Raw genomic sequence first — 55712 nt, 5'->3', positions numbered from 1 at the left:
TGCCAACCTGCGGGGCGACATTATCGCCGTCATCGACTTAGAGGAGCGGTTCCAGCTGCGGAGCCCCGACCAGCCCATGCCGGCCGTGACCTACACCATGGCGCTCGAAGCCAAGGACTACACTATCGGCATCATGGTGCGGGAGGTGCCCCAGCCGCTATCGGTGGCCCAGTCGGTTATCGAGCAGACCCCCGAATTCATTCAGGAAGCCAACATCCACGATAAGTACATTGAGGGCATCGCCAAAATCGGCCCCCGCATTATCGTGGTCCTCGACATGCTCAAGCTGCTCACGCCTGCTGAAATTATGCAGCTTCAGCCTGCAGAAGCATCCTCGCCGGAGCTGGGCCGTACAACGGGCTGAGCCGACCGTCGGCCCGGCGCTTTCCCTCTTTATTCTGACTTTTTCCTTCTCCATGAAAAACCGCATCCTCATCGTCGACGACTCTTTTTACATGCGTACGATGCTTAAGAACATGCTTACCGATGCCGGCTACGAGGTAGTGGGCGAAGCCGCAAACGGCCAGCAGGCCCTCGAAATGGCCGCCGCTACCAAGCCCGACCTGATTACGCTCGACGTGATACTGCCCGACAATACGGGCCTCGACGTACTGCGCGGTATCCGCCAGGAGCAGCCCGATGTGAAGGTGGTGATGTGCTCGGCCGTGGGCCAGGAGGTAATCGTGAACGAAGCGCTGGAAAGCGGTGCTTCAGCTTACATCGTGAAGCCTTTCTCGGAAGAGAAGGTGCTCGAAATTGTAGGCAGCGCCCTACAGTAAGCCTCACCAACGTCCAGTCGATCCTGCCAGCCCTTTTGCCCGACGATACCCGTCGGACGAACTTCTTCGCGCTTCCCTTTATCTGTGTTGTTTCCTGCCTCCGTCTTTTCCGTGTTGCTTAGTGGCCTGCCAACGGCCCTGCAAAGCGTGCTCGGGCATCTGCCGCGCCTGGGCGTGGCCCTGGAAGTAGTGGGGGTTGCAGGGGCGCGGGATTTACCTGCCCTAACGCAGCGACTGCGGCCCAACGTGGTAGTGGTAAGCGAGTTGCAGCTATCTGGTCTCGGCCACCTGCAACGCCAGCATCCGGTGCCGGTGCTGCTCTACTGTGTGGCCCCGCCTCCACGCACCTTATTGCGAGAAGCGGCGCGTTTGGGCGTCTACGACTACCTGCTGCCGGCCCCCACGGCCGAACCCGAACTGCTCGAATGGAGCCGCCAGGCTGGGCGCAAGCTCCTGGCGGCCCGTTTACCCGCTGCTATGCTCACTCCGCCGCTGGGTACCTTGGCGGTGCCCCCGCGGCAACCAGCGGCCCCGTTGCCCCCGCGCGGCGTAGTCGTAATTGGCGGCTCTACGGGTGGCGGTCCGGCCGTGGAGGAAATTCTGCGGGGCCTGCCGGCCAACTTCCCGTGGGCGGTGCTGGTAGCCGTACACCTACCCGTGCACTTCACCAGCGTGCTGGTCGATCGGCTGGCCCGGGTCAGCCGGCTGCCGGTAGTGGCGGCGGCCAGCGGCAGCCCGCTCCGGGCTGGCCAGGTACTGGTAGCACCCGGCGGCCACCACTTGGTTGTTCGGGCGGTTCCTGGTCCTTGGCTAGGCTGGCAAACCAATTTCGTGGCCGAAAATGCCCCCGACGTGCCTTCGGTGGATGTGCTGATGCGCTCGGTGGCAGCTTTGGCGGGGTGCCAGGTAGTAGGGCTGATACTAACGGGCCTGGGCCACGACGGCACAGCCGGAGCCCGGGCTATTCGCCAGCAGGGTGGGGTAGTAGTGGCCCAAGACGCGGCCACGGCTACCGTGTTCAGTATGCCGAAATCGGTAATTGACGCCGGCCTGGCCAGCGCCGTACTGCCGCTTTCCGGGATGGCGGCCTATCTGGTGCGCCACACTATGCAACCGACGGCTCCGGTTGGCCGGCGGCGAGTTTCTTCCTCTTCCTCCTCAACTAGTTTGGCCCAATGAGCGGACGCGAGCAGGAATACCGGGAGATTTTCATGGCCGAGGCGCTCGAATACTACGACGCCATGAGCCGCCATATCAGCGAGTTGGAGCGCGAGCCGACCAACGAGCCCGCACTACGCGAGCTGTTCCGGCTCATGCACAACCTTAAGTCCAATGCCCGGGCCATGGGCTACACCAGTATTGGCGAAGTGGCCCATCAGATGGAAACCATCTTCGGCCTGATCCGGGACGAAAATCGGGCTTTCGGCGGCAGTCTGGTGCCCGTGCTGTTCGGGGGCATCGATAGTATTGGCGAGATGATTCGGGCTGTGGGCGAGAATGAACCCATGCCCGACGTGGAACGCCTGCTCGACAACCTCGACCGGTTGGCCAAAGGCGAGGAGCCCAACCTCGAAGAGGAGGAGGCGGATGATGAGGAGGACGTAAGCCGCAAGCTCGAACTCTCCGACTTGGTCTACATTCAGGTGCGCAAGCTCGACCACCTGATGAACCTGGTGGGGGAACTCATCATCGACCGGGACCGGATTCAAACCCTGAGCCGCGAAATCAATCACCCGGCTCTCACGACGGCCGCTGCCCATTTTTCCCGCATCGCCGACGAGCTGCAGTACAGCGTGATGGATGCCCGGCTGGTGGGCGTGGGTTCGTTGTTCAGCAAGTTTCCGCGGGTGGTGCGCGACGTGGCCGCGGCCGAAGGCAAAGATGTGGAGCTGACGCTGGTGGGCGAGGACATTCAGATCGACCGCAACATCCTCCAGATTATTACCGATGCCTTGCTGCACCTGGTGCGCAATGCCATTGGCCACGGCCTCGAAACGGCCGCCGAGCGGGAGGCCGCCGGCAAACCGGGCCAGGGCCACCTCACGCTCTCGGCCCAGGCCGAGCGCGACGACGTGCTGGTGCAGGTGCGCGACGACGGCCGGGGTATCAACGTGGAAAGTGTGCGCCGTAAGGCCGTGGAGCGTGGCTTGGTGAGTAAGGCCGCCGCGGCTCACCTGTCCGATGAGGCCGTGCGCTCCTTCCTCTTTGAGCCCGGCTTCTCCATGGCCAAGGAGGTCACCGAAATATCGGGCCGGGGCGTGGGCCTCGACGTGGTGAAACTGGCTATCGACTCGCTCGGTGGGCAGTTGCGGGTTGATTCGGTGATGGGCGAGGGCACCACGTTTACGCTGGTGCTGCCGACTTCCATCGCCGTGAAGGGCGCGCTGCTGTTTGAGCTGGAAAACCGCAACTACGCCATACCGCTCATGCACACCGACTCGGTGGTATCGTTGCTGCCCGACAGCTTTAACGTGGTGGGCGGGTTGCTCATCACCCGCCTGCAGGGCGAAAACGTGCCGGTGGTGGACCTGCGACGGTTGCTGCACAACGGCGACGGCCCGCTGCCGCCGGCCAGCAAAGCCGACCTGCAGGGCCGGCAGGATATCATCATCGTCAACTACAACAACCGGCGCCTGGGCCTCATCGTCGACCGTTTTCTGCGCCAGCAGGACATCGTGGTGAAGCCCATGAGTAAGCCGCTCGACACCATCGATTTGTTTGGCGGCGTAACGCTGCTCGGCAGCGGGCAGGTGTGCCTGGTACTCGATGTGCCCGCCCTGACCCGTTTGTTTTTAGCTAAACGACCGTAACTCTCGTATTGCAGACCCCGGCCCTTGGCTTTAGCTACCGGCCTTTTGAACCGACTTCTATGGAATTGCACATGACGGAACTGGAGCGCGACATTATCCGCGAAATCCTGAACATCGGCCTGGCCCGCGCCGCCGACTCGTTTGCGGTGGTAGCCCAGGAGAAGGTACTGCTCGAAGTGCCCAACCTCGACATTGTGTCGGGCCAGAGCGTGCTCGAAAAAGTAAGCGACCTGCAAAAGGGACACGTGGTTATCCAGTCCGATATCCGGGGCGACTTCAACGGCACGACGCTCATGTTCTTTTCCGGCCAGCACGTGCAGCGCCTCTCGCGCGTGTGCCTGCGCATGAAAACGTCTGACTCCACTGACATCGACGAGATGCAGGAGTCGCTGCTCCTCGAAATCAGCAATATTATCACCGGGGCGCTCGTCACGCAACTGGCCAACATTCTCAAGGCCCGCATCTACGGAGCTCCGCCCGTTCATCCTAGCGACGATATGGCCGACGCGCTTCGGAGCCTGCTCCTCGACCGCCCGATGGTGCAGCCGCTCATCTTCTCGGTTATCACCCAGTTCTCCGACAAGGAAAATTCGGTAGAGCTGCCACTGATGATTTTCTTCGACCGCGACACCTTCGAGAAAATCATCAACATTATTCGCACCTACGATTTCATGGGCGGCCAGCAGTTGAGTTCGTAGAACCCGCCGCCTCTTTCTTTGCTTCGAAAATAAGCTCCCGCTGCGGGGGCCGCATTCATTTTTTCTGACCGCTAACCGTTTTTCTTATGGCTGATTCCGCTTCGCTTGACCAAAAAATAGCCAGCTTCGACCCTAACGCTCTCGGCGACGCCGCCGGTGGCCTGTTCGGCCTGCCCTTCACGCCCGAGGAGGCCCAGGTAGTGGTGGTGCCCGTGCCCTGGGAAGTTACCGTTTCGTACCGCGCCGGTACGGCCCAAGGGCCCGAAGCCATGCGCGCAGCCTCGTTGCAGGTTGACCTCTACGATGCCGATTTGCCCCAGGCCTGGCGCCTCGGCCTAGCCATGGAAGAGCCCGATGCTGCCATTGCGGCCGAAAGCCACGAACTGCGGCCTTTAGCAGAAGGCTACATTGGCTGGCTGGAAGATGGCCAGCCCGAAAGCGGGCGCGGTGAGCATAGCAGCGTGCCCGCCCGCATCAACCAGCGGGGACGGGCGTTGCTGGAGTGGCTTAAGGCCAAAACCGGTGCCCTGCTCGATTCCGGCAAAGGCGTGGTCGTGCTCGGCGGCGACCATAGCACCCCGCTCGGGTACCTGCACGCGCTGGCCGAGCGCCACGAAGAGTTCGGGATTCTGCAGATTGATGCCCACTGCGACCTGCGCCCCGCCTACGAGGGCTTTGAGTTCTCGCACGCGTCCATCATGTACAACGCCCTGCAACTGCCCCAGGTGAAGAAGCTGGTGCAGGTGGGCATCCGCGACTATTGCCAGCAGGAGGCCGACTACATCGACCAGAGCAACGGCCGGGTGGCGCTGTTCGCCGACCGTTTTTTGCAGGCCGGGATGCTGGGCGGGAAGTCGTGGAAGAAGCAGTGCCAGAAAATTATTGCCCAGCTGCCGCCGAAAGTGTACCTGAGCTTTGATATCGATGGCCTCGACCCCAAGCTCTGCCCCGGTACCGGTACGCCCGTGCCCGGCGGTCTGGAGTTCGAGCAGGCGCTCTACCTGCTGCGGCAGGTGGTACGCTCGGGTCGCACCATTATCGGCTGCGACCTCAACGAAGTAGCTCCCGGCGACACCGACTGGAACGCCATCGTGGGGGCGCGTCTGCTCTACCACATGGCCAACTGGATGGCCGTATCCCAGGGCCGTTTGCAGGCCCGGGAAATGGAAAAGTAAGGCCTTGGGGTAAGCCTTGTTAGGAGCGCACCGGCAACGGAAAAGCAATCTGCAACAACGGAAAAGAATTAAGTGCGTACAGTATTCAACTCCCTGAATGCTGTACATCTCTCACTTAAAACTGTTTTTTGCCTTATGGGCTTCATTCTCAAATTCATTCTCTCCGCCATCATCACGTATGCGCTGGCAAATTTTCTGCCCGGTGCTCAGATTGATGGGTTCGGCGCTTCCATGATTCTGGTTATCGTGCTGGCCATCCTCAATGCGGTGGTTAAGCCAATTCTGCAAATCATTGGGCTGCCGATTACCATCATCACTTTGGGGCTGTTTCTGTTCGTCATCAACGCCCTGATTGTGATGCTGGCCAGCTACCTGATGTCGAGCTTTGAAATCGATGGCTTTATATCGGCACTCATCTTCAGTATCGCCCTCTCGCTGGCAACGGCAGTAGTCGATCTGGTAGTGGACTAACCGAACTACAGGTTTCCATCAACTAAACGCCCCGTTGGCTTCTGGCCAGCGGGGCGTTTTTGGCAACCAGCACCAGCAGCGCTACTGGCCGACGGCCGTGCTGGTGCGCCGCCAGTGCCAGAACCCCCAACCGGCTACCCCCAGCAGCAAGGGCCACACGTAAGCCAGGGCAATAAATAGCTGGCCGACGATGCGCCAGCCAAACCACAATCCTGCTCGGATGCGGGGTGCTACGGCTGCTTCCGGCGGGACCAGGTCGGTGGCGGGCCGGAACTGGAAGTAGGTGAGTTGAAGCGTGGCCAGGGCCGCTTGTTCCGTTAGCAATTGGTGCTCGGTGGCGGCTTGGCGGGTGGCTGCGGTATCCGGCCGGGCGCCTGGTTTAGCGGCCTGCCGGGCCAATTCGGCGGCTACGTCGCGGGAGGTGAGCTGCTTGTGGTGCACGGTGCCCAGGCGGGTGAGGGCGCTGGTAAGGGCCAGGAACTGGGCCGACGGTACCCGGATGGTGAGCACCTGCTGATGACGGCCGGTGTCGGTGGTTTCGAGGGCGTTGGTGAGGTAGGCCCCGCGCTGGATGAGCACGGTATCGAGGCGGGCGGAGGCGGTGGTGAAATCATCTACCTCCAGCTCCATCGTGCCCTGATAGATGACGGGATGGCCCGCCGTCCGCCACAGGCGGGCCAGCGGCACCTCGGGGGCAGGGCTAGCGGTTTCCGTTGGCCCGACCGCCGGGGCAGGAGCTAGCAGATTTGTGGGAGCGGGGACGGCCGCGGTTTCGGTGGGTTCCACCATTTCTGTTTCGGCTGACTGGGCGCACCCGGCCAGCATCAGCCCCAGCAGCGGGAGCAGACGCACGTAGTTTTTCATCGGAGAGAATACTTGGGAGGAAGATGAAAAAGCTGCGCAGCTTCTGCCGGTTCATACGCCGGGCCCACCAAACGTAACCCAATCCCGGTGCGGTATTCGGCTAGTTCGTCGGTCGGAGCTGCGTGGTTCAGCCGTTGCGGCGGTGGGCCCGTCGCCGCCACCAGACCCGTAGCGCCACTACGGCAGCGGCCAGCCCCAGCAGCAGTGGCCACATTGCCACGAGGCCCAGCACCAAATTGGTGAGCAGCTGCCAGCCGCTGTAAAACGACTCCAGCAGGCGGCTACTAAATGATAGTACTGGTGCGTCGGGGCGGGGCTGACTCAGGAGCTGATAGTACGTGAGCCGGATGGTGGAATAGCCGACCTCGTCGTTGAGAGTGCGCAAGCGGCTTTCGGTGGCCTCAATCTCCTCCCGGATTTCGCCCATCTTCTCCTCGATTTCGACCATGTCGGTTACCTTGCGGGCTTGGCCGAGCAGGGCCAGGTAGCGCTGCTCCAGGGCCCGCTTAGAAGCCAGCCGGGCCGAAATATCGGCGTGCCGGGCCGTCACGTCCTCCGTCGACAGCCGTTTGGATTCGACGGTGCCCAAATGGCCCAGGCCGGCGAGCATGGCCGCGAATTGGGCCGGCGCAATCCGGATTTTCATCTCGTGTCGCCACTCCGTGTCTTCCCGCACTTCGGAAACCTCCTCAACGTACGCCCCAAAACTGCGCGTAAGACTGTCCATGTGCTGGTTGGCCCGCGGAAGGTCGGCCACCTTTACCCGCACATTAGCGTGGTAGATAAGCTTACGGCTGGCCGCCGGGGCAGCAGGTACGGGAATCTCGTTTGGGGAGGAAGCAATGGGCGGCGCGTAGGAGGCAGCAGGTGCCTCCATCAATTCCGAAATGGCCAACATCTTGTCCTGGGCAACGTCTTCGCGTTTTTCGCAGGATGCCAACCCGGCAACCATAATTAGCAGGAGCAGACTCGGGGTACGCATAACCAGAAAGGATAAAAGGTGACCCCATCGCCCCGCGTCGCCCGCACAATATCTCAACGCCGCGGCCCCAGCCCGTGGTATGCACTGGGGCACGAAACAGCACCGCCCGGCTTCTGCGGGCAGAAACCGGGCGTGGGTATGGCAAAGCGGAGGTGCTTACAAGCGCCGGATCTGGGCGCCCAGAGCAATCAGGCGCTGGTCGATGTGCTGGTAGCCGCGGTCAATCTGCTCCACATTCTCAATCACGCTGCGGCCCTCGGCCGAGAGGGCCGCGATGAGCAAGGCCACGCCGGCCCGAATGTCGGGCGAGGTCATGGTGATGCCGTGCAGGCGCTTCTGGTGGTTGAGGCCAATGACGGTGGCCCGGTGGGGGTCGCAGAGAATCACCTGCGCCCCCATATCAATGAGCTTGTCGACAAAGAACAACCGCGACTCGAACATTTTCTGGTGAATGAGCACCGTGCCCTTGGCCTGGGTGGCCACTACGAGCACAATGCTGAGCAAATCGGGCGTGAAGCCGGGCCAGGTGTGGTCGGAAATCGTGAGGATGCTGCCGTCGAGGTAGGTGTCGATTTCGTAGTGCTGCTGGGCCGGGATATAGATGTCGTCGCCCCGGAATTCGAGCTTGATGCCCAGCTTGCGGAAGGTGTCGGGAATGAGGCCCAGCTCGGCAATCTGGCAGTCTTTGATGGTGATTTCGGAGCCCGTCATGGCCGCCAGGCCAATGAAGGAGCCGATTTCAATCATGTCGGGCAGCATCCGGTGCTCGGTGCCGCCGAGTTGCTCCACGCCCTCGATGGTAAGCAGGTTCGAGCCGATGCCGTTGATGGTAGCGCCCATGCGCACCAGCATCTTGCAGAGCTGTTGCAAATACGGCTCGCAGGCAGCGTTGTAGATGGTGGTCGTGCCCTGGGCCAGTACGGCGGCCATCACAATGTTGGCCGTGCCCGTTACCGAGGCCTCATCGAGCATCATGTAGGCGCCGGTCAGGCCATTTTCAGCCTTGATGCGGTAGAAGTCCTTGCCTTCGAGCGTGAGCTTGCCGCCCAGTTTTTCGAGGCCCAGAAAGTGCGTGTCCATCGGCCGGCGGCCGATTTTGTCGCCGCCCGGCTTAGGCAGCTGGCAGCGCCCAAAGCGGGCCAGCATAGGGCCCAGAATCATCACTGACCCCCGCAATGCCCCGGCCTGGGCCACGAACTCGGGCGTGTCGAGGTAGTCGAGGCTCACGTTATCGGCCTGGAAGCGGTAGCTACCAGGAGCCAGCTTGCCCACCTTCACGCCCATGTCGCGCAGCAGCTCCATGAGCTTGTTGACGTCGCGGATGTCGGGGATATTGGTAATCGTGACGGGCTCAGGCGTGAGCAGCACGGCGCACAAAATCTGAAGCGCTTCGTTTTTTGCCCCCTGGGGCACTATCTCACCGTGCAGCGGCTTGCCGCCAATTACTTCAAAAGAGGCCATTCGTTTTAAGCTGTTAGCTTTTAGCTGATAGCTGTCAGCTTTTATGTTCGGTATTGAACTGATAGGAACTAGGCACTGAAAAAGCTATTGGCTAACAGCTGTCAGCTAATAGCTAAAACCCAATTACTGCGGAGGCTGCTGGGGCTCCTGGCGGTTTTTACGGCCCCCACGGCGCTGCTTGTCGCGACGGTTGCCACTGCCGCCACTACCGCCGCCATTACCGCCCCGACGGTTGCCGCCGCCGCTGCTGTTTTCGCGTTCCTGGCGGGGTTGGGGCACAATAAAGGGTGCGGGCCGGCCGGTGGCCGTGGTGAACTCGAACAGGTTTTCGGTATTTACCCGGTCGGGGTCGAGGTCGAGCTGGCCATTGGAAAGCTCCCGCAGGTGCTTGATAATGGTGATGTCCTTGGCGTTTTCCTTGTTGTGGGAGCGGTACAGGAACTTCATCGTCCGGCCGATAACAATGGCCGCCTGCTCACGCTCGGTCGCGTCTTCCAACGTCAGGGCCTGGGCGACCAACTGCTCCACTACCTGCCCGTAGGCCCGAAACTTGGGGCCTTTGGTAGGGTAAGCCAAGCGCTGGGGCGGGGCCAGGTTCACCTGGGCTACCAACGGAAAAGGTGCATCGACGTCGAGCTCACCGTCGGCCATTTCAAACACGTGGTTCCACACTTTGGCCTGGCTGTCGGGCTGGTCGCGTAGCGTGGGCTGGAGGCGGAAGATGAGCTGGACGATCTGCTGGGCCCGCCGAGTGCGCTCGGCGCGGTCCTCGATGGCAGCCAGCTGCTGGACGAGCTCAAACGTACTCTGGCCGTATTCGCGCTGGAGCAGCTCGTGTTTATGAAGAGAAGGGAGGGTCATGAAAATGGTATTCGAAAGGTCAAATATACGCCAAACATTACCCTGTTGGCCGTGTGCTTTGCACAGAAACTGGTCGGGCAAGGTTTGGCAGAGGCAGCGTGACGCGCCTTCGCCGTGCTACGTTTCCCTAAAGTAACGCAAAGGAGCGCAGGAAGGCCAGAATCTGCTTAATGCACCCGCAGCTTGGCGAAGCTCAGCAACAGCGTCTTTTCGCCTACTTCCTCGAACTGAATCACGGCTTTGGTGGAGCCCGATACCGTTTCGAGCTTACTGACGGTGCCGAAGCCGAACTTGGGATGCTCCACGCGCTGGCCGGTTTGCAGCTTGCTCGTGTCGGAGGGCGCGAAGTCGGCGGGGGCCACGTAGTAGGTGGCGGCATTCTTACGGGGCGGGGGCGGAATCAGGTTCGAACGGCGCTCAAACACGTGCCCGAATGGCGACTCGCCGGGTCCGGCCCGGTCGGGACCGGGCCCCGAGGAGAACTTGAAGTCGACGTACTTCGGGTCGATTTCATCCAGAAAGCGGCTTTTCTCACAGCTGCGTAAGTTGCCCCATTGGTAGCGGGAGGTGGCGTAGCTGAGGGTCAGTTTCTTTTCGGCCCGCGTGATGGCCACGTAGAACAGGCGGCGCTCCTCCTCCAAATCGGTCCGGGAGGTAATCATCATCTGGCTCGGAAACAGGTTTTCCTCCATGCCCACGATGTACACGTTGCGGAATTCCAGGCCTTTAGCCGAGTGAATGGTCATCATGGTCACCTGCTCACCTTCGGCCTGAGCATCCTTGAGGTCCGAGTCGGTTACCAGGGCAATATCCTGCAGGAAGGAGCCAAGCGTTTTGTCCTCGCGCTCAGGGTCTTCCACGAAGGCCTTGATGCCGTTGAGCAGTTCCTGGATGTTCTCGTAGCGCGAAAGGCCTTCGATGCTTTTATCGGCATAGAGTTCCTCGACCATGCCCGAGTTCTTGGCAATGAACTTGGCCGCTTCAAACGCATCTTCCTTGGCCGCCACGGTGGTGTAGGCCTTTATTTTCTCCGAAAAATCGACAATCGGGTTGGCCGTGCGGGTCGGCAGAAACTTATCGGCGTTGCTGACTACCTCCCAGATAGTGTGGTTGGCTTCCTCGGCCGCGTTGATGAGCTTGGCAAGCGTCGTGTCGCCGATGCCGCGCTTGGGGTAGTTTATAACCCGGCGCAGCGCCTGCTCGTCGTTGGGGTTCACCGTGAGGCGCAGGTAAGCCACCAGGTCTTTAATTTCCTTGCGCTGGTAGAAGCTTAGGCCGCCCACAATTTTGTAGCGGATTCCGAGCTTGCGCAACGACTCCTCCATGGCCCGGCTCTGGGCGTTGGTGCGGTAAAGAATGGCAAAGTTGTCGTAGGACAGATGCTGGTTCATCTTGTCCTCGTAGATGCTCTGGGCCACCAGCTTGCCTTCCTCGTTGTCAGAAGAAGCCTTGAACACCTCAATCAGCGGGCCTTCCTCGTTGTCGGAAAACACGTCTTTGCGCAGCTGGGCCTGGTTGTTTTTGATAACCGAGTTGGCCGCCTTCACGATGTTCTGGGTCGAGCGGTAGTTCTGCTCCAGCTTGAACACCTGCAGCTCGGGATAATCCTTCTCGAAGTTGAGGATGTTCTGAATATCGGCCCCGCGGAAGGCGTAAATGCTCTGCGCATCGTCGCCGACCACGCAGATGTTACGCTCCTTGGCGGCCAGCTTGCGGGCAATCAGGTACTGCGAGTAGTTAGTGTCCTGGTACTCGTCTACCATCACGTACTTGAACATGTTCTGGTACTTGTTCAACACATCGGGGTGGTCCTTAAACAGCACGTTGGTCTGGTAGAGCAGGTCGTCGAAGTCCATGGCCCCGGCCTTGAAGCAGCGGTTGGCGTACTGCTGATAAATCACGCCCAGCTTGGGCCGCATGGCCGCCTCATCGTCCTGCTTTATCACGGGGTCCTGGAGGTATTGCTGCACCGAAATCAGCTTGTTCTTGGCCCCCGAAATGCGGCTTAGCACCATATTGGGCTTGTACATCTTGTCATCCAATTCCAGCTCTTTCAGGATCTGGCCAATCAGGGTTTTGGAGTCCTGGGTGTCGTAGATGGTGAACGAGCGGGGGTAGCCGATTTTGTCGGCTTCGGAGCGCAGAATGCGGGCGAAAATGCTGTGAAACGTGCCCATCCACAGGTTCTTAGCCTCTGGGCCGACGACCTTCTCAATTCGGGCGCGCATTTCCTTGGCGGCCTTGTTGGTAAAGGTGAGGGCCAGGATATTGAACGGGTTCACCTGCTGTTCGAGCAGGTTGGCGATGCGGTAGGTAAGCACCCGGGTTTTGCCCGAGCCGGCGCCGGCAATAATCATGCAGGGGCCTTCAATCTGCATCACGGCAGCGGCCTGCGAGGGGTTCAGTAAAGCGTGATAATCGAGTCCCATATTCGGTAGTCAGCAGCGGAAAACTAAGCCGGTTGGCTTGTTAGCAAAGGTAAGGCTTTCGGGCGGGGGATGGAAGAAACAAAGCTAGTTTGCGGGGGCCACCGAACGACGAGTGGAAATGGGCGGTGCCGGTAGCTCTCGTTGGACGTAGGTGGCGAAGTGGATGCTGTTGGCTGCGGGGCGTAGCGTCAGGGCCGATTCATGCGTTGCTATCCAGATGTATAGCTTGAACAGTGGATCCGGTAAAGCGCCGTCGGAGCCTAGGAAATGCTTTTCTCCGCTGGAGGTATATAGGATGAACTGGACTAGGGCGGCGTCATCGTTCTGGGCGTAGGCGTCGGGCAAGGAGTCCAGGTTGAGCATATTAGCCTGTTTTATGGCTTTCACCCAAAGTTGCGCACCTACCTTGCCGCGGTAGTTTCCCTCATGCTTGGCATATCTTCCTCCGTAATAGGCGCAGGAAAGGGAACTGTCCATATCAAGTGCAAACGCAGGGCAAGTCCCGAAGCACCCGCTACCAGCTACGGCTAGGCGGTACAGTCCGTATCGATTATAAATGGGTACTGGGCGTGACTGACAGGTCGAGCACAGCACGGCAACAGTGGCAAATAGCGTTAGAAAGCTGGTTTTCATGGATCAAGAAGAATCAATAGTAATGGCTGGGGCCAAGTGATGAAGATAAAGTTCAGCCGATAATAAGCCCTGTATCTTCGCGCAATGGAAACCCAAGCGCCTTTTCCCCTCACCATCCTGTGCCTTTCCGACAGCTGGGGCGGGCTGGAACTGAACACGGCCCGGTTTGCCGGCTGGATGCGGGCGCGGGGCTGGCCGGTGCAGGTGATAACCCGGGCCGGTTCGCCGCTGGCCGCCCGCGCTACCGAGCTGGGGATAACCGTGTTAACGCTCGACAACCGCTGGAAAGCCCTCGATGTGCCGGCTGCCAGCCGCTTGGCCGCGGCGTTGCAAGGCTTCGGGACGCGGGCGCTGCTCATCAGCCGCAACGGCGACCTTGGCCTGGCCGTGCTCTGCCAGAAGCTGTTTCTGCCGAAGCTGCCACTCATTTACCAGCAACACATGCAGTTGGGGCTGGCCAAGCGCGGACTGGTGCACACGCTGCGCTACCGGGCGCTGGCGGCCTGGCTGGCCCCGCTGCCCGGCCTGGCCCAACAGGTGCTGGAGAAAACCCGCTTGGCCCCCGAAAAGCTGCACGTTGTACCGCTGGGCGTCGAGCTGGAGAGGTTTGCCGACGAGCGGCTGACCACCGCCGAAGCCCGCCACCGCCTGCAGCTGGCGCTACCCCCCGCCGCCGTGCTGCTGGGCCTTATTGGCCGTCTTGATGATGGCAAGGGCCAGGATTTTATGGTGGAAGCACTGGCAGCGTTGCGCCAGCAGTTTCCGCAGCTGCACCTGCTGCTGGTGGGCGAGCCGACCCGCAACGAAAGCACCGCCTACGCCGATGCGCTGCAAACCCGCATTCAGGAACTGGGCCTGACTGACGTTGTACACCTGCGTGGCTTCACGCCCCAGCCCGAAGTAGCCTACCGGGCCCTCGATATTTCCATTACGGCCTCCGTAAACGAAACCTACGGCATGGTAACCATCGAGGCAATGGCGGCGGGCCGCCCCGTGCTGGGCGCCGCCGCCGGGGGCACCCGTGAGCTGCTCGACGACAACCGCACCGGCCTGCTGTTTGCGTTGCGCGACCAAGCCTCCTTCGGGGCGACCGTGGGGCGGCTGCTGCAGGAGCCGGGCCTGATGGAACGCCTGGGCCGGCAGGGGCAGCAGGAGGCGCTGGCTACCTATTCGCACCACCGCCAATGCGAGCTGACGGAACAAATCCTCTGGTCGGTGGGGTAATTGCGGGTATCTTTGCGGCGGAGTTTCTAGCGGACCTCCACGAGAAACCAACCAGCATATGATCCAAATTCAGCACACCGTCATTTCCGACGACGTTCGGGACAACTTCTTCGTCTGTAACCTCGAAGCCTGCAAGGGCGCGTGCTGCGTGGAGGGCGACCTGGGCGCGCCCCTGGAGCCCGAAGAGCTGGACATCCTCAACCAAGAGTATGAGAACATCAAGCCCTTCCTCACCGATGCCGGCCGCGCCGCCATCGAGCAGCAGGGCCGCTACATCAAAGACTGGGAGGGCGATTTCAGCACCACCACCATCAACGACCGGGAGTGCGCCTACGCCCTCTACGACGAGCGGGGCATCCTCAAATGCGGCATCGAGCAGGCCTATCTGGCGGGGGCCACCAGCTTCAAAAAACCCATCAGCTGCCACCTGTACCCCATCCGCATCACGAAGTACGACGGTTTCGAGGCCCTCAACTACGACCGGTGGACCATTTGTTCGCCTGCCTGCTCGTTCGGGGCCAACCTGGGCGTGCGCATCTACCAGTTCTTAAAAGAACCCCTGATTCGTAAGTACGGCGAGGGCTGGTACGGGGAGTTGGTCCATGAAATTGAGCACGGTGAGGGAGCAGCTAAGTAGTGCGTCGTATCATTCTGCTACCCATAAAAGAGGAGGCCGGCCAAATGGCCGGCCTCCTCTTTTATGGGTAGCAGAACACGGGGTAGTGGCTAATTCTGCCAAGTGTCGGTTCGGGTGGTGGTGGTGCCGGAAGGGGTAAAGGCGCGGTTGGCGCCGCCTTCCCAGAGCACATTACCGGCCGCGTCTTTGCGCAGGTATTTGTACTGCACGGCCGTGTTGCTGGTCAGGTTCACGGTGCCGCTCCACTTGGGGTAGGCTGCGCCGCTGAGCTTGATGGCGCTGGCCGCGTTCCAGGAACCGAGCTGGGCCGTGCTGCCCACTACGTACACATCCTGGCCGCTGGTGGTGTTGCTGTATGTTACATTGAACGTTACGGCCGTAGTGCCCGAAGTGGGCGGGAGCATAGTGGTGGTGGCACCGGTTGGTACCCACACGGCATAGCCCCGGGCCGGCACCGAGAAGGTGGCGTAGCCGCTGGCGTTGGTGGTCACGGTGCCACTTACGTTGCCGGTCTGGTCGGTGAGGGTTGCGCTTTTGAAGGGCGTCGTGATGCCCTTGCTGCGGCTGGAACCACCGTCATTCAGCAACACCAGCAGGCCCTTGTGCGAGGCATCGCCGGCGCGGGAATAAGCGTACACATCGGCATCATTCACGCTGGTGTACTCGGTGGCCGCCCCGTAGGCGTTGGCCTGGCGAACCTGCATGAGTTTCTTAAGCTGGGCGCCCAGGCCGTATTCGTAGTAATCCTTGTAGAACACGCAGGGATAGCCCTTTTCGCGGGTCAGGATGTAGGCGTAGGCCAGCATTTTGAGGTTGGAAACCGGCGAAAACAGTGCCCCGCCCGTCTGGTCGGTGTCGTGGTTATCGACAAAGGAAACCGACAGCGCCCCGTTGGCTTCCGTGAAGCCGGCGAACTGCAGCCCGCGCATGTCCCAGCTACCGTTGCCGTTGCTCATGTCGGCGAAGGTGTAGTGCAGCGGTACATCAAACAGGCTGGTGCGGCCCCCGGTGGCGGCGGCGTAGTTGTTCATATCCTGGAGGTTCCGAAACCAGGCCTCACTGACGGCAAAGCGGCCGTTGGTTTTCACCGCATCGAGCCAGCGGTTCAGGTAGGTCGTCTGGATGTGCTTGGTGGCGTCGAGGCGGTAGCCGTCGAGGTTGAGCTTGGTGGTAATCCAGTTGCCCCAGCCGATGGTTTCGTTGGCGTTGTTGATATCGTTGTAGCGGATTTCCGAGCCCAGCAGGTTATCGTAGGCGTCGCCGTTGGCGTAGGGCTGGAAATCGTAGGCCGCCCACTGATACCACCCGTTGTTGGGCGCTTGCTGGGTGGCCGAGAAGTTGTACCAGTGCCACTGGTAGTTGCTGTAAGTATTGTTGCGGCCGGGGTACGTGAAGCTGGTGTACACGTTGTACTGGTTGTTGGCCAGTTCCTGGTTGTCGGCCGAGGTCAGGTGGTTCATCACCATGTCCTCGTACACCTGAATACCCTGCCCGTGCAGCGCCCCAATAGCAGATTGCAGCTGCCCGATAGTGCCGTAGCGGGTCGCCACGGTGCCTTTCTGGTTGAACTCGCCCAGGTCGTACCGGTCATACACGCCGTAGCCCACATCGTTCTTGCCGCTGCCCTTGTAAGCCGGTGGAATCCACATGGCGGTAATGCCGGCCGCTTTCAGCTCGGTGGCTTTGGCGCCCAGGTTCTGCCACCAAGTGCCGGCCGGGGTGCTCAGGGGCACATCCCAGTAAAAGCCCTGCATCATCACGCCGTTGGCCACCGTGGCGTTTTGCGGACTGGCGGCCGTTGCCTGGGGCGTAGGATAAGCCGGCGCGGCCGTTTCCTTGGAGCAGCCGGCCAATAGCGTGCCGGCCGTCAGCAGCCCGGCAAGGGCCACCGTCGATTTGCTTAGCATAGTTGTGGGTGTTTTGGTTGGAATAGTAGAACACCACAAGTATAAGCACGGTGAATAGGAATTGTGCAATAGTATTCGGGCTCTTGTAAATAAATAGTAAGTGCTTACTTACCCATATTTGTCTTGTTTTGGTTGATTAACGATGCCTCATTAACCGTGTTGAGTGAAGTTCAGCTGGTCTTTGAAATGGATAATGTTCTATTTGCCAAGTGTGGTGCTAGATTGATTTCCTGCCCAAACAAAAGGGCCGCCCTAATAGGGCGCCCTTGCGTAAGACCTTGGATCTGGCTTGCCTACAGGTCCGAGAAGTCGAAGGATGTTTCCAGGAACTTGGTCGTGAAGTCGCCGGCCTTAAACTGCTCGTTGTCCATGAGCTTGAGGTGAAACGGAATGGTCGTTTTCACGCCCTCCACCACAAACTCGCTCAACGCCCGCTTCATTTTCACGATGCACTCCTCGCGGCTTTGGGCTACGGTGATGAGCTTGGCAATCATGGAGTCGTAGTTGGGCGGGATGGTGTAGCCCGCGTACACGTGCGTATCTACGCGCACGCCGTGGCCGCCGGGAATGTGCAGGGTCGTGATTTTGCCGGGCGAGGGGCGGAAGTTGTTGGCTGGGTCCTCGGCGTTGATGCGGCACTCCATTGCGTGCATCTCGGGGGCATAGTTGCGGCCCGAAATCGGGATGCCCGCCGCCAGCTTGATCTGCTCCTTGATGAGGTCGTAGTTGATTACTTCCTCCGTCACGGGATGCTCCACCTGGATGCGGGTGTTCATCTCCATGAAGTAGAAATCCCGGTTTTTATCCACCAGGAATTCCACTGTGCCCACGCCCTCGTAACCGATGGCGGCGGCGCCGGCAATGGCAGCCGCACCCATCCGCTCGCGCAGATCGTCAGTCATGAAGGGCGAAGGCGCTTCCTCGACCAGCTTCTGGTGGCGACGCTGAATCGAGCAGTCGCGCTCCGAAAGGTGGCAGACGTGGCCCGCCTGGTCGCCGCAGATCTGGATTTCAATGTGGCGGGGCTCCACCACGAACTTCTCCAGGTACATGCCGTCGTTGCCGAAAGCCGCTTTCGACTCGGTACGAGCGTCGTTCCAGGCCTTCTCAAACTCGTCTTCCGAGTTGATGATGCGCATACCGCGCCCACCACCGCCAGCCGTGGCCTTGATGATGACCGGGTACTGGATTTCGGCAGCAATCCGCTTGCCCTGCTCCACCGATTCGAGCAAACCTACCGAGCCAGGCACCACCGGCACGCCGGCGGCAATCATGGTGGCTTTGGCCGAGGCCTTATCGCCCATCTGGTTGATCATGGCGGGTGAGGCGCCGATGAACTTGATGCCGTTTTCGTGGCATACCCGCGAGAATTCGGCGTTTTCGCTCAGGAAACCGTAGCCCGGATGAATGGCGTCGGCGTTCGTGATTTCGGCCGCCGCAATCAGCGTCGGGATACTCAGGTAGCTCTGGGCCGAGGCGGGCGGACCGATGCACACGGCTTCGTCGGCGAAGCGCACGTGCAGGCTTTCCTTATCAGCCGTCGAGTACACGGCCACCGTCTTGATGCCCATTTCCTTGCAGGTCCGAATCACGCGCAGCGCAATTTCGCCCCGGTTGGCAATCAGTATTTTTTTAAACACAGCTTTGGGGTAGAAGCGAGATGGTGAGAGGCGAGAGGTGAGCACACAGTCCAATAAATCCTAACGGAAAATAGAACGTAGTCTCACCTCTTACCACTCACCATCTCATGTCTCAAATTAAATCGCTTCAATCAGGAACAGCGGCTGGTCGTACTCCACGGGCGTGGCGTTGTCGACCAGCGCCTTCACGATGCGGCCCGACTGCTCGGCTTCGATTTCGTTGAAGAGCTTCATGGCCTCAATGATGCAAATCACCTGGCCCTTCTCCACCATGTCGCCTACCTGCACGAACGCCGGCGTTTCGGGGCTGCTGCTGCGGTAGAACGTACCAATCATCGGCGACTTCACTGGCACGGCCGTGCTGGCAGCCGGCGTTTCGGCGGCGGGGGCTGCGGCGGGACTGGCGGCGGCCGGGGCGGCTGGCGCGGCGGCGGGGGCCGCAACCTGTGGCGGGGCGGCCGACATAGTTACCTGGGGCTTGTAGTTGGCATCGCGCTGGACCGAGATCTTGAACTCGTCGGTTTCGATGTTGACTTTGTTCAGGCCCGATTTGGCAATGAAGTCGATGAGGTCTTGTAATTCTTTGGCTTTCATGGTGGTGGGAAAAGGCGTGGCAGGCTGCTTATTTGACGCGCTCGACGTAGCTGTAGTCAGCGGTTTTAATCCGAATCTTGGTGTCGGTATCAACGAACAGGGGCACCTGAATGCGCGCACCCGTTTCAACGGTGGCCGGCTTGAGCGTATTGGTCGCCGTGTCGCCCTTTAGGCCGGGCTCAGTATAAGTAACCACCAACTCCACAGTAGTCGGCAGCTCGGCCGTGAGGGGCTGCTCAGTCTCGGCATGGAACAGAATACCTACCTCCTGGCCTTCCTTCATCAAGTCGGCGAAGGGCACCATCTCCTCGTTCAGGACCACCTGCTCGAAGGTAGCATTGTCCATGAACGTGAAGCCGTAGTCGTCTTTGAACAGGTACTGGTGGGGGCGCTGCTCCACGCGGGCCGTTTCAATTTTCACGCCCGCATTGAAGGTGTTATCGAGGGTACGGCCGGTTTTAATGTTGCGCATTTTGGTACGCACAAACGCCGGGCCCTTGCCGGGCTTCACGTGCTGAAATTCGGTGATGACGTGCAGCTCGTTGTTGTAGTTGATTACGAGCCCGTTGCGGAAATCTGCGGTGGTGGCCATGTTTTCAAGTATGAAGTAAGAATTAGCAAATAAGAATTGAAAAATCAGGAATCAAAAATCATCCGTTAGCGGCACTTTGGGAGCGGCGTTGAGCGGCTAATTCCTAATTGTTAATTTTTACTTGCGGCAGCGGCGCCATCGTAGGCCCACTTGAGGTAGAGGGCGCCCCAGGTGAAGCCACCCCCGAAGGCGGCCACGATGAGGTTGTCGCCCTTACGCAACTGCTGCTCGTAGTCGGAGAGGCAGAGCGGGATGGTGCCGTTGGTGGTGTTGCCGTAGCGGTGGATATTGAGCATCACCTTTTCGGGGCCGATGCCCACGCGGTGAGCCGTGGCATCGATGATGCGCTTGTTGGCCTGGTGGGGCACAATCCAGTCGATGGTATCGGGGGTGAGGCCGTTGCGCTCACTCACCTGGGCGGCTACGTCGGCCATGCTTTTTACGGCAAACTTAAACACGGCGGCGCCTTCCTGATAAACGTAATGCTCGCGGGCCGCTACGGTTTCGGCCGAGGGCGGGCGGCGCGAACCGCCGGCTTTCTGGTGCAGGTACTGTTCGCCGCGGCCATCGGAGTGCAACTCCTGATCGAGCAGGCCGAGGCCCTCGTGGTTGGGTTCGAGCAACACGGCTCCGGCACCGTCGCCAAAAATGATGCAGGTCGAGCGGTCGGTGTAATCAATGATGCTCGACATCTTATCGGCCCCTACCACCACCACTTTTTTGTAGGTGCCGCTGGCCACAAACTGGGCGCCGGTAGCCAGCGCGTACATGAACCCCGAGCAGGCGGCCTGCATATCGAAGCTAAACGACTTGGTAGCTCCCACGGCCGCCGCTATGATGTTGGCCGTAGCCGGAAACACCAGATCGGGCGTGGTGGTAGCGCAGATAATCAGGTCGATGTCGGCGGCGGCCACGCCGGTTTTGGCCAGCAGGTTTTCCACTGCCTTAATGCCCATTACCGAGGTGCCCTGGTTTTCGCCCTTCAGAATGTGCCGCTCTTTGATACCGGTCCGGCTCAGAATCCACTCATCGGTTGTGTCCACCAGTTTTTCCAGCTCTTGGTTGGTCAGTACGTAGTCGGGCACGTAAGCACCCACCCCGGAAATGGCAGCGGTAATCTTCATGAGAGCAGAGAAGGGACGAAACAGGCGGTATGCAAAAAGTCCGACCCCAGAGAAGGACCGGACCTACCGCCGCATTCAGGACTTGAAGGTAGCTTTTATCTGGTCGGCAATGCCGGCGCTGGCCATCTGGTAACCTTGCAGCAACATATTGCAGATGGCAGTGGGCGTGCTCACGCCGTGGCCGATGATGGCGTTGTCGTTGATACCCAGAATGGGAGAGCCGCCAATTGACTCGTAGTTGAAGTGCGCAAAGAAAGGGTCGCCCATGCCTATGCCCTTGTCGGCCATGATGTCGTACACCGACTCGGCCATTTTCAGCAGCACGTTGCCCGTAAACCCGTCGCAGACCACCACATCGGCTTTGTCGTTGAACAGGTCGCGGCCCTCGATATTGCCGATAAAACGCAGGTGCGGGTTCACCTTTAGTAGCTGGTGCGCGGCCTGGCTGTTGGCCGTGCCTTTACCTTCTTCCTCGCCCAGGTTCATCAAGCCCACTTTGGGCTCGGCAATGCCGAGTACGTAGCGGGCGTAAAGGGAACCCAGTTCGCCGAACTGCTCCAGCATTTCGGGCTTGCATTCGGCGTTGGCCCCTACATCTAGCATAATGCCCATGCCTCCGTGGAGCTTGGGCACAAAGTTGGCGATGGCCGGGCGCAGTACGCCGGGCACGGGTTTTACGCTGAACATGGCCCCCACGAGCATGGCGCCCGTGTTGCCGGCCGAGCAGAAGGCTTCCACCTCGCCGGAAGCCAGCATCCGATACCCAACGGCAATGCTCGAATCCTGCTTCTGCTGGTAGGCTTTGGCCGGATGCTCGCCCATGTCGATGATCTGGGAGGCGGGTACCAGGATCAGGTCCTCGGCAGCAGCACCATGCTGCGCGAGCAAGGGGCGAACGGCGTCGGGCTGACCGATGAGTACTATCTGAGCCTTGCCTGCCAACTGTGCGGCGGCCAGCACGGCCCCATCGACGGCGGCCTGTGGGGCAAAATCGCCCCCCATTGCGTCCAGGGCTATCTTCATGAAAGGAAAGTCAAGAGGATCAGAATTTTTTTTTGGCTGTCAGCTAATAGCTGTTAGCCGTTAGCTTCCGTTTGGAGAAAAGCTAACAGCTAACAGCTATCAGCCATCAGCTAAAAAGGCCGGCTATTCGTCGTCGCTGTCGAGCGGAGCGGCGGCGGCTACCGGAGCGTAGTCCTTGATGGCTACTTTACCGTTCAGGTACAGGTCGCCGTCTACTACGTAGGCCTTGTGGCGAAGGTGCAATTCGCCGGTGTTGGCGCAGAGCGTAACGGGCTTAGGAGTGAGCTTGTAGTGGCTGCGACGCTTGTTGCGGGTGGCGGATGAGGTCCGCCGTTTAGGATGTGCCATGCTGAAAAAAAAGTAAAAAAGAAAAGTTGAAAAGTAAACGTCAGCGCGCCGCTAGGGCTGCTAATTAAGGTTGCGGAGCGCGTTCCAACGCGGGTCGGAATCGTCCTCATCATCGTCGGGCGCTTCGCCGCGGGTCGTGAAGATGAGTTTGGTTTTGGCGTCGGGCTCGTCGTCGGGCTCGTTCTGAAAGCGCGGGTGCAGCTTTTTCATGGGCAGCGCCAGTCCGATGTAGTCGAACAGGTGCTGGGCCAGTGGCAACGTCTGGGTATCGGGCGTGATTTGCAGCACGTTGTCGTCGAGCTCCTTTTCCTCGTCGCCGAAGCGCACAAGCAGTTGCTCGTGGGTGTCGATTTCTTGGTCGTAGTCGTCGAGGCTCCGGTCGCAAACCTGACGCACGGTGCCTTTCAGGTCGAAGTCGACCGTAATCAGGCGCTCCGTTTTGATCAGCGTCACGTCGGCGTGCATCTGGCCATCGGGAATGAGCTCCTGATCGAATTGCTCGAAGAAGGCCCGGTCGAGGTCGAACGCAAAGTGGTGCGTTTTATCGGCTAGCCGGGCTATGTTGATATTATAGGGAGAATCCTTCTTCACGGGAGGTAGTTGCAAGGGGGCAAAAGTATACACTTTTGCCCGGTATGTAAAAGCCGGGCAGGCGAAGGGGGTCAGGCGTTCTTGAGAATAAAATCCGACGGAATGCCCAGCCGCTCGTAGAGGCGCTTGGCCAGGTCCAGCGTCACGCGGCGCTTGCCGCTCAGAATCTGGGAGAGGCGGCTGGCGGGTACTTCCAACAGCTCGGCCAACTCCTTTTGCTTGAGGCGCATCTGCTGACGCTTGAGCTCAATCATTTCGGCCAGCGAAGTAGGTAAGTTCGGAATCGGCAACAGCCCGAGCTTGCCTTCATAAATATCAAGGGCCGTAATCAGCTCCCGAAATTCCGTTTCCAAGGCCGTGTTGCCCTCCACGCCGGCCGCCGCCAGCGCATCGAGGCGGCGCAGGGCAGTACGGTAATCGGCGGGGGTTTGGAGCATGTGATGAGCGGTTAGCTACTAGCTGATAGCGAAGGGCAAATAAAACGCCGGAACCAAGCCGGTTCCGGCGTCTCTGCTGCAAAGGTAAAACATGATTCTGAATTCGCAAAGAAACTTCCGATTTTGGAAAGAAAATTTCGAAAATGGAGTTAAATATGAGGGAGCCGTTTAGAAATTCAAAGGAACGTCATGCTTTGGCTGCGCGGCCGCCAGATCAAGCATGACGTTCTGAATTCCCTAGTTACTCCCTTCTACCGCCGCGTGGGGCGGGGGCGGGAATGAGAGGCTTGATTTCGGATTCGGACTGGCGGTAACGCACCAGTTCGCAGGCTAGGTACAAGGCTTCGCGGAAGGATGTTTCGTCGGCTTTGAACTGGCCGGCGATGCCGTACGCGGTGCCGTGGTCGGGGGAAGTGCGCACCACCGATAGGCCGGCCGTGTAGTTCACGCCCCGCTCGAAGGCCAGGGTTTTAAACGGAATCAGGCCCTGATCGTGGTAGAGGGAGAGCGTGGCGTCGAACTGCTTGAACTGGCCGGTGCCGAAGTAGCCATCGGCGGGGTAGGGGCCGTAAGTGAGGTGGCCCTGCTGTTGGAATTGCTGGAGTACGGGGGTCACGATGGTGGCTTCCTCGGTGCCGAGCAGGCCATTTTCGCCGGCGTGGGGGTTAAGGCCCAGCACGGCTACCCGGGGCTTCTCGATGCCGAAATCGTTCTTGAGCGAATTCAGCAAAATGCGCAGCTTGGCCGTGAGCAGCTCCTTGGTGAGGCGGCTGGCCACATCCTTGAGCGGAATGTGGCCCGTAACGGTGGCTACCCGCAAGTCGTCGGCCACGAGTAGCATCAGGCTTTCCTTGGCCTCGAAGAAGGTGGTCAGGAACTCGGTGTGGCCGGGGAAACGGAAGTCGTCGGCCTGGGTGTTTTCCTTGCTGATGGGGGCCGTGACTAGGGCGTCGAGCAGACCGGCCTTCAGGTCGCGGGCAGCGGCGAGCAGACTCTGGCGGGCCGCCGCGCCGCTGGCCGCGCTGGGCTGGCCGGGCGTGAGCTGCACGTCGTCGTCGCCCTCCCAGCAGCTTACGGCGTTGTGCTTGCCGGGGGCAATGTCGGCCGCCTCGCGCACCTGTCGGAATGTGAGCGGCTCGTGCTGGCCGTCGGTGGGAAAGTCGTCAAAAAGAACAGTGGCCGTGCCGTACACCACGGGCGTACAGAACTTGAGCAGGCGCGGATCGAGAAAGGTTTTATAGATGACTTCGGGCCCGATGCCGGCCAGGTCACCGACGGAAATACCAATTCGTGGGAGCATTCTTGTAGTAGGTCTTATGGGGTTAGGGCTTAGTGGGGCTGGGGAGGGCGGACAAAAAAGAATATCATGCTGAGTTGAGTCGAAGCAGCTCTACCGCAGTGGTAAACCTGTTAGTGGCAACGAAGCGGTAGAGATGTTTCGGCTGCGCTCAACATGACGTTCCTTTCCTGTCGTTCTGGCCTTACACCCGGCTCTTCAAAAACTCATACGTGAGGCGCACGGCGGTGCCGGTGCCGCCTTTGCCGCGGTAGGAGTCGGGGGCGGTGAGGAAGGCGGGGCCGGCAATATCGAAGTGTACCCAGGGGTAGCCTTCGGCGTAGCGCTCCAGGAACTTACCGGCCGAAATGGCGCCGGCTTCGGCCTTGCCCAAGTTGGTCATGTCGGCAATGGGGCTCTTGATGTGGTCGGCATACTCGTCCCAGAGGGGGAATTCTACCAGCCGCTCGTGGGTGGTGTGGCCAGCTTTCTTTAGGTCGGCCATTACGTCCTCATCGGCCGTGCCCATGTAGACGATGCCCTCGATGCCGATGGCGCGGGCCGCCGAGCCGGTGAGCGTAGCGTAGTCCATGACCAGTTCGGGGTCGTATTTTTTGGCGAAGGCCAGGGCATCGGCCAGAATCAGGCGGCCTTCAGCGTCGGTGTTGAGCACTTCTACCGTGAGGCCGCTGTACATCGTAATCACGTCGCCGGGGGCCAGGGCGGGGCCGCCGGGGCGGTTGTCGGTGGCCGGTACCAGCCCGATTACGTGCAGCGGCACCTTGTTCTTGGCCAGCGCCGTGAGCACGCCCACCACCACGGCCGAGCCGCCCATGTCGCACTTCATCAGGTCCATGCTGTTGGGTGTGGGCTTGAGGCTAAGCCCGCCGGTATCGAACACCACACCCTTGCCTACCAGCACGATGGGCTTGGCGTTGGTGGCCCCTTCAGGCTTGTACTCCATAATAGTGAACGTGGGCGGCTCGGGGCTGCCCTGGTTCACGGCCAGCAGGCCGCCCATGCGCAGGGCCTCGATGCGAACGAAGTCCAGAATTTCCACGTCGAAGCCGGCCGCGTCGCCAGCCTGCTCGAACTGCTGGGCCAGCTGAGTGGCGTTGAGGTGACTGTAGGGCATGTTCACCAGGTCGCGGGCCAGGTACACGCCCTGAAGCAGGCCGTCGAGCTCAGCTACTTTCTCGGCCGACAAATCGGGGCCAACCAGCGTGAGCTGCTGGAGCACCGGCGCTTTCTTCGATTTCTCGTCGGTTTTGTAACCCTCGAACTGGTAGGCGGTCAGGGCCAGGCCCTCAGCTAAAGCCAGCGAACCGCCGGCGGGCGTGAGGTTGCAGATGAACAGTTCCTCCACTTTATCGGCCTTGAGGCGGGCGTGGAGCTTATGGCCGGCCTTGCGCAGGGCCTCGCAGCCCAGGGCGGCCGTTTTCTTCTCCTCGGCCACCACGTAGTAGTGGTGGTGCGAGTACTGGTTCACGGCCACGAACTTCTCGTCGGCGGTCAGCTGGGCGGCCACGTACTGGCGGGCGGCCTCGGGCAGATCGGCGGCGGCTGTTACGGGCAGCTCCTTCGTGCCGCTGGGCAGAATGAACACGGTGCTGGCAATGGCGGGAAAATCGGCGGCGTAGGCGAGGGATAGGGGCATGGGAAGAAACAGGTAAAATGAGTGAGTCGGCCGCCTTGCAGCCCGCAGGCCGGCAGAAACGGCCGGCATCGGCGTATCTTTGACCGTGAAGGTAGGAAGTTTGGAGAAGTGAGACTATTGTCATGCTGAGCGTAGCCGGAGGCATAGTCGAAGCATCTCTACCGTTTCGTTGCAGCGCTAACCCAGGCGTCAGGATCACCACTGCGGTAGAGATGCTTCGACTTCGCTCCGTCTCTGCTTGATGCGCAGAATGCTCAACATGACACGTTCTTTTAATTCTCCTGGTCTTACTGCCCATCTTACTTCTCGCTTCTCATATCTCACTTCTCCAGAAGAATGGATTCCGTTAAAGCCAAAAAGCACCTCGGTCAGCACTTTCTCAACGACCCCAACATTGCCCGCAACATTGTGGAGGCCCTGCGCCTGCCTGATGAGGTGAAGCACGTGCTCGAAATCGGGCCGGGTATGGGCGTGCTGACCCAGACGCTGCTGCTGCACCCGGAGTACGAGACGGCCGTGGTGGAAATCGACCGCGACTCGGTGGCCTACCTGCAGAAGCACTACCCGGCCCTCGAAGACCGGATTTACTCCCAGGACTTCCTGAAAATGGATCTGACGGCGCTCTATGGAGAGCAGCCGCTGAGCATCATCGGCAACTTTCCCTACAATATCAGCAGCCAGATCTACTTCCAGATTCTGGCCCATCGCCAGCAGGTACGCGAGAGCGTGGGTATGCTGCAGAAGGAAGTGGCCGACCGCCTGGCCACCGGCCCGGGCTCCAAAACCTACGGCATCCTGAGCGTGCTGCTCCAGGCATTCTACGACATCGAATACCTGTTCACGGTGCCCCCGCACGTGTTCAGCCCGCCGCCCAAGGTGCAGTCGGCCGTCATCCGCCTCACCCGCAACGACACCGAACAGCTGGCCTGCGACGAAAAGCTGTTCTTCCGGGTCGTGAAGCAGGCCTTTTCTACCCGCCGCAAAACCCTGCGCAACGCCCTCAAGCCCTTCGGCATGCCTCCCGAAACCACCATCGACCCCATCTTCGACTTGCGCGCTGAGCAGCTCAGCGTGGCCGATTTCGTGGGGTTGACAAACCGAGTGGCGGAGAACAAGAGCGAGTAGAATGTTGGCTTCACGAAAAACAGTTCGCTGTTTATTGCTCTTAGCTGCGGGCTTATTCTTGCTGACTAACTGCCGGTGGGCACTTAGCCTGATACCTAATGAGGATAATATTACCCACGTGGCAGGACAATATTATACAGCGGCAATGGATGATGGGACGGCCTTGCATTGGTACCAAGACGATGCGGATTATGGCAGTGAACCACTCCTGGAAACGATATACAATACGCAGACCTGCGGGGAGTATCTGGTGGTGCGGGTTGGCGTTGAGCTTTATATGCTGTATCCAACTCAGGTGCAGTCGCTATCTGAAGCAAATGAAAGACGAATAGGGCCTTTAGAAAGAAAAGAGCTGATGCAAACGCTGACTCAAGTGGCTGCTGATACGATTCTTCACCAAGTAGGGCCTTTTTGAGAAGAGTGAAACGCATTCCGATTTTTAACTTTTAATTCTCAATTTTTAATTCAAAAATGTCCCTCTGCCTCGTCATCGACGACATGCACCCCAGCCTGCCGGCGTACCTGGAGCCGCTGGGCGTAACGCTGCACTACCGGCCCGACCTAACGGCCGCTGAGGTGCCCGCCGCCCTGGCTGACCACCCCTACGACGGACTGGTGGTGCGCTCCAAGCTGCGCGTGACCCGGGAGTTGCTGGCCCACGGCCCGCACCTGCGCTACGTGTGCCGGGCCGGGGCCGGGGTCGATAACATTGATGAAGCCGCTATGGTCGAGGCGGGCGTAACGCTGCTCAACGCCCCCGAAGGCAACCGCGACGCGGTGGGTGAGTACGCCGTGGGCCTGCTGCTAGCGCTGTTCCGTCATATTCCGCGGGCCGATGCCGAGGTGCGGGCCGGGCAGTGGCACCGCGAGGCCAACCGGGGCGAGGAAATCGGGGGTAAAATCATCGGGCTGCTGGGCTACGGGCACATGGGCCGGGCCTTTGCCCGCCGCCTGAGCGCCTTCGGCTGCACCGTGCTGGCCCACGACCACGACCCTGCCTGCCCGCCCGATGGGTATGCCACGTTGGTGCCGCTGGCTGAACTTCAGGCCCGCGCCGAGGTGCTGAGCCTGCACATCCCGTACTCGGCAGCCAACCACCATTTCGTGAACCAGGAGCTGCTGGCCGGCTTCGCGCAGCCGCTCTGGCTACTGAACACGGCCCGGGGCGAAGTACTCGACCACGCCGCGCTGGTGAGCCGCCTGCGTACCGGCCAGGTGCGCGCCGCGGCCCTCGACGTGCTCGAAAACGAGAAGCTCGCCACCCTCAGCCCCGAGCAGCAGGCCCGCTTCGACTACCTGCGCACGGCCGCCAACGTGGTGCTCTCGCCCCATATCGGCGGCTGGAGCTACCAGAGCTACGAGCGCATCAACGCCGTGCTGGCCCGTAAGCTGGGGGTGTTTCTGGGGCGGAAAAACGGGGAATGAATGAACGAGCGACCCGGTGAACGAATGAACAACAGAACCGTACGCATTCACCGAATCACTCATTCACGTATTCACCGTTTTCCCGCCGCGTTTCGTATATTTGCCTAAACCTGATAGGGGGAGAACGGCCAGCGACGCTGGCCGTTCTCCTTGTTTTTTGAGCTTACATCATCTTCCCATGTCCACCATCAATTACTATACCCCCGAGGGCCTGCAGAAGCTCAAGACCGAGCTGCAAGACCTCAAAATCCGGGGCCGGGCCAAGGCTGCCGAAGACCTGCGCGAGGCCCGGGACAAGGGCGACCTGAGCGAAAATGCCGAGTACGACGCCGCCAAGGATGCCCAGGGCCTGCTAGAGCTGAAAATATCGAAGCTGGAGGAAGTTATGGGCAACGCCCGCCTGCTCGATGAGTCGAACCTCGACCTGAGCAAGGTGCTCATTATGAGCAAGGTGAAGCTCAAGAACCTGAAGAACAACATGGTGCTCGACTACACGCTGGTAGCGGAGGAAGAAGCCAACCTGGCCGCTGGCAAAATCTCCGTCAAGTCGCCAATCGGGAAAGGCTTGTTGGGTAAGTCGGTGGGCGATACGGCCGAAATCACGGTGCCGGCTGGCAAGCTACAGTTCCAGGTGCTGGAAATCAGTCGCTAGCATTTTAGAGGTGAGAAATTAGAAGTGAGAGGTGAGACCCGATTTGGGCCTCACCTCTTCTTTTTTGTGGGAAGCCCGTAAACTTACGGCTCACGATGACCGCACCGGTACACTGAATCCCGTACCATTCTCACCTCTCACCTCTCACCTCTCACCTCTCACCTCTCACCTCTCAGAAAGTATGCCTTCCATTTTCTCCCGCATCGTTTCGGGTGAGCTGCCCGCTTACAAAGTAGCCGAAGACGAGCACCACCTGGCCTTCCTCGATATTACGCCCCTCGTGGAAGGGCACACGCTCGTGATTCCGAAGCGTGAAGTTGATTACATCTTCGACTTACCCCCGAGCGAGTTGGCCGCTTTGCACCTGTTTGCCCAGCGCGTGGCCCGGGGCGTGCAGGCCGCCGTACCGTGTAAGCGGGTGGGCGTGGCCGTTATCGGGCTCGAAGTACCCCACGCCCACATCCACCTGATTCCGATGAACAAAGTGGCCGATATGAACTTCGCCAACCCCAAAATAAAGGTGGCCGAACAGCGGATGAATCAACTGGCCGCCGCCATCGGGGCCCAGGTGCCCACCGTGGTAGCCGGCACGCCCGAGCTGCCCGACGACCCCCGCGACACCAAGGGCGGCCGCGAAACCGTGGAAGCCTCCGAGCCAGAAGTCCAGGCCGCAAAATCGGATGACGCTACTGCCGCTACTGCTACTGCTACTGCTGCCGCTGACGACTCTGCTCTGGCACCCATCCGCGAGATGACCAAGGGCCTGCAGTTCATCAGTGAAGCAGAGGCGGCGTTGGAGCCGGTGAGCTTCACGGCCCCGGCCGGTGGCCTCACCAACGCTGCCCTCTGCCAACTGGCCGGCGTGCCGGCCGGCACGGCCGTCGAGAAGCTGGAGCTGACCGCTTTCCTAAGCAACCATACCGCCGACAACGGCGTGCTCGACGACCCCGCCCTGGCCAACCGTTACAAGGGCTTGCAGATGTACTTGAAGCAGGAGTTGAGTGGCACGCAGGTCTACCGCTTTGGCACAGGCCCGCAAATACCCGTGCTAGCGCTGGGTGAAGGCGAAGGCGGCAAGCTGCTGGGGTTCAAAACGGTACTAACGCAAACCTGACCGACCAATCTAGCCCGTTTCCGCTACACCGGCCCGGCCGGTGGCAGCGGGGGCGGGCTCAGGGCCTCCTCAATCGATTCGTGCGGCTCGGACAGCGGGCGGCGGCGGATGCGGTTTTCGCGTTCGAATACCGTTATCAATACAATAAAGTAGGAGAGCAGAAGCGGCCCCATTACAAGGCCCAGAATACCGAAAATTTCGACCCCCAGCACCACCCCAGCCAGGGTAACGAGCGGGTGGATGTCGCCCATGCGGCGGGCCAGCATGATGCGCAGTAGGTTGTCGATGTTGATGATGACGATGACGCCCACCAACAGAATGCCCACGCCCTGGCCCACGTGGCCCTGGGTGAGTTTGAGGATGGCCGCCGGGCCCCAGACCAGCGGCGTGCCCAGCACCGGAATAAAGGCCGTGAAGAAGGACAGCGTCCCCCAGAACCAGGCGTCGGTAACCCCGAAAATCTGGAGCGTGAGGGCCGTGAGCAGGGCCTGCACCAGCGCAATGAGGGCCTGGCCGAGCACGTTGGCATTCACCGTGTTGCGCAGCGCGTCGCCCAGCTCGCGCAGGGTATTGCTGCGGAAGGGCAGGTAGCGGCGCAGGCCCCGCAGGAAGGTTTCTTCCTGAATAAACATGAAGTAGAGCGTGAACAGCATCAGGCCGATGATGACCGTGAAATGCAATAACCCGCTGGCCAGCGACGGAATGCGGGTGCTGAGCCAGCTCACCGACTGCTGGACTAGGCCGCGCACGTTGCCTTCAGTCGTGAACTGGTAGCCGGTTTTCTGCTCGATGGTGTGCAGCACCGTCATAATCTGGCTCGTGTCCTGGGCGTAGAGGCGGATGCGGTTGACCAGCATGAACACCAGGGCCGTGAAGGGCAGGATAATAACCACGAAGGCGAACAGCAGCAACGCGGCCGTGACGAGCTGCCGGTTCCAGCTGCCGCGGTGGACCAGGGCCGTAAACCAGGGTCGGAGCACCACGTACAGCACCCCCGCCCCCAGAAAAGCCGTGATATAGGAGCCCAGCCCCAGCAGAATCAGCCCCGCCAGTGTCACCAGACACAGAATCAGCAGCACATACTGCTGGCGGGGCGTATAGATGTTTTCGGAAGGCATAGGGAAGGGAAAAGATAGGCTAGGTAAAGATAAAAGAACTGTCATTCTGAGCGGAGCGAAGAATGACAGTTCTTTTATCTTCCTCACTCCTTCACCCGACTACCCAACGCGGCTACGGCCAGGCCCATGCCGGCCACCAAAGCGAATGATACGCGCAGGCTGCTAAGCCCGGCAACGAACCCAATCAGCGGCGGCCCGAGCAGAAAGCCGGCGAACCCGACCGTCGTGACGGCGGCCAGGGCCACGCCGGCGGGCATGGTGGTAGCGCGGCCGGCGGCCCCGTACACCAGCGGCACCACCGCCGACACCCCCAGACCCACCAGCATGAAGCCCACCGTGGCCGTTAACAGCGTTGGCCACACCACGGCCAGGGTCAGGCCGGCGGCTTCGAGCAGGCCGCTGAGCACCAGCGTCCGGCGGCGGCCGAACCGGTCGGTAAACCAGTCGGCCACGAAGCGGCCGGTGGCCATCAGGGCCATGAAAGCGGCAAAGCCCAGGCCCACCCAGGCCGGCGGGGCCCGCACGATTTGCCGGAAATACACCCCGCTCCAGTCGAACATGGTGCCTTCGCAGAGCAGGGAGCAAAACGCCAGCACCCCAAGCAGCAGCAGCGACTTGTCGGGCAGCACGAACAGGGGCGTATCGGCGGGGCGGGGCGCGTCGTGGGGCAGCAGGTTGGCGCGGGTGAGCAGCAGGCCCAGCAGCACGGTCCCGCCCACGAGCAGGAAATGAAACAGCGGCGGCACTCCCCAGGCAATCAGTACCGTTCCCAGGCCCGCCCCCAGGAACCCCGCCACACTCCAAACGCCGTGAAAGCTGGCCAGAATAGAACGACCGTACAGCGCTTCTACGCCCACGGCCTGGGTGTTGATGCTGATGTTGGCCAGGTTACCGGCCACGCCGAACAGGGCCAGCGCCGCCAGTAGCTGCGGCACGCTGCTGGCCAGACCGAGCAGCGGCAGGCCCAGCGCATACAGCAGCAGCCCCAACTGCGCCACGAGCCGGCTCCCGAACCGGGCCACCAGCCAACCCGCCAGCGGCAGCGCCGCCAACGAGCCCACCGGCACGGCCAGCAGCACCCCGCCCAGCGCCGCCTCCGAGAGCCCCAGTTGGTGCTGCACCGTTGGGATGCGGGCCGCCCAGGTCGAAAAACACAGCCCCTGTAATAGAAACGAAGCCGCCACCGCCTGGCGGTAACGGTGGGCTTCGGGCGCAGGGGAGGTAAGTAGGGAGGGTGGCATCAGGGGTGATAGGAGAACAGCAACTGTAACAAAGGAACGTCTGCTGAGCGAAGCGGAGTCGAAGCATATCTACCGCTTCATTGTGGGGCTAATCAGCCGATGAATTTACCACTGCGGTAGAGATGCTTCGACTGCGCTCCGCTTCGCTCAGCACGACGTTCCTTCTTTAACAACCAACAACCAACAACCAACAACCAACAACCAACAACCAACAACAACAAGCCTCCTACCGCACCGGGCTGGCATCCACAGTGGCTTCCAGCTTTTCCTGCACCGGCAGGGGCAGGGCCGAGAGCAGGTCGAGGCCGGTGGCGGCTTCGAGGGCATCGACGCTGACGCGGTAGCGGCTCCAGTCGGGGCTTACCTGCTGGTCGTTGGGCGTGTCGAGGGCGATGACGCGGGCCTGGCCGGCGGCTATGCGTTGCAGGTCCTTTTCGCCCTCGGGCAGCAGTACCAGCACTTTCCAGATGCGGGCCGGCACCGTGACGCGGCCCTGGTCGAGGGTGGTGGTGAAGCCGTTGGAGCCCGTGCCGCCCTGGCCGTAGCTGCCCATAATAACGTAGGCTTCCTGCCCCCGCTGCACCTGGGCGCGGGTCCAGTCTTCGAGAGCAGCCCAGGTGCGCTGGTTGTTGTTGGGCGCCTGCGGAATCATGTTCGTCATCAGGAAGGTGGCCGAGTTATCGTCGAGGTCGTAGCTGCGGTCGGCCGAGGGGCAGTTGTGGCCCCGGTTGAAGCCCGAGCTGCTGTAGGAGCGCGGCGCCACGGCATAGAACTGCCGGGGCAGGGCCGGATCGGGCCGGAAATCGTCCTGGCGCGGAGCCGAGCCGAGCCAGGCGGCGCTCAGGTGCCAGCTCACCCAGGTGGGCGTGCCCCGGCGGGCATGGTAGCCCACCGCGTACTGGGGCCGCACCAGCAGGTAGTTGTTGGGCGTGCTCAGCGAAGCCGTGGCCCCGCTCGGGTTGCCCAGGGCCAGGTTGGCGTCGCGGGTACCGGGCGTCTGGGCACCCGATGGGTGGGGGGGCTGATTGCCCGCATTGGTAGGAGTTGGCTGCGGGCGGCCGTCTGTGGTTTTGGTGGGGAAGGTAGCCGGGCCGCCGGCTACGGCCGTGCCGTCGGCCGTTTCCAGCACCACATCATCGAGGTTGAGCCGGCCGCTGCCGCTGTCGGTTTTGCGGATTTCCAGGCGCAGGGCCTGGGCGCTGCCGCCCTCGAAGGTGGTCACCACCAGCCGCGGCCCCTCGGTACGCACGGCCGCCCCAATACGGCGGTAGTGGCGGCCTGCATCCTGGCTGCCCCACAGCTCCCAGGTGCTGGGCGCATCCTGGCCGTAGGCGGCGCTGGTTACCCGAATGCGGCGCACCCCGGCGGGGGCATCGAAGTTCATGGTCAGGCGGCCACCCAGGCGCAGGCGGGCGGCGTGGGCGCCGTTCTTGTGGTCTTGGTCCGAAGAGCCGATGAGCGCCTCGCTCAGGCGCCACGAGCCCGAGCCCAGCACTTCGTCGGCGGGGGCGTAGCTGCCCTTTTCGGCGGCCTCGAAGGTTTCGATAAACGCGGCCCGGACTTGGGCTGGGGCCGCTTGCTCCGGTGCTGCCTGTACCGGAATGGCCGGCGGCCCGGTGGGAGCGGGGCGGCGGGTGGTTTCGGGGGCGTTTTGCGAGCAGGCCGCCAGCAGCAGCGGGAGCAGGGAAGTCAGCAAACGAATCATGCGGCCAATATACCCCGCCCCCGCCAAACGGCGGTTCTGGCCCCAGGCCGGCCGGGGGCGGCCTCCGCGCAGCCGGCCGGTTCGGCGGCGGCCGGGTGCAGCGGGATGCCCAGACGCAACCCTGAGCCGGCCGGCTACGCTATATTCGCACCTGCCAATCCTGTTTCTTGCCGTGAATCCTTCCCTCTTACGCTCCGAGGAGCTCAGCATCGACTACCGCTCCGACCTCAACGTGCTGTTGGTGCGCTGGCTGACCGACGCCACCCCCTCCCAGCTACGCCAGCACTACGCGGCCCTGCTCGCCGCCGCCCAGCAGGTAGGCTGCACCCACTGGCTGCTCGACGTGCGCCGCCGCTTCACGCCCAACCCCGAAACCAGCCGGTGGGCGGCCGAAGAATGGATGCCCACCGCGCTGGCTGCCCTGCACCCGCGGCCGGTGTACATCGCCTGCCTGCTCGCGCCCCTTCGGGCCACGCAATTCAGCCCCGACGAGGCCATCAATACGGCCATTACGGCCAATCTGGAGGCCGTCCGCCAGGCCTACCACTTCGAAACGTTTACCGACGAGGGCGAGGCCATGCGCTGGCTCCAGCAGTTCTAACCATCCGGGCTCCCGGCCGCGCCGCCGGGGCTGCTTCCCTATTCCTTTCCGATGCCCCGTCTGCAATCCTTCCTGCTCAAACTCCTGTTCGCTATCAGCCTGCTGGCCCTGATAGGGACGCTGCTCTCACTGCTGGCCGCCGGGGTGTGGTGGCTGCAAATCCTTGATTTCCTGCGCTTCCAGTTCGTGGCCATGCAGCTGCTGGTGCTGGCGGGGCTGGGGTTGCTACTATGGTGGGGGCGGCGGCAGCGGCAGGCGCTGCGGCGCTGGGTGCTGGCCACGGCCCTGCTCGGGCTGGCCGTGCAGCTTTACTTCCTGCTGCCCTACGCCCCGCTGGCCCCCTACGCCGTGCCCAACGCCACCGCCGCCGAGGCCGCCGACACCAGCGCCCGCCTGCGCCTCTACGAGCTCAACGTGTACCAGAAAAACCGCCGCGCCGACCTCGTGCTGGCCCAGGTGCGGGCCCAACGGCCCGACGTGGTGCTGCTGCTCGAAACCAACCAGTGGTGGGCCGACGCCCTGCGCCCGCTGCGCCAGCAGTACCCCTACTACATCGAGCTGCCCCGCGAAAACACCTATGGCATGGTGCTCTACTCGCGCCTGCCCCTGCTGAATCCGGAGCACCGCAACCTGCAACAGCCCCACGTGCCGGCCATCATCACGGGCCTGCGCCTGCCCAGCGGCCGGGCGGTGCGCTTTTTCGGCGTCCATCCCACGCCACCTGTGCCCGACAATCACCCTAGCAGTGTAGGCGTGCGGGATGTGGCCCTGCTGAAAGTGGGCCAGCTCGTGCAGCAAGAGTCCGGCCCAGCCCTGGTGCTCGGCGACTTCAACGACGTGTCGTGGTCGTTCACGACGCGCATGTTCGAGGCCGGCGGGCGGCTGCACAACGTGCGCCTGGGCCGGGGTTTGTTCAACACCTTCAATGCCACCATCTTTCCGCTGCGCTGGCCCCTCGACCACCTCTTTGTTACGCGAGAGTTTCGCCTGATAAAGCTCCAGCGGCTGCCCGGCGTGGGCTCCGACCATTTCCCGCTGCTGGCCGAGGTGGTGCTGAGCGAATAGCACGAACCAAAAAGGCGCGGCGGGCGGCGAACTACGCACAACTGGCGGGTTTTTTGCGCGGGGCACGGGGTATGTAAACCCACTCTTTATCCCCGTTGCCTTATGTCCCCTAAACTATTGCTGGCCGGCCTCCTGCTGCTCGGAGTGCCCGCCCTCGCCCAGACCCCCGAGCCCCGCACCCCGCCCGCCGAACTCCGGGCCCAGCCCGACAAAGACGACGACACCATTGTGCTCACGCTGCCCGACGAAGGCCGCGCCCTCTGGCAGCGAGCCGGCCAGCTGCTGGCCCGGCGCGGGTATCCTATCCGCTACGCCAGCCCCGAGCTGCTCACGCTCACCACCGAAGCCATCGTCCCGCGAGAGGCCAATACGATGGGACTGGTGCTGGCCGTGCAGGGGCACGAGCTGCGGTTGCAAGCCTATACCCCCAATGGCAGCACTACGTTCCCCACCGTCTGGTTTTTGATGTCCAACCAGAGCAAGGGGTCGGGGCGCGACGGCCACAAGTGGCAGGAATTGGAGGAGGTTGCCCGCCTATTGGGCGGCACCCGCCAGTACACCCGCTCAATAAATTACTAACCGCCGCGCCCGACTCCACCCCGGGGCCGGGCGCAGCACTTTATACCCCTTATTCTGATGAAAAAGTTCCTGCTACCCCTGCTGCTGGCCCTAGCCGGGGCCCCGGCCTTCGCCCAAGGGCCCGTACCCCACGCCCAGCCCGACAAAAACGACGATACCATCGTGCTCACGCTGCCCGACGAGGGGGACGTGGCCTGGCAGCGGGCCGCCGCGGTGCTGGTTGCCCGCGGCTACACCTTTCGCTACTCCGATGCCGACCTGCTCGCCCTCAGCACCGACTATAGCGAGTTTACATTGACTTCCAACATCAGTATTTTCGTGCTGGTGCAGGGCCACCGGCTGCTGCTACGCGGGCGCTGCCTGACGGGGCTTACGCCCCCTAGCAACGCGCAGGCCATCCGGCGGGGCGGGTTTCTGGGCGGCACCAGCAACGACTGGACCGAGCTGGAAGCCGTAGCCCAACTGCTCGGCGGCACGGCCGCTTACTATGATTCGGCGGCGCGGTAGGTCTTGGTGGGTGGGGCTGACGCGAAGGGCGGCCGAAACGGTGTTGCTCGGGCCCCGAGCTACTTCTGTTTGATCTTGAGCTTGGTGGTGTTGACGGAGGCGTTGGCCTGCTGGATCTGGGCGGCCAGCAGGCGGCTGCTCATGGCCAAAATGGTCTGCTCGTCGGAGAGGGAGGCGTAAGAGAGGCCTACCAGTACCCCCTGCCACTTGCCGCCGAAGCTTTCGGGCTGGCCGGGGCCGTAGAGGGCCTCTAGCACGGGGCGCACCTTCCGGGTTTCGGCGTTGCCCTTCACGATGATGGTGACGGCCGCGAACTGTCCCCGGAAAAACTTGTAGTGAATGCGCGCCGCCGTGAAGCCTCCCACCTGCAGTTGCTCGTCGAGGCGCTCGTACACCTTTTCGTCGCCCTTCTCGCGCAGCAGGTGCAGGTGCAGGGCCTCGGTGAGCGGGGCCCCGAAAGGCAGGCCACGGAAGCCATTGGCCCCGTCGAGGCGGGCGACGGACTGGGCTTGGGCCGGCGGGGTCAGCAGCAACCCCAGCAGGGCGGCAAGCAGGATTTTCATAAGCAGAAAGGCAGGGGAACGAACGCCGGGCGGCCAGTGCAAATGCTGCGCCAGAGACGGGCGCCGCGCCGCGAAAAAAACTGCGCCGGAAAAGTGGGCCGGAGGGTAAGCGCGGGGCGTTCGGGGTTTGCCGCCGGGCCGGAATGGCAGCCCCCATCCACAGCGCCGGGGTCGAGGCCGCCCGCGCAACGCCGGGCCCGCTACTCTCGTCCTTGCCCCGTACCTTGCCCGCCTAACTCCCTTCTATGACCCACCGCTACCTGCTCCCCGCCGCCGCTTTGCTGGCCGGCTCCCTTGCTTTCGCGGCCTGCGACTCGGGCAACAAACCGCTTTCGGGTACGCCCGAAACGCTCGATGCCGACTTCGACGCCTACAAGGCCCGCTTCATCGACTCGCTCTGGTATTACAACCCCGAGTGGGCCAGCAGCGCCGGCTTCCACCGCTACGACTCGCTGCTAGTAGTACCCACTGCCGGCCGCCGCCAGGTGGAAGCTGCTGCCCGCGCCCGCCGGGCCAAGGAGATGCAGACCTACCCGGTCGGGAAGCTCTCGGTAAACAACCAGACTGACTACCGGCTGATGCAGAACTACCTGGCCTCGTCGCGCTTCTACGCCGACAGCCTGCGCGACTGGCAGTGGAACCCGGCCAACTATAACGTGGGCGGCTCGGTGGCCGAAATCCTCAACGGCCGCTACTGGCCGCTGGATCGGCGGCTGCGGGCCATTAGCTCCAAACTTATTCAGGTGGCCGATTACTACGAGGCCGCCAAGCAGAACATCGAGCGCCCCACCCGCGAGCACACCAACCTGGCCGTCCGCCAGACCCAAGGCGGGCTGGCAGTGTTCGGCCCCGCCCTGCTCGATTCGGTGGCCAAGTCGGGCCTGAGTGAAGCCGAGAAGCAGGACCTAAAGAACCGCATCAGCAACACCCGCCTCACCATGGAAGGCTACGTGCGGTTTCTGCAGACCGAGGTGCTGCCGGCGGGTAACTTCCGCTCCTTCCGCATTGGGCCGGCGCTGTTTGCCCGCAAGTTTGCCCTCGATATCCAGAGCACTTACTCGGCCGAGGAGGTATATCGCAAGGCCCTGGCCCACAAGCAGGAACTGCTGGCCGATATGAAGGCCCGGGCCATGCGCCTCTACCCCAAGTATGTGCAGTACGAAGCCGTCCCCACCGATACGCTGCGCATCGCGGCCGACGTGGTAGCGGCCCTCTCGCGGGAGCACGCCACGCCCAAGCGGTTCGTGGAGGCCGTGCGCGAGCAGATGCCCGAGCTGGTCCGCTGGGTAAACGAGCACGACCTGCTGACCCAGGACCCCACCAAGCCCTTGGTGGTGCGCGAAACCCCACTCTACATGCGCGGCAGCGGTGCCGGCGCCAGCGTATCGGCCCCCGGCCCCTACGATAAGGGCGCCGATACTTATTACAACGTGGAGCCCCTTGATGGCCAGCCCGCCGCCCAGGCCGAGAGCTACCTGCGCGAGTACAACACCTACACGCTTCAGATTCTCAACATTCACGAAGCCATTCCGGGCCACTACACCCAGCTCGTGTACGCCAACCGCAGCCCCTCGCTCATCAAGTCTATTCTGGGCAACGGGGCCATGATTGAGGGCTGGGCTGTGTACGCCGAGCGCATGATGCTTGAAAGCGGCTACGGCGGCAACACCGACGAGTTCTGGCTCATGTGGGACAAGTGGAATATGCGCGTGACGCTCAACGCCATCCTCGACCACGAGGTGCAGGCTGGCAATATCACCGAAGCCGCCGCCGTGGCCATGCTGCGCCGCGACGGGTTTCAGGAAGAGTCGGAGGCCCGCAATAAGTGGCTGCGCGCCACCTTGAGCCAGGTGCAGCTCAGCTCCTACTTCACTGGCTACACCGAAATCTACGACCTGCGCGAGGAGCTGAAAAAGCAGCAGGGGGCCAAATTCAACCTTAAAGCCTTCCACGAGCAGTTCCTCAGCTACGGCAGCGCCCCGGTGAAATACATCCGGGAGATGATGCTGGAGAAGAAGTAGAACAGGTGAGTTGGTTGAGGAGGAACGTCATTCTTCGCTACGCTCTGAATGACGTTCCTCCTCAACCAACTTCCTCATCCCGTATCTTCGCTCTATGAAAGTCATTGACACCAACGACGAGGGCCTGCGCACGCTCATCCACGACTATCCGCGGGTGTTGGCCAAGTTCACGGCCGAAAACTGCTCCGTCTGCGACCTGCTGGCCTCGCCCTTCGAGAAGTTGGCCCTCGAAGAAGCGTACCAGCACACCGTATTCCTGCGCCTCGATGTGGACGAAAACCCGGTGGCCCGCAAAATGATGGACACTCAGGTGGCGCCCTTCTTCGTGGCCTATTGCCGGGGCCGCCTCACCGAGTGCAACACGCTCCGCACCGAAGAGGAGGTGAAAGCCATGCTGCGCGGCCTGCAAACCTGCCCCGACCAGTAGGCGCGCCGGAATGTTCTTTTTGCTTTCCAAGCTGCTCGATTTTCTGTTGTCGCCGGCCATTTGGGTGGTGGGGCTGCTGCTGCTGGGCCTGCTGCGCCGGAGCCGCCGGCTGCAATGGGCGGCGCTCGGGCTGCTGGCGCTGCTCACCAACCCATTTCTCATCAATGAAGCCCTGCTGGCCTGGGAGCGTCCGCCCGTTACGCTGGCCCAGCTCGGCACCGGCTACGACGCGGGCATTCTGCTCACCGGCATCACCGAAGTGCGCAAGTCGCCCCACGACCGGGTGTACGTACCCCAGCAGGCCGACCGGCTCCTGCACACGCTCTGGCTCTACCGGGCCGGCCGCATCCGGCGCATCATCGTGTCGGGCGGCTCGGGTGCCGCCTTCGACTCGGTGGCCCGCTCCGAAGCCGACGACCTACGGATTCTGCTGCGCCTGGCCGGCGTACCGAAGCAGGATATCCTGCTCGAAACCCGCAGCCGCAACACCCGCGAAAACGCGCTTTACACGAAGGAGCTATTGGCCCGCCACCCCGATATCCGGCGTACCGTGCTCATCACTTCGGCCTTCCACCTGCGCCGGGCCGAGGCATGTTTCGCCAAAGTAGGCCTGCACCCCGCTTCTTTCCCGGCGGGCTACTTCTCCATCAACCACCGCTACACCCCCGCCTTCCTGCTGCTGCCCTCCGAAGAGCCACTCCGCCTCTGGGGCATCCTGCTCCACGAAATGGCTGGCTATGCGGTGTATAAGGTGCTGGGGTATCTGTAAAAGTGAGGCGGACGAAGTAAAAGAAGAACCTCATTCAGCGCGAAGCGAAGAATGAGGTTCTTCTTTTACTCACCTGTTATCAGGCTATCCAAATCGATTTCTGGTTGACGAACTCGCGGATGCCTAGGTGCGACAGCTCGCGGCCATAGCCCGATTTCTTGATGCCACCGAAGGGCATTTCGGGGGCCGATTTCACGAGGCTGTTCACGAATACGGCACCGGCCTCTACCCGGCGTGCCAATTGCTCGCCGCGCTTGGCGTCGCGGGTCCAGACCGAGCCGCCCAGACCAAAGCGCGAGTCGTTGGCCAGGCGAATAGCGTCGTCGGCGTCGCGGGCTTCCAGCACGATGGCCACGGGCCCGAAGAACTCCTCCTCGTAGGCCCGCTGGCCGGGCTGCACCTGGCTCAGGATAATGGGTGTAAACCGGGCCGAACCGGGTTCGGGCTGGCCGCCGGCCAGCTCCACCTTGGCCCCCTGTTTCACGGAGTCTTCCACCTGCTCGGTCAGCTCGTCGGCCAGGTCGGCGCGGGCCAGGGGGCCATAGTCAGTGCCTTCTGCGAGCGGGTCGCCGCCCTGCAGGGCCTGCAGATGGGTTTTGAGCTTGGTGATGAACTCCTTTAGTATGGGCTGCTCCACGATGAAGCGCTTGGCCGCAATGCAGCTCTGGCCCGAGTTGATCATGCGGGCCTTGGCGGCGGTGGCGGCGGCCAGCTCCAGGTCGGCGTCGGCCAGCACGATAAAGGCATCGGAGCCGCCCAGCTCCAGCACCGTTTTTTTGATCTGGTGGCCGGCAGCGGCGGCCACCGCGGCCCCGGCCGGCTCCGAGCCCGTGAGCGTGATGGCCACTATCCGGTCATCCGCAATCAGCTTTTCTACCAGATCGGAGCCGATGAGCAAGGTGCGGAAGGTGGCTGGCGGGAACCCCGCGTCGTGGAATATTTTTTCGAGGGCCAGCGCGCACTGAGGTACGTTGGAAGCGTGCTTGAGCAGGCCCACATTGCCCGCCATCAGGGCCGGGGCGGCAAAGCGCACTACCTGCCAAAAAGGGAAGTTCCAGGGCATCACGGCCAGCACCGCGCCCAACGGCTCGTAGGCAATGAAGCTGCGCTGGGCTTCCGTTTCGATGGGCTTGTCGGCCAGAAATTCTTCGGCCCGGTCGGCGTAGAAGTCGCAGCACAAGGCGCACTTATTGGCTTCGGCGCGGCCGTCGGCCAGCGGCTTGCCCATTTCGATGGCCATGAGGCGGGCCAGTTCATCGGCTCGTTCGCGCAGCAAGTCGGCGGCGCGGTGCATGAGTTGGGCGCGGTGCTCGAACGACGTAGTGCGCCACGTGGCGAAGGCCGTGTGGGCCTCGCCCAAAATCTGCTCGGTCTGGGGCCAGCTGAAGGCCTCGAATTGCTGCTCGACGCGGCCGGTGTAGGGGTTGCGGGATTCGATGGGCATATAAACGGGTAAGAGTAGGGAAGGGCAGAAGATAAAAAGCAACAACAAATCGGGCCGGACCGATGTTACCCCGCGAACTCAACAGTAAGCCCGAGCGGGTAACTTCGGGCCGCGGCGGGGCGTAAGCAAAGCCTGCTATGCCCCGCGACGGAAAGCCTTTCCGGCGCCCGCCCGCCGAAGTAACTGTTTATCGTGTACTTTCGCTTCATTCGCGGGACTGGCTGTGCTACGCCGTCCCACCTCCCTTAGTTGCTGCCCGTGTCTGCTTCCACCCCCGATCCAGTTGCCCTCGAAAGTGAAGTTTTGCTCGTGCAACGCCTGCGCGACCGAGATGACGCGGCCATGACCATCTTCTACGATAAGTATTCGGCCGCCCTCTACGGCGTGATTCTGCGCGTGGTGAAGACGGAAGAAGTTGCCGAGGACGTCTTGCAGGAAGCCATGGTTAAAATCTGGCAGTCGTTTCCTTCCTATGATGCCAGTAAAGGCCGCTTATTCACGTGGGTAATGAATGTGTGCCGAAATTTGGCCATCGACAAAATCCGGTCTCGGCAGTACCGCGTAGGTAATCGCACGCAGCCCATAGAAGATAGTGCCGTACTGCGGTTGGCCGCCGAACCTTCGTTCCGGCCCGAGCACATTGGTTTGCAGGACATGACCAAGCAGCTGAACCCGGATCAGCGGCAAATCGTGGACTTGCTTTATTTCGGCGGATTTACGCAAAGCGAAGTGGCTGAAGAACTCAACCTCCCCCTCGGAACGGTGAAAACCCGCGCCCGGGCGGCTATCAAAGTACTCTCTAAACTGATTCGATAATGGTGGACTTACAGCACTACATCGAGTCTGGCATCCTCGAAGAATACGCCTTGGGCGTACTCAATGCGGCCGAACGGGCCGACGTTGAGCGTATGGCTCAGGAGCATCCGGCTATTGAGCAAGAGCTGACGGCCATCGTCGGCGGCCTCGATGCCTACGCCGAAGCCCACGCCCTAACGCCGCCCGACGGCATGCGCGAACGAGTGTTGCAGGCTTGGGAAAACTCGATCCGCGAAACTGGCCCGGCCAGCGCCGAGCCATTGGCTGGCCCTGTAGCCGCCACACCCATCGCTCCCCCGCGCATGGTGGCCTCGTCGTCGGTTGCCGAGCGGGCAGCGGCGGCAACTCCGCACGAGGCGGTGGTACGGCAGCTGCCGGCCGCGGCGGCTTCCGGGCGGACCCGCTGGCTGGTGGCCGCCTCCGTGGCCTTGCTCATCCTGAGTGGCCTGGGCAACTACCTGCTCTACAACCGGCTCAAGGAAACGGAAAGCAGCCTCGAAGTGGCCCAGACCCAGCAGTCGCGCTATGCGGCAACGCAGCAGGCCGCCCTCAACGACCGCGACCAGCAGCTGCGCATCCTGCGCAACCAGGCATTCCGCACCGTGGACCTCAAGGGTACGCCGAAAGCTCCCGACGCACTGGCCCGCGTGTACTACAACCGCGATACGAAAGCGGTGTACGTAGATGTCCGCAATCTGCCAGCGCTGCCCGAAGGCAAGCAGTACCAGCTCTGGGCCCTCGACAACGGCCAGCCCGTTGATGCGGGTATGGTAGCCACTACTACGGCCAGCGGCGACAGCATTCAGCAGATGAAGAATATTGCCAGTGCCCAGGCCTTCGCCATGACGGTGGAAGACATCGGCGGCGTCGCTTCGCCGACCATGAGCACGCTCACCGTAATCGGTAATATTTAGTAGGCCGGTAGAAACGGAGAATCAAAAATTAAAAATCGAGTTCCTTTGTTGCGTATCCACCAGGCGGATAACATGGCAAAAGAGCTCGATTTTTTATTATACGTTTCTGCTTAAACCCCTACCGCTGTGCACGGCACCATTTTTACGCTTCTCAAACGCTACGTGCAGACGCAGTACGACCACAGCACGTGGGTGAATCTGCTGGAGGCTTCGGGGCTTTCGGCTACCGATTTCAACCACAAGAATGTGTACCCCGACGAGCATCTTTACCGCTTAGTAGGGGAGGCTGCCACCATGACCGGCCTCTCGGCCGATGAGTTGCACGAGAAGTTCGGGGAGTACTTGGTGCCCGACCTCATGTACATGTATCAGAAGCTGGTGAAACCCGAATGGACTACGCTGGACATGATTGAGCACACTGAGAATACCATGCACAGGCAGGTACGGGCCGAGCACGCTGGCAATACGCCACCCGTACTCAACGTGACCCGCCTCTCGTCCGACGAGCTATTCATCGACTATGTGTCGGTCCGGCGGATGGGCGCGTTGGCGGTGGGCATTGTGCGAGGGCTGGCCAAGTACTACGATGAGGCCGACCAGATTGAGGTGGAGCCCACGACGAGCGAAAATGGGGAGCACGTCCGGATTCGGGTGCGCCGGGTGAGCCGGTAGGTCCCGAAGGCGTATCTTACCGTGTCGTCTGATTTTTTACTTCTTACTTTCTTCCCGCATGGATACGTACTACAACCCCGCCGACCTGGCCAAATTTGGTAACATCACGCAGTGGCAGCCCGAAATGGGTAATAAGTTTTTCGCCTACTACGCCGAGGTTTTTAAAGATGGTGCGCTCACGGAGCGCGAGAAAGCCCTGATTGCCCTAGCCGTTGCCCACGCCGTACAGTGCCCCTACTGTATCGATGCCTATACCACCGACTCGCTCCAGAAGGGCGCCGACGAAGCTCAGATGATGGAGGCCGTGCACGTAGCCGCCGCCATTAAGGGTGGGGCCGCCCTCGTGCACGGGGTACAAATGATGAACAAGGCCAAGGAAATGAGCATGTAGCAGGAACGGGGCACTGTGCGAATCGGGTTAAATGGGCGGGCGGCGGCAACAACCGCTCCTGCCCCCGGTTTGCTGCTGCCCGGGTGCCTTGTTGATCACCGTCATCACATTTTATCTACTTACCACCTTGATTAAGTCCCTCCAGGCTCGCCACGCGCCGCTGGCCGATACCGATTACCAACTCACCGTGCTCACCGAGGCCCAGGCGGCGGGGGCGCGGCTGCCGGCATTTGGGCAGAAGCTGCGCGAAGCCGGGCTACTGCCGCTCCGCCCCACCGAGTTGAAAACCATGCAGATCAACGTGGGCCGCATGTGCAATCAGGTGTGCAAGCACTGCCACGTGGATGCCGGTCCCGACCGCACCGAAATCATGACCCGCGCCACTATGCAGCTCTGCCTCGACGCGCTGGCCCAGACCGATATCGAGGTGGTGGACCTGACGGGTGGGCGCCCGAGATGAACCCCGATTTCCGGTGGCTGGTGGAGCAGATTTCGGCCCTGGGCCGCACGACCATCGTGCGCTGCAACCTCACCATCATCGTGGCCAACAAGAAATACTACGACTTGCCCGAGTTCTTCGCCCTGCACAACGTGCAGGTGGTGTCGTCGCTGCCGCACTTTTCGGCCGGCCGCACCGATGCCCAACGGGGCGAGGGTGTGTTCGAAAAGTCGATCAAGGCCCTGAAGATGCTTAACGCCGTAGGCTATGGCCGCGAGGGTTCGGGCCTGACGATGGACTTGGTGTATAACCCGTCGGGGGCCTTTTTGCCTGGCTCGCAGGTGAGCCTGGAGCGCGAGTTCAAGCAGCGGCTGGGGCGCGAGTTCGGTATCGAGTTCAATGCCCTGCTCACGATTACCAACCTGCCGGTAAGCCGCTTCCTGGACTATCTGCTCGAAAGCGGCAACTACGAAAAGTACATGCAGCAGCTCGTAGATGCCTATAACCCGGTGGCCGCCGCCAACGTGATGTGCCGCAGTACCCTGAGCATCGGCTGGGACGGCCAACTTTACGACTGCGACTTCAACCAGCAACTCGACCTGCTGGTGGGTAGCGGTGCGCCCCAGCACATCCGCGACTTCGACGAGGCCCGCCTCCAGGACCGCAACATCGTCATCAACCAACATTGCTACGGCTGCACGGCCGGGGCTGGATCGAGCTGCGGCGGGGCTACTACCTAGCACCCAAAGTCCATGAAACGCTCGTTTTCCCTGTTGATTTCTGGCCGCTTAGCGCTTTTAATGGCGCTGTTATGCCTGCTCGGGACTACCAGCGCCTGCAGCCAGAATTCGCCCACCAAGCCCGACCATTCGATGACGGCCTACGACCGGATGCTGGGCCTGCTCTACAAGGGCACCGTACCCACCATTCAGCCCGCTGCCCTGGCTACGCTGTTGCACCAGGAGCCGGTGAAGGGGCGTGGCAATGTGCTGCTGCTCGACACCCGCACCCCCGACGAGTATAGGGTCAGCCACCTGCGCGGAGCTAAGTTCGTGGACTACGATAAGTTCCGCGAATTCGACCTGAAGGGCGTGGCCCGCAACCGACCGGTGGTGGTGTACTGCACGGTGGGAGCCCGCAGTGAGCAGGTAGGTACGTGGTTGCGCGAGCAAGGCTTCCGCGACGTGCGCAACCTCTACGGTGGTATTTTTCAGTGGATGAACGACGGCCAGGCCGTTGTGAATGCCCAGGGCCCCACCACCGACGTACACCCGTACTCCGTGCTCTGGCGGCCGTGGCTGAAAACCGGCAACCCGGTGTATAAGTAGAGGCGCAACTCAGTGAACGAGTGCAACGATCTGTCACCCGGAAGGGAGTGAAGGACTTGGTAAGAAGCGGCCCGTTGATTGGCGTCTTACCAGATTCTTTGCCTCCTTCCGGGTGACAGTGTCTTTATGCTGCACCCTCAAATGTCACATAATACTTTACTCAGTCACCACTTGGATTCTCTTATCATCTTTGCCCGTCACCCCGAACTCGGGCGCGTTAAAACCCGGCTGGCGGCCGGTATTGGGGCCGAGGCCGCGCTGGCCGTGTACCGGACGCTACTCGACCATACCCGCGCCGTGCTGGCCCCGCTGCCGGTGCAGAAAACCGTGTGGCTGGTGGGCGAGAACGGACCCGAGGCGGCCCGCGACTGGGCCGGCTTCGAGCAGCAACCCCAGCCGGCCGGCGACCTGGGCGAGAAAATGCAGGCTGCCTTCACGCACGATTTCGCGCGGCCCGCAGCGACGGCCGTCATCATCGGCACCGACTGCCCGGGCCTGACTACCGAGCACCTGCGGGAGGCATTTGCGGCGTTGCAGACCCACGATTTGGTGCTGGGGCCAGCCGTTGATGGAGGATATTACCTGCTGGGTATGCGGCGCTTGTACCCCGAGCTGTTCGCCAATAAGCCCTGGAGCACGGCCACCGTGCGGGCCGAAACGCTGGCCGATGCCGCCCGCCTGGGCCTGCGGGTGCATCTGTTGCCGGCGTTGCAGGACATAGATACCGTAGACGACCTGCGGGCTTGGCAGCAACAGCCAGCTTCAGCCCTCGGCCCTGCTTTGCCCGTAGTATAGACTTTCCGGGCCTACTGTTCCGCTTTCTTATGTTCCGTGTTGCTCCGCCACTGGCGGCGCTGGCCCTGGCGGCCGGCCTTATTTCCTGTTCCGCTCCATCCGAGGAGAAGAAGGCTGCCGCCCACGTTCCGGTGGCCACCGACAACCCACTGTTGCGCCGCGACGGCGCGTTTGGGCAGGACTGGGCCATGAACAAGCTCTGGGAAGATGGGAAAGCTGAAGTAGCGCAGTACCGGGCCGAGCGCGTGATTTACGGTCAGCCCCGGCAGTTCGAGTACACGCTCATCACGGTGAAGGAGGAGTTCAACCAGCAGTTCAACGTAAAAACCGACGACTACCAGCGCCAGGATCTGTTTCCGGTGATGAAGGTAAACCAGTTCTGCAGTATTCCGACCGATACGTACCCCTACCACTTCCTGACCTCGTTGTTCTTCCGGCGCGACCAGCCAGTGCAGCTCCACAAGCTTACTTCTTCGTCGCAGGAGTGGTGCGGCAACACGTTCAAGGCCATCAGCAACGACGACGGCTTGCAGTACGAGCAGACCTATAATTCGTACTGGGATGGCCAGGGCGTGGGCCGCCGCAAGCTCCAGCTCAATGCCTTATTTGAGGATGCGCTGCCCTACACGCTGCGGGCGTTACGCTTCGAGCAGCGGCCCGAATTCGCGGCCCGCATCTACGAGCTGCAGCAGACCAGCCGGGCATCTGCCCCCAAACTCTACGAAGCCCAGATAAAAGTGGAAGATGGCCTGACCACCGATACGCCCGAACCTGCTTGGCGGGTGCGCGTGGTGCTCACCGACCAGAAAACCAACACTTACTGGTTCGCCAAAACTTACCCCAACACGCTGCTGCGCCAAACTACCTGGGACGGCCGCAACCTCTGGCTCAAGCAAGTCCGCCGCTACGCTTATTGGCCCGGAGCTAACTAACCGGTTATTATCTGCCTATTTTACTTCGTTCCCTCTACTGCTCCGATACCACCTATGGAAACAACTTCTACTACCTCCAACAACGAGTATTCCTTTGTGCAACGAGTGTGCATTGCGGTGACTATCACACTGCTGGCCATCCTGTTGCTCTGGTTGATAGGCTCGGCCTTCGATGTACTGCTGCTGGTGCTGGCTGCCGTGCTCATTGCCCTGCCGCTCCGGGCAGGAGCTAGCTGGCTGCACCACCGTACCGGCTGGCCCAAAGGCGTAACGCTGGCGCTGTTTACGCTGGTGGTAGTGGGGCTGCTGGCGGGCATGATCTGGCTGGTGATGACGCGGGTTGGCGACCAGTTCGGACAGTTGCAGGAGCAGCTGCCCGAGGCTTTCCGCAGCTTGCAGCAGCGGCTGGCTCATACTGGCTTGGGCCAGCGCCTGGCGCAGCAAAATCTGGATTATGAAAAAATACTGAAGGGCGGCTCGGGGTGGCTGAGCCGCGTAACGGGGGTGCTTTCCTCGACGGTAAGCATGCTGGCAGATGGCTACATCATCCTGTTTCTGGCGTTGTTCCTGATGATTCAGCCCCGGCTTTATCGGTCGGGCATGCTGCTGCTCATACCCTCGGCCGGCGGCCCCGGGGCGGCCAGGTGCTGGATAAGCTCAACCAAACGCTGGTCAAGTGGCTGATGGGGCAGTTATTTTCCATGACAGTAGTCGGCATCCTTAGTAGCCTGGGGCTCTGGGTGCTAGGGGTGCCGCTGGCGGGCGCCCTCGGGCTGTTCGCGGGCCTGATTACCTTCATTCCTAACCTGGGGCCGGTGCTGGCGATGGTGCCGGCCGTGCTGCTGGCCCTGCTCCATAGTCCGCAGCAGGCCCTCTATGTGGTGCTGCTGTACCTGGGTATTCAACTGGTCGAATCCAACCTGCTCACGCCTCTGGTACAGAAAAAGCTGATTGCAATGCCGCCCGCCCTGATTCTGGTTGCCCAACTGGTACTAGGCCTGTATGCCGGCACCCTGGGATTAATACTGGCCACGCCCATCATGGCCATTATCCTGGTGCTGGTAAAGATGCTCTACATTCAGGACGTGCTCGATGATCAGTCGGTAGAAGTATAAGCGCTGCCGAGCCGGCCCCGGCGCACATCGAGGGCCAGCACTACCAGCACCACAGTATATTCCAGCCCTATCAGCCACAGGTTTTCGGTGTAGGCGGAGGTGCGGTAGGCCGAGTAGGAGAGCACCACCATGCTCGACCATACCAGCGCGTAGCGGGCCCGTGTGAAGGTGCTCAGGAGCACAAGCGGGGCCAGGTACCAGGGGTGCACGGTAGTGGCCAGCAGAAAATAGAGCGTAAGCAGCAGTAACAGCGCCTGGGGCAGCGTGGCCCAGGTGGGTCGCCGCTCGGTGGCTGCCAGGAGTAGTCCGCCCAAGGCCGTTAGCAGGGCCAGCGCCGGCCCGATGCGGGCAATCTGGTTGTAGCCCGTGAGCCACTCGCCACCCGCCCGAGCAAGGTAGTAGAAGCTGGCGTTGAACTCGAAGCTGCGGAAGTACAGGTTGAGGCTGCGCCCAATGTTCTCGACCAATTCCAAACTCAAGAATGGTGCGAACAGCGCGGCTAGCCCCGCCGCCAGGCCCAGCCCGAACCAAACTAGTTTCGGTAGGGGCAGGCGGCGCAGCAGCAGCGGCAGCACCAGCAGCGGCAGCAGTTTAGTGGCCACGGCCAGGGCCAGCGCCCCGCCGGCGGCTGCGGCCCGGCCCCGGGTCAGGAGCCAGAGCATCAGCAGCACAAAGCCGCCCACCAGCCCCTCGAAGTGCAGGTTACCGGTGAGCTCGACGAGCACCAGCGGGTTGAGCAGGTACCACAGCGCCCGCTCGGGAGGTAGCCGGAAGCGGCGTAGCACCGCCAGCAGCAGCCAGGCTGTGGCCACTTCGCCCAGCAGCAGCAGCCCTCGTAGCGCCACCACAAACCCCCATTCCAAGTCGGGCGCCAGCCACGCAGCCACCCCGAACAGGGCTTGGTCGACGGGCGGGTACACGGAGTAGTACTGGGGCGAGTTGAGGCGGGGGTAAATAGCGGGTAGCTGCCGGTTGTTCGTTATTAGTTTTTCGTTCTGGTCAGCCGGCTTGCCGGGGGGCACTACCAGTTCGTCGGGGCGGTAGCGGTAGGGGTTGAGGCCCTCGGTGGCGAGCAGCAGGCCGTCCCAGCGGAAGCGGTGATAGTCGTCGGAGAAGGCTGGCAGGGCGGGCAGCCAGAGCAGGCGCAGCAATAAAGCCGCCAGCAGCCCCTGGCGCAGCGGCAGCCCGGTTTTCAGCAGCCACACGTGCAGCCCGAACGCCAGCGCCAGCAGCCCCGCCAGCTGCCCGAACGCCGGGCGCGGCGTAGCGTAGGCCAGCAGCCCGTAGGCGGCGGCGCTAACCAGCAAAGCGACGATATGAGCAGGTTTCATTTTAGGAGCTTGGATGATGTTCCTATAAGCCCTAACACCTTACTGCGCGTGCTTGAGCGAGTAGTAGAACACCAGCCCGTAGCCGGTAGCCAGCAGCAGGTGGGTGGGCAGCAGGCCATATTCGCCCAGATAGAGGCCGGCTCCGATGCCGAAGAGGAAGTAAGCAGTCAGCAGTCCTTCGAGCCAGGTAAGGCCGCTGAGCCGCGCGCTGGTGCGGTACCGCCGGGCCTTCCAGCCGCCAGCCCCCGCCACGATGCCCAGCTTGGGCGTGCGAATAAAGGCGCTGCGCTGCCCGAGCAGCCCCAGCAGCACGGCCCGGGAATTGTGCAGGCTCAGGCCCATCGAAAAAGCCAGAAACAGCAAAAGCTGCCGGGCAAAGCCCGCTGGGGGCGGCCGCCGCACGGCTGCCTGCCGCCAGGCCGTGCGGAAGTAGAACGTGAGCGGCACCAGGGCCAGCAGGAACACCGCCGCCAGATGGAACACCGGCCGCAGTTGCTCGGCTCCCAGCGCCCGCACAAACACGAGTGGCACACTCAGCACCGCCATCAGCAGAATGGCCACGAACACCACGCTGTTGAGCAGATGAAACGTGGCGTGCAGGCGCGTGCCCAGCGGCTGGCCCGAGCGCCAGACGGCCAGCAGGTGCTTGCGGGCAGTTTCGGCTGCGCCCTTGGTCCAGCGGAACTGCTGCGACTTGAGGGCATCCATCGTGACGGGCAGCTCGGCGGGGGCGGCCACCTGGGGCAGGTAATGGAAGTGCCAGCACCGCAGCTGGGCGCGGTAGCTTAAATCGAGGTCTTCGGTGAGCGTGTCGGCGTGCCAGCCGCCGGCGTCCTCGATGCAGGCGCGCCGCCAGATGCCGCCCGTGCCGTTGAAGTTCAGGAAGTGGCCGCCGCGCTGCCGGCCTACCTGCTCCACAAAAAAGTGCGCGTTCAGCCCGAACGCCTGCAACTCGGTGAGCAGTGAATATTCCTCGTTGAGGTGGCCCCAGCGGGTCTGCACCACGCCGATACGGTCGGTGTTGGGTGCGGAGCCCAAAAAATGCGGTACCGTTTGGCGCAGAAAGTCGCGCTCGGGCAGGAAATCGGCGTCGAAAATGGCAATCAACTCGCCTTCGGTGCGGGTGAGGCCATAGGCCAAAGCCCCGGCCTTGAAACCGGTGCGCTCGGGCCGCCGCTCGTGGGTGATATGCACGCCCCGGGCCGCGTGGTAGGCCACCCGGGCCGCTGCCAACGCCACAGTGTCGTCGGTCGAGTCGTCGAGTACCTGTACGTGGAGGCGGCCGGCGGGGTAGTCGAGGGCCGCGCAGGTGTCAATCAGGCGCTCCACCACGTACTGCTCGTTGTAGAGGGGCAGCTGTACCGTCAGGCGGGGCCAGGTGGTGGGGGCAGGCGGGGTGGGCGGGGGCGGGGTGGCGTAGGCTCGTCGGGCCAGCCGCGCCAGGTGCCACTGCGTGAGGCTAAACCCCAGCAGTAACAGCAGGCACAGGCCGTAAATGGCCATCAACAGAACTTGCAGAACGAGCATTGGGGAAATGGGGGAGCTAGGGGCCGAGCAGGGGCTGGAGGAGACGGATGTTAAACGAATGTCATGCTCAGCATAACAGTTGTTTTTCTGCTTTCTTCCATCCGCTCATAAATACCGAAAAATCGTCCAGAGGATTTTGTAGCCCGCGCCCAACGTGCCTTTTACCGTGCCCGATACCTTGCTGACGCCGATGCGGCGGCGGTAGCGGACGGGCACTTCAACGGAGCGCAGCTTGAGCTTGGCGGCCTTGAGCTGCATTTCCACCGTCCAGCCGTAGGTGGTGTCGCGCATACCGATACGTTGCAGGGCCTCGCGCCGGATTGCCCGGAACGGCCCAAGGTCGGTGAACCGGGCCCCGTAGAACCAGCGCAGCAACGTGGTGGCCAGCCAGTTGCCATAGATTTGCTGGGGCAGCATCGAGCCTGCTTCCCGCTCGCCCAGCGCCCGTGACCCAATCACCAGATCGGCCTCACCGCGCACGATGGGCTGCACCAGGGCCGTCATGTCGGCGGGGTAGTCGGAGTAGTCACCGTCGAGAAACACGATAATATCGGCTTGCTCGGCGGCGGGGCGGGCGAAGCAGTGGGCCATGCCGGCCAGGCAGGCGTGGCCATAACCGGGGCGGGGCTCGCGCAGCACGGTGGCCCCGGCCGCTGCCGCTACGGCTCCGGTCTGGTCGCTGGAGTTGTTATCGACCACGATGACCTCCCGTACCAACTCCGCCGGAATTTCAGCCAAGACACTGGCAATGGACCGTTCTTCGTTGAAGGCAGGAATAATAATGTCGATGACCATGCGGGCAGAAAAGCGGGGGGCAGATGGAAAGATGACCGAAAGCAGCTGGCCGAATGATGGACCCGGCCGGTTGCTCGCGGTCTGCTTGCCATCAAAAAGAAGATGCAAAGATGCACTGTTGAGTCGGTTTAAGTCCTCACGGAAGTATGTCGGACCGGCTTTTCGGGTGGCCCGGCTGGTTTTGGCTACTTTTGCGGCGGTCCGCTGTTGGGCCGAACCCGCGCGGTCCGCCGCGCCCTCCTGCCGGCTCCGCGCCGTTTTGCTATGCTCCAGATTGGCGACCAGGCCCCCGATTTCACCCTCAACACGACCACCGGCGAGGCCTTTCGGCTAAGCGACTTGCGCGGCCAGCGCAACGTGGTGCTCTACTTCTACCCCAAAGACGACACGCCAGGCTGCACGGCCGAAGCCTGCTCGTTCCGCGACCAGTACCAGGATTTCCAGGACCTCGGGGCCGAAGTGGTCGGCGTGAGCTCCGACTCGGAAGCCTCGCACCAAAAATTCACCCAGAAGCACCGCCTGCCCTTCCCATTGCTGGCCGATTCCGGTGGCCAGGTACGCAAGCTATATGAGGTGCCCCGCGCCTTACTGGGCCTGCTGCCCGGCCGCGTCACGTTCGTAATTGATAAGCAGGGCATCATCCAGTACGTGTTCAACTCGATGAGCCGCGCCACCGACCACGTAAGTACCACCAAGGACGTACTGGCCAAGCTGGCGGAAGGATAGTTGATAAGTACAAAAAGAACGTCATCCTTTGACTGCGGCTCCGCCACATGCTCAGAATGAGGTTTGTATTTCATTCACCGAGTCACCCATTCACCACATGTCGGGCATCTTTCAGGAAATATTCGAGCGGGCGCGGCAGGAGAAGCGGCTGCTGGGCGTCCGTACCAGCCAGGGCGACCCGACCCGGTTTGCGGTAGGCTACGTGTTGAGCTTCTCCGACGAAGTGGTGGTGCTACGCATCATCAACCGCGATGGAATGTCGACCGCCATCCAGTCGTTCAATATGGCCGATGTGTTTCAGGTCGATTACGACGACCAGTACATCCGTCACGTCGAATTCAAGGCCGACAACCTCGACAAGGTGTACGCCGGCCTCAAATCGCCCGCTTTTCTGGAGCAGGAGTACCTGACGGTGCCGCTGCTGCTGGAGCGGGCCCACGAGCAGAACCAGCTCGTAAACGTATTCACCCAAATCGGGATGGACTACTCGGGCTACGTGCGCCGCCTCGCGGCCGAGCAGGTGCTTATGGAGTGCTACACCGAGTACGGCGCCCCCGATGGGCTGGTAGTGTTCCGCATCGAAGACGTGCGCAACTTCATCTGGAGCAACGAGGATACCCGGGTGCTGGAACTGCGCCTGAGCCGGCAGCGGGGCGGGAGCGAGGGGTAAGCTTTGGCTTATTATGCTTAGCCTACTTTCAGGGGCTGTTAAGCCACTATTTGCCCGAATTCAATAAAACATCGGCAATAGCAATTTCTGGTAGGGGAACTGCACCAGGAGGTTGCGTTTGAGCCGCCACATTATACCACTCATAAAATGTCCTCCAAGGCGTTTGCTGCGCCTCCTCGATCAGACGATAGTGGAATGTGAGCATACTGCCCGTTTTGTAAGAAATTGTGTCGGGGAGGTTGAAAACTTTCGCCTGCTGGTAAGAATGACCCGCCCATCCAGGTAAAGACAAGGGGGCAATATCAATAACCCAGCGAATGCGTGGATTCGTAGATTTGGCGTCTACTGTGGTTTCAGTTCGGACTATCCTGCCTACAATAAGTGGCTCATTAGGAGAAATATCGTCCTTTGTTGCACAACTATTGCTCATTGCCAACACACTAATGCCTGCGAGTGCGAAAAGCTGAATTGTTTTCATAACGGGGAATTATGGCTATAAAGCGAGGAATAACTGACCGGAACGTACTGCTTACATAAGAGCTTCGCAACAGCGTTTTGGTTGCAAGTGTCCCATGTAAAGAGAGTTATATTCATAGGACTTACGCAAAACGAAGCGTGGGCTGGGCTAGTTCGCGGCGCAAATAGTCGTCGAGTAAGCCTTGCTTGAGTTGATATACTGTTTGGCCTGTTTG

The 55712-nt window shown here is 61.5% G+C and carries 56 protein-coding genes and 2 pseudogenes (1 of these 58 running past the window's edge); 32 read left to right on the top strand and 26 right to left on the bottom strand.

The features are described 5' to 3' along the window. The 7 genes from CDA63_RS09785 to CDA63_RS09755 form a co-directional block, all read left to right on the top strand. Positions 1-364, top strand: partial view of a chemotaxis protein CheW gene (locus CDA63_RS09785; protein ID WP_088464273.1) — the 3' portion only. It extends 164 nt beyond the left edge of the window; only the last 364 of its 528 coding nucleotides appear in the window; its start codon lies off the left edge, out of view; its stop codon occupies positions 362-364. Between the two features lie 52 nt (positions 365-416). Further along, positions 417-779, top strand: coding sequence for a response regulator (locus tag CDA63_RS09780; protein ID WP_088464272.1), 363 nt, complete (start codon positions 417-419; stop codon positions 777-779). Positions 780-863: 84 nt separating this feature from the next. Beyond that, a complete protein-coding gene (locus CDA63_RS09775; RefSeq protein ID WP_126546804.1) occupies positions 864-1958 on the top strand; it encodes a CheB methylesterase domain-containing protein in 1095 nt (364 codons plus the stop codon). Then, positions 1955-3589, top strand: coding sequence for a chemotaxis protein CheA (locus CDA63_RS09770; RefSeq protein ID WP_088464270.1), 1635 nt, complete (start codon positions 1955-1957; stop codon positions 3587-3589). Before CDA63_RS09775 ends, CDA63_RS09770 begins: the two co-directional genes overlap by 4 nt. 59 nt (positions 3590-3648) lie before the next feature. Beyond that, entirely contained in the window at positions 3649-4287 is a 639-nt protein-coding gene (locus CDA63_RS09765) for a chemotaxis protein CheC (protein ID WP_242434628.1), read from the top strand. An 86-nt stretch (positions 4288-4373) separates the two neighbouring features. Continuing rightward, on the top strand, positions 4374-5462 hold the full coding sequence (locus CDA63_RS09760; protein ID WP_088464269.1) for an agmatinase family protein: 1089 nt from the start codon (positions 4374-4376) through the stop codon (positions 5460-5462). A 135-nt stretch (positions 5463-5597) separates the two neighbouring features. Continuing rightward, positions 5598-5933, top strand: a complete 336-nt coding sequence (locus tag CDA63_RS09755) for a phage holin family protein (protein WP_088464268.1) — start codon at positions 5598-5600, stop codon at positions 5931-5933. Between the two features lie 81 nt (positions 5934-6014). On the opposite strand, the gene CDA63_RS09750 is transcribed toward CDA63_RS09755, so the two are convergent. From CDA63_RS09750 to CDA63_RS21585, 6 genes are all read right to left on the bottom strand, one after another. Continuing rightward, a complete protein-coding gene (locus tag CDA63_RS09750) occupies positions 6015-6797 on the bottom strand; it encodes a DUF4349 domain-containing protein (protein WP_088464267.1) in 783 nt (260 codons plus the stop codon). Between the two features lie 127 nt (positions 6798-6924). Continuing rightward, complete coding sequence (locus tag CDA63_RS09745; RefSeq protein ID WP_088464266.1) at positions 6925-7779, bottom strand: DUF4349 domain-containing protein; 855 nt, start codon at positions 7777-7779, stop codon at positions 6925-6927. Positions 7780-7935: 156 nt separating this feature from the next. Beyond that, a complete protein-coding gene (murA, locus tag CDA63_RS09740) occupies positions 7936-9240 on the bottom strand; it encodes a UDP-N-acetylglucosamine 1-carboxyvinyltransferase (protein ID WP_088464265.1) in 1305 nt (434 codons plus the stop codon). A gap of 123 nt (positions 9241-9363) precedes the next feature. Continuing rightward, positions 9364-10101, bottom strand: coding sequence for a DUF4290 domain-containing protein (locus tag CDA63_RS09735; protein WP_088464264.1), 738 nt, complete (start codon positions 10099-10101; stop codon positions 9364-9366). Between the two features lie 167 nt (positions 10102-10268). After that, on the bottom strand, positions 10269-12530 hold the full coding sequence (locus CDA63_RS09730; RefSeq protein WP_088464263.1) for an ATP-dependent helicase: 2262 nt from the start codon (positions 12528-12530) through the stop codon (positions 10269-10271). An 84-nt stretch (positions 12531-12614) separates the two neighbouring features. Further along, positions 12615-13163, bottom strand: coding sequence for a DUF6438 domain-containing protein (locus CDA63_RS21585; protein ID WP_262490654.1), 549 nt, complete (start codon positions 13161-13163; stop codon positions 12615-12617). An 84-nt stretch (positions 13164-13247) separates the two neighbouring features. On the opposite strand from CDA63_RS21585, the gene CDA63_RS09720 reads away from it, so the two are divergent. Further along, the gene (locus CDA63_RS09720; RefSeq protein ID WP_088464261.1) at positions 13248-14387 is read left to right on the top strand and encodes a glycosyltransferase family 4 protein; all 1140 of its coding nucleotides are present in this window, start codon (positions 13248-13250) and stop codon (positions 14385-14387) included. A 58-nt stretch (positions 14388-14445) separates the two neighbouring features. Next, a complete protein-coding gene (locus tag CDA63_RS09715; protein WP_088464260.1) occupies positions 14446-15024 on the top strand; it encodes a DUF3109 family protein in 579 nt (192 codons plus the stop codon). 89 nt (positions 15025-15113) lie between these two features. On the opposite strand, the gene CDA63_RS09710 is transcribed toward CDA63_RS09715, so the two are convergent. The 11 genes from CDA63_RS09710 to CDA63_RS09660 form a co-directional block, all read right to left on the bottom strand. After that, on the bottom strand, positions 15114-16931 hold the full coding sequence (locus CDA63_RS09710) for an alpha-amylase (protein WP_088464259.1): 1818 nt from the start codon (positions 16929-16931) through the stop codon (positions 15114-15116). Between the two features lie 293 nt (positions 16932-17224). Next, positions 17225-18571 (bottom strand): acetyl-CoA carboxylase biotin carboxylase subunit, encoded by a 1347-nt coding sequence (gene accC / locus CDA63_RS09705; RefSeq protein WP_088464258.1) that lies wholly within the window; start codon positions 18569-18571, stop codon positions 17225-17227. 117 nt (positions 18572-18688) lie between these two features. Continuing rightward, complete coding sequence (gene accB / locus CDA63_RS09700; RefSeq protein ID WP_088464257.1) at positions 18689-19165, bottom strand: acetyl-CoA carboxylase biotin carboxyl carrier protein; 477 nt, start codon at positions 19163-19165, stop codon at positions 18689-18691. 28 nt (positions 19166-19193) lie between these two features. Continuing rightward, positions 19194-19757, bottom strand: coding sequence for an elongation factor P (gene efp / locus CDA63_RS09695; RefSeq protein ID WP_088464256.1), 564 nt, complete (start codon positions 19755-19757; stop codon positions 19194-19196). A 110-nt stretch (positions 19758-19867) separates the two neighbouring features. Then, positions 19868-20881, bottom strand: a complete 1014-nt coding sequence (locus tag CDA63_RS09690; protein WP_088464255.1) for a beta-ketoacyl-ACP synthase III — start codon at positions 20879-20881, stop codon at positions 19868-19870. Between the two features lie 75 nt (positions 20882-20956). Continuing rightward, complete coding sequence (plsX, locus tag CDA63_RS09685; RefSeq protein ID WP_088464254.1) at positions 20957-21904, bottom strand: phosphate acyltransferase PlsX; 948 nt, start codon at positions 21902-21904, stop codon at positions 20957-20959. Positions 21905-22027: 123 nt separating this feature from the next. Next, positions 22028-22252, bottom strand: a complete 225-nt coding sequence (gene rpmF, locus CDA63_RS09680; protein ID WP_088464253.1) for a 50S ribosomal protein L32 — start codon at positions 22250-22252, stop codon at positions 22028-22030. Between the two features lie 60 nt (positions 22253-22312). Further along, a complete protein-coding gene (locus tag CDA63_RS09675; RefSeq protein WP_088464252.1) occupies positions 22313-22843 on the bottom strand; it encodes a YceD family protein in 531 nt (176 codons plus the stop codon). 71 nt (positions 22844-22914) lie between these two features. After that, positions 22915-23280 (bottom strand): helix-turn-helix domain-containing protein, encoded by a 366-nt coding sequence (locus CDA63_RS09670; protein ID WP_088464251.1) that lies wholly within the window; start codon positions 23278-23280, stop codon positions 22915-22917. A 241-nt stretch (positions 23281-23521) separates the two neighbouring features. Next, a complete protein-coding gene (gene pdxA / locus CDA63_RS09665; protein WP_088464250.1) occupies positions 23522-24580 on the bottom strand; it encodes a 4-hydroxythreonine-4-phosphate dehydrogenase PdxA in 1059 nt (352 codons plus the stop codon). A 181-nt stretch (positions 24581-24761) separates the two neighbouring features. Next, entirely contained in the window at positions 24762-26213 is a 1452-nt protein-coding gene (locus tag CDA63_RS09660) for a leucyl aminopeptidase family protein (protein ID WP_088464249.1), read from the bottom strand. Positions 26214-26549: 336 nt separating this feature from the next. Here CDA63_RS09660 and rsmA point away from each other — a divergent pair, with 336 nt between their 5' ends. From rsmA to CDA63_RS21750, 5 genes are all read left to right on the top strand, one after another. Next, positions 26550-27338: a 16S rRNA (adenine(1518)-N(6)/adenine(1519)-N(6))-dimethyltransferase RsmA gene (gene rsmA, locus CDA63_RS09655; RefSeq protein WP_088464248.1), complete on the top strand. Its 789-nt coding sequence runs from the start codon at positions 26550-26552 to the stop codon at positions 27336-27338. A 118-nt stretch (positions 27339-27456) separates the two neighbouring features. Beyond that, the gene (locus tag CDA63_RS09650; RefSeq protein WP_126546802.1) at positions 27457-27753 is read left to right on the top strand and encodes a hypothetical protein; all 297 of its coding nucleotides are present in this window, start codon (positions 27457-27459) and stop codon (positions 27751-27753) included. Positions 27754-27809: 56 nt separating this feature from the next. Continuing rightward, positions 27810-28763 (top strand): NAD(P)-dependent oxidoreductase, encoded by a 954-nt coding sequence (locus tag CDA63_RS09645; protein ID WP_088464246.1) that lies wholly within the window; start codon positions 27810-27812, stop codon positions 28761-28763. A gap of 178 nt (positions 28764-28941) precedes the next feature. Continuing rightward, the gene (gene greA, locus CDA63_RS09640; protein WP_088464245.1) at positions 28942-29415 is read left to right on the top strand and encodes a transcription elongation factor GreA; all 474 of its coding nucleotides are present in this window, start codon (positions 28942-28944) and stop codon (positions 29413-29415) included. 181 nt (positions 29416-29596) lie between these two features. Next, complete coding sequence (locus tag CDA63_RS21750; protein WP_088464244.1) at positions 29597-30529, top strand: nuclease A inhibitor family protein; 933 nt, start codon at positions 29597-29599, stop codon at positions 30527-30529. Positions 30530-30552: 23 nt separating this feature from the next. On the opposite strand, the gene CDA63_RS09630 is transcribed toward CDA63_RS21750, so the two are convergent. The 3 genes from CDA63_RS09630 to CDA63_RS09620 form a co-directional block, all read right to left on the bottom strand. Next, on the bottom strand, positions 30553-31647 hold the full coding sequence (locus CDA63_RS09630; RefSeq protein WP_088464243.1) for an AI-2E family transporter: 1095 nt from the start codon (positions 31645-31647) through the stop codon (positions 30553-30555). Between the two features lie 83 nt (positions 31648-31730). Next, on the bottom strand, positions 31731-32888 hold the full coding sequence (locus CDA63_RS09625; protein WP_088464242.1) for an MFS transporter: 1158 nt from the start codon (positions 32886-32888) through the stop codon (positions 31731-31733). A gap of 226 nt (positions 32889-33114) precedes the next feature. Next, on the bottom strand, positions 33115-34593 hold the full coding sequence (locus CDA63_RS09620; protein WP_242434627.1) for a DNA/RNA non-specific endonuclease: 1479 nt from the start codon (positions 34591-34593) through the stop codon (positions 33115-33117). 172 nt (positions 34594-34765) lie between these two features. Between CDA63_RS09620 and CDA63_RS09615 the strand changes: the two genes are divergently transcribed. From CDA63_RS09615 to CDA63_RS09600, 4 genes are all read left to right on the top strand, one after another. Next, positions 34766-35194, top strand: a complete 429-nt coding sequence (locus CDA63_RS09615) for a hypothetical protein (RefSeq protein WP_088464241.1) — start codon at positions 34766-34768, stop codon at positions 35192-35194. 51 nt (positions 35195-35245) lie between these two features. Further along, positions 35246-36259 carry an endonuclease/exonuclease/phosphatase family protein gene (locus CDA63_RS09610; RefSeq protein WP_088464240.1) on the top strand — a complete coding sequence of 338 codons (1014 nt, stop codon included), beginning with the start codon at positions 35246-35248 and terminating at the stop codon, positions 36257-36259. Between the two features lie 102 nt (positions 36260-36361). Then, on the top strand, positions 36362-36838 hold the full coding sequence (locus tag CDA63_RS09605) for a hypothetical protein (RefSeq protein WP_126546801.1): 477 nt from the start codon (positions 36362-36364) through the stop codon (positions 36836-36838). 57 nt (positions 36839-36895) lie between these two features. Then, positions 36896-37345 carry a hypothetical protein gene (locus tag CDA63_RS09600; protein WP_088464238.1) on the top strand — a complete coding sequence of 150 codons (450 nt, stop codon included), beginning with the start codon at positions 36896-36898 and terminating at the stop codon, positions 37343-37345. A gap of 59 nt (positions 37346-37404) precedes the next feature. Here the strand turns inward: CDA63_RS09600 and CDA63_RS09595 are convergent, their stop codons facing one another. Continuing rightward, entirely contained in the window at positions 37405-37908 is a 504-nt protein-coding gene (locus tag CDA63_RS09595) for a hypothetical protein (RefSeq protein ID WP_088464237.1), read from the bottom strand. Between the two features lie 245 nt (positions 37909-38153). Between CDA63_RS09595 and CDA63_RS09590 the strand changes: the two genes are divergently transcribed. From CDA63_RS09590 to CDA63_RS09580, 3 genes are all read left to right on the top strand, one after another. After that, entirely contained in the window at positions 38154-39929 is a 1776-nt protein-coding gene (locus CDA63_RS09590; protein ID WP_088464236.1) for a DUF885 domain-containing protein, read from the top strand. Between the two features lie 94 nt (positions 39930-40023). Beyond that, a complete protein-coding gene (locus CDA63_RS09585) occupies positions 40024-40356 on the top strand; it encodes a thioredoxin family protein (RefSeq protein ID WP_088464235.1) in 333 nt (110 codons plus the stop codon). A gap of 10 nt (positions 40357-40366) precedes the next feature. After that, the gene (locus tag CDA63_RS09580) at positions 40367-41125 is read left to right on the top strand and encodes a YdcF family protein (protein WP_088464234.1); all 759 of its coding nucleotides are present in this window, start codon (positions 40367-40369) and stop codon (positions 41123-41125) included. 79 nt (positions 41126-41204) lie between these two features. On the opposite strand, the gene CDA63_RS09575 is transcribed toward CDA63_RS09580, so the two are convergent. After that, positions 41205-42569, bottom strand: coding sequence for an NAD-dependent succinate-semialdehyde dehydrogenase (locus tag CDA63_RS09575; RefSeq protein ID WP_088464233.1), 1365 nt, complete (start codon positions 42567-42569; stop codon positions 41205-41207). Positions 42570-42827: 258 nt separating this feature from the next. Between CDA63_RS09575 and CDA63_RS09570 the strand changes: the two genes are divergently transcribed. The 9 genes and pseudogenes from CDA63_RS09570 (at position 42828) to CDA63_RS09530 (ending at position 49971) form a co-directional block, all read left to right on the top strand. Then, positions 42828-43385, top strand: a complete 558-nt coding sequence (locus CDA63_RS09570) for an RNA polymerase sigma factor (RefSeq protein ID WP_242434626.1) — start codon at positions 42828-42830, stop codon at positions 43383-43385. After that, positions 43385-44299, top strand: a complete 915-nt coding sequence (locus CDA63_RS09565) for an anti-sigma factor (RefSeq protein WP_088464231.1) — start codon at positions 43385-43387, stop codon at positions 44297-44299. The genes CDA63_RS09570 and CDA63_RS09565 overlap by 1 nt, the downstream gene beginning before the upstream one ends. Positions 44300-44425: 126 nt before the next feature. Beyond that, a complete protein-coding gene (locus CDA63_RS09560; RefSeq protein ID WP_088464230.1) occupies positions 44426-44971 on the top strand; it encodes a heme NO-binding domain-containing protein in 546 nt (181 codons plus the stop codon). 58 nt (positions 44972-45029) lie between these two features. Further along, entirely contained in the window at positions 45030-45362 is a 333-nt protein-coding gene (locus CDA63_RS09555; protein WP_088464229.1) for an arsenosugar biosynthesis-associated peroxidase-like protein, read from the top strand. 130 nt (positions 45363-45492) lie between these two features. Beyond that, positions 45493-46541: pseudogene (arsS, locus tag CDA63_RS09550) on the top strand (arsenosugar biosynthesis radical SAM (seleno)protein ArsS). Positions 46542-46601: 60 nt separating this feature from the next. Continuing rightward, entirely contained in the window at positions 46602-47129 is a 528-nt protein-coding gene (locus tag CDA63_RS09545) for a rhodanese-like domain-containing protein (protein ID WP_165768253.1), read from the top strand. Positions 47130-47300: 171 nt separating this feature from the next. Further along, the gene (locus CDA63_RS09540) at positions 47301-47924 is read left to right on the top strand and encodes a TIGR04282 family arsenosugar biosynthesis glycosyltransferase (RefSeq protein ID WP_242434625.1); all 624 of its coding nucleotides are present in this window, start codon (positions 47301-47303) and stop codon (positions 47922-47924) included. Between the two features lie 29 nt (positions 47925-47953). Continuing rightward, a complete protein-coding gene (locus CDA63_RS09535) occupies positions 47954-48856 on the top strand; it encodes a hypothetical protein (RefSeq protein ID WP_088464226.1) in 903 nt (300 codons plus the stop codon). Between the two features lie 54 nt (positions 48857-48910). After that, positions 48911-49971 (top strand): annotated as a pseudogene (locus CDA63_RS09530) (AI-2E family transporter). Here CDA63_RS09530 and CDA63_RS09525 read toward each other — a convergent pair. The 3 genes from CDA63_RS09525 to CDA63_RS09515 form a co-directional block, all read right to left on the bottom strand. Further along, on the bottom strand, positions 49953-51302 hold the full coding sequence (locus CDA63_RS09525) for a glycosyltransferase 87 family protein (protein ID WP_126546800.1): 1350 nt from the start codon (positions 51300-51302) through the stop codon (positions 49953-49955). The pseudogene CDA63_RS09530 and the gene CDA63_RS09525 sit on opposite strands and share 19 nt — an antisense overlap. Positions 51303-51341: 39 nt before the next feature. Beyond that, positions 51342-52829: a glycosyltransferase gene (locus tag CDA63_RS09520; protein WP_165768252.1), complete on the bottom strand. Its 1488-nt coding sequence runs from the start codon at positions 52827-52829 to the stop codon at positions 51342-51344. A 105-nt stretch (positions 52830-52934) separates the two neighbouring features. After that, the gene (locus tag CDA63_RS09515; protein ID WP_088464224.1) at positions 52935-53624 is read right to left on the bottom strand and encodes a glycosyltransferase family 2 protein; all 690 of its coding nucleotides are present in this window, start codon (positions 53622-53624) and stop codon (positions 52935-52937) included. A gap of 264 nt (positions 53625-53888) precedes the next feature. On the opposite strand from CDA63_RS09515, the gene CDA63_RS09510 reads away from it, so the two are divergent. Beyond that, entirely contained in the window at positions 53889-54350 is a 462-nt protein-coding gene (locus tag CDA63_RS09510; protein ID WP_088464223.1) for a peroxiredoxin, read from the top strand. Between the two features lie 97 nt (positions 54351-54447). Continuing rightward, a complete protein-coding gene (locus CDA63_RS09505) occupies positions 54448-55020 on the top strand; it encodes a hypothetical protein (RefSeq protein WP_088464222.1) in 573 nt (190 codons plus the stop codon). 46 nt (positions 55021-55066) lie between these two features. On the opposite strand, the gene CDA63_RS20410 is transcribed toward CDA63_RS09505, so the two are convergent. Beyond that, entirely contained in the window at positions 55067-55498 is a 432-nt protein-coding gene (locus CDA63_RS20410) for a hypothetical protein (protein WP_126546799.1), read from the bottom strand. Positions 55499-55712: the final 214 nt, after the last annotated feature.

The organism is Hymenobacter amundsenii, assembly GCF_002204745.1.
GTDB lineage: Bacteria > Bacteroidota > Bacteroidia > Cytophagales > Hymenobacteraceae > Hymenobacter > Hymenobacter amundsenii.
This window is presented reverse-complemented; position numbering and strand designations above follow the sequence as displayed.

Bases quoted from the DNA above. Each gene is read 5' to 3' on its own strand.
- CDA63_RS09515 (WP_088464224.1), bottom strand. From the start codon at position 53,624: ATGGTCATCGACATTATTATTCCTGCCTTCAACGAAGAACGGTCCATT.
- CDA63_RS09625 (WP_088464242.1), bottom strand. From the start codon at position 32,888: ATGCCACCCTCCCTACTTACCTCCCCTGCGCCCGAAGCCCACCGTTAC.
- CDA63_RS09520 (WP_165768252.1), bottom strand. From the start codon at position 52,829: ATGCTCGTTCTGCAAGTTCTGTTGATGGCCATTTACGGCCTGTGCCTG.
- CDA63_RS20410 (WP_126546799.1), bottom strand. From the start codon at position 55,498: ATGAAAACAATTCAGCTTTTCGCACTCGCAGGCATTAGTGTGTTGGCA.
- CDA63_RS09545 (WP_165768253.1), top strand. From the start codon at position 46,602: ATGGCGCTGTTATGCCTGCTCGGGACTACCAGCGCCTGCAGCCAGAAT.
- CDA63_RS09580 (WP_088464234.1), top strand. From the start codon at position 40,367: ATGTTCTTTTTGCTTTCCAAGCTGCTCGATTTTCTGTTGTCGCCGGCC.
- CDA63_RS09645 (WP_088464246.1), top strand. From the start codon at position 27,810: ATGTCCCTCTGCCTCGTCATCGACGACATGCACCCCAGCCTGCCGGCG.
- greA (WP_088464245.1), top strand. From the start codon at position 28,942: ATGTCCACCATCAATTACTATACCCCCGAGGGCCTGCAGAAGCTCAAG.
- CDA63_RS09585 (WP_088464235.1), top strand. From the start codon at position 40,024: ATGAAAGTCATTGACACCAACGACGAGGGCCTGCGCACGCTCATCCAC.
- CDA63_RS09510 (WP_088464223.1), top strand. From the start codon at position 53,889: ATGCTCCAGATTGGCGACCAGGCCCCCGATTTCACCCTCAACACGACC.
- CDA63_RS09575 (WP_088464233.1), bottom strand. From the start codon at position 42,569: ATGCCCATCGAATCCCGCAACCCCTACACCGGCCGCGTCGAGCAGCAA.
- CDA63_RS21585 (WP_262490654.1), bottom strand. From the start codon at position 13,163: ATGAAAACCAGCTTTCTAACGCTATTTGCCACTGTTGCCGTGCTGTGC.
- efp (WP_088464256.1), bottom strand. From the start codon at position 19,757: ATGGCCACCACCGCAGATTTCCGCAACGGGCTCGTAATCAACTACAAC.
- CDA63_RS09730 (WP_088464263.1), bottom strand. From the start codon at position 12,530: ATGGGACTCGATTATCACGCTTTACTGAACCCCTCGCAGGCCGCTGCC.
- CDA63_RS09595 (WP_088464237.1), bottom strand. From the start codon at position 37,908: ATGAAAATCCTGCTTGCCGCCCTGCTGGGGTTGCTGCTGACCCCGCCG.
- CDA63_RS09690 (WP_088464255.1), bottom strand. From the start codon at position 20,881: ATGAAGATTACCGCTGCCATTTCCGGGGTGGGTGCTTACGTGCCCGAC.
- CDA63_RS09670 (WP_088464251.1), bottom strand. From the start codon at position 23,280: ATGCTCCAAACCCCCGCCGATTACCGTACTGCCCTGCGCCGCCTCGAT.
- CDA63_RS09600 (WP_088464238.1), top strand. From the start codon at position 36,896: ATGAAAAAGTTCCTGCTACCCCTGCTGCTGGCCCTAGCCGGGGCCCCG.
- CDA63_RS09760 (WP_088464269.1), top strand. From the start codon at position 4,374: ATGGCTGATTCCGCTTCGCTTGACCAAAAAATAGCCAGCTTCGACCCT.
- CDA63_RS09590 (WP_088464236.1), top strand. From the start codon at position 38,154: ATGACCCACCGCTACCTGCTCCCCGCCGCCGCTTTGCTGGCCGGCTCC.
- CDA63_RS21750 (WP_088464244.1), top strand. From the start codon at position 29,597: ATGCCTTCCATTTTCTCCCGCATCGTTTCGGGTGAGCTGCCCGCTTAC.
- CDA63_RS09620 (WP_242434627.1), bottom strand. From the start codon at position 34,593: ATGATTCGTTTGCTGACTTCCCTGCTCCCGCTGCTGCTGGCGGCCTGC.
- CDA63_RS09735 (WP_088464264.1), bottom strand. From the start codon at position 10,101: ATGACCCTCCCTTCTCTTCATAAACACGAGCTGCTCCAGCGCGAATAC.
- CDA63_RS09710 (WP_088464259.1), bottom strand. From the start codon at position 16,931: ATGCTAAGCAAATCGACGGTGGCCCTTGCCGGGCTGCTGACGGCCGGC.
- CDA63_RS09780 (WP_088464272.1), top strand. From the start codon at position 417: ATGAAAAACCGCATCCTCATCGTCGACGACTCTTTTTACATGCGTACG.
- CDA63_RS09555 (WP_088464229.1), top strand. From the start codon at position 45,030: ATGGATACGTACTACAACCCCGCCGACCTGGCCAAATTTGGTAACATC.
- CDA63_RS09605 (WP_126546801.1), top strand. From the start codon at position 36,362: ATGTCCCCTAAACTATTGCTGGCCGGCCTCCTGCTGCTCGGAGTGCCC.
- CDA63_RS09630 (WP_088464243.1), bottom strand. From the start codon at position 31,647: ATGCCTTCCGAAAACATCTATACGCCCCGCCAGCAGTATGTGCTGCTG.
- rsmA (WP_088464248.1), top strand. From the start codon at position 26,550: ATGGATTCCGTTAAAGCCAAAAAGCACCTCGGTCAGCACTTTCTCAAC.
- murA (WP_088464265.1), bottom strand. From the start codon at position 9,240: ATGGCCTCTTTTGAAGTAATTGGCGGCAAGCCGCTGCACGGTGAGATA.
- CDA63_RS09770 (WP_088464270.1), top strand. From the start codon at position 1,955: ATGAGCGGACGCGAGCAGGAATACCGGGAGATTTTCATGGCCGAGGCG.
- pdxA (WP_088464250.1), bottom strand. From the start codon at position 24,580: ATGCTCCCACGAATTGGTATTTCCGTCGGTGACCTGGCCGGCATCGGG.
- rpmF (WP_088464253.1), bottom strand. From the start codon at position 22,252: ATGGCACATCCTAAACGGCGGACCTCATCCGCCACCCGCAACAAGCGT.
- CDA63_RS09610 (WP_088464240.1), top strand. From the start codon at position 35,246: ATGCCCCGTCTGCAATCCTTCCTGCTCAAACTCCTGTTCGCTATCAGC.
- CDA63_RS09745 (WP_088464266.1), bottom strand. From the start codon at position 7,779: ATGCGTACCCCGAGTCTGCTCCTGCTAATTATGGTTGCCGGGTTGGCA.
- CDA63_RS09750 (WP_088464267.1), bottom strand. From the start codon at position 6,797: ATGAAAAACTACGTGCGTCTGCTCCCGCTGCTGGGGCTGATGCTGGCC.
- CDA63_RS09535 (WP_088464226.1), top strand. From the start codon at position 47,954: ATGTTCCGTGTTGCTCCGCCACTGGCGGCGCTGGCCCTGGCGGCCGGC.
- CDA63_RS09755 (WP_088464268.1), top strand. From the start codon at position 5,598: ATGGGCTTCATTCTCAAATTCATTCTCTCCGCCATCATCACGTATGCG.
- CDA63_RS09525 (WP_126546800.1), bottom strand. From the start codon at position 51,302: ATGAAACCTGCTCATATCGTCGCTTTGCTGGTTAGCGCCGCCGCCTAC.
- CDA63_RS09660 (WP_088464249.1), bottom strand. From the start codon at position 26,213: ATGCCCCTATCCCTCGCCTACGCCGCCGATTTTCCCGCCATTGCCAGC.
- CDA63_RS09565 (WP_088464231.1), top strand. From the start codon at position 43,385: ATGGTGGACTTACAGCACTACATCGAGTCTGGCATCCTCGAAGAATAC.
- CDA63_RS09720 (WP_088464261.1), top strand. From the start codon at position 13,248: ATGGAAACCCAAGCGCCTTTTCCCCTCACCATCCTGTGCCTTTCCGAC.
- plsX (WP_088464254.1), bottom strand. From the start codon at position 21,904: ATGAAGATAGCCCTGGACGCAATGGGGGGCGATTTTGCCCCACAGGCC.
- CDA63_RS09765 (WP_242434628.1), top strand. From the start codon at position 3,649: ATGGAATTGCACATGACGGAACTGGAGCGCGACATTATCCGCGAAATC.
- CDA63_RS09505 (WP_088464222.1), top strand. From the start codon at position 54,448: ATGTCGGGCATCTTTCAGGAAATATTCGAGCGGGCGCGGCAGGAGAAG.
- CDA63_RS09715 (WP_088464260.1), top strand. From the start codon at position 14,446: ATGATCCAAATTCAGCACACCGTCATTTCCGACGACGTTCGGGACAAC.
- accB (WP_088464257.1), bottom strand. From the start codon at position 19,165: ATGAAAGCCAAAGAATTACAAGACCTCATCGACTTCATTGCCAAATCG.